Source organism: Parafrankia sp. BMG5.11, assembly GCF_004337455.1.
This window is the reverse complement of the sequence record NZ_SJXI01000062.1, coordinates 115,343-163,668: the sequence shown is the minus strand read 5'-3', so window position 1 is coordinate 163,668 and position 48,326 is coordinate 115,343. Positions and strand designations below refer to the sequence as shown.

The window sequence follows — 48,326 nt, the reverse complement described above, 5'->3', positions numbered from 1 at the left end:
GCCAACGCACCGAAACCCACCACACCCGGTCCCGGCCGCCCTCCCGGCTCCACCAACCGCAGACCAGCGCCCCACTACGACGTCGGAAAGACCAGCAAACGAGACCTCACCATGACCGCCCACCACCAACGCACAGGTTAAAAATCAAGTTCAAGGGCTGTTTCGTAATCTGGGCGCCGGGGCCTGGAGCTGCCTGGTGGATCATGTCGGGGTGCAGGTCATCTCCGCGCCCGGCGATCGACGGAGCAGACCCCGACCCGTCTGGCTGCTCCGGAGACTTCATGCCGGGCCCGGTGAGGGCACCCACACCGAGCCGGGTAGGTCTGACGGTATGGGAACGCGGATGGCGTCCAAGGGGTCCTGTCTGGGCCCGCGGATCAATGTTTCCGAACCGGGCTCGATACTCCCCGACCTGGTGGCGGTTCTGCGCCGCCGGTTACGGATGGACGTCGGCTGGCTCGGCCGGTTCGTCGACGATCTTCTGGTTCTCGAGGTGCTGTGCGGGGACGCAGGGCGGTTCGGGCTCAGCCCGTACTCGACGGTGCGACGCCCGGGGTCACTGTGGGGAGCAGTCGAGCGGGGCGATCTGCCGTCGCTGGTGCCCGACACCCGCGCGGATCCTCGTGCCGCTGAGCTGGCGGGGGCGCGGGAGCTGGGTGTGCGTGCCTTCGCCGCGGCGATGCTCACCGACAGCGAGGGCGAGCCGATCGGCATGATTGGCTGTATGGGAAGCGAGCCGATCCCGGCGCTGCCCCAGCACGATGGCGGCTTCCTGCGCCTGCTCGCGCGGTTCCTCACCGACTTCGTCATCGATGTTCGCGACCTCTGGGACAGACAGAGCCGAACCTGGCGCGAGATCCGTGCCGCGCTGGACGGCGCCGCGCTGCGGACCACCTTCCAGCCGGTGGTCGACCTGCACGCGGGCCGACGTGGCCGGGTCGTCGCGGTCGAGGCACTGACCACGTTCCCCGTCTTGGACAGCTCACCCGAGGACGTGTTCAAGAAGGCGACGGCGGTCGGCTTGGGCCCCGAACTCGAACTGGCCGCACTGGGCCGGGCCGTTCAGTCACTGCCCGACATCCCGCCCGGGATCACGCTGGCGATCAACCTGTCGGCCGCGGCGCTGGCCGACGACGCGGTCGAGCTGATCCTGTCGACCGGTTCACCCGAGCGCCTGGCAGTCGAGATCACCGAGCACGAGTACATGGTGGACAGCGACAACCTGGCACGGGCCTTCGACACGCTGCGCGGCCACGGCACCCACATCGCCGTTGACGACGTCGGCACCGGTTACGCCGGCCTTGAACAGCTCCTACGACTACGACCGGACATCATCAAGATCGACCGGTTTATTACTCACGGTATCGACCGTGATCCGGCCCGGAGGGCAGTCGCCGCCGGCTTGACGACAGTGGCGGCCGCGATCGACGCGAAGATCGTCGCCGAAGGCGTCGAATCACACTCTGAAGTAGAAGCCCTCCGGGACGCGCACATCCGATACGCCCAGGGTTATCTCCTCGGCCGTCCCACCCCCGACATCCACGACGCGTGCTCGAGACGGCCGAGGTGCCAGCAAAGGGAGCGTCCGAGAAACGGGTAGCGCCGGGACTGCTGCATGCCGCCGGGAATGGAGGGCTTTGTTGCGTTGAGGGGTGGTGGGACGCGGCGGTCCCGGCTGGTGCTGTCGGCGACTCCTGAACACTGACCCCCCTGTGGCGCGGTGGGTTCGAGCACCCGTCGGCGTCGGGTCCCGGGCCGGCCTGCTGCGGACGTCCCCGCAGCCTCGGCGAGGAGGGGTGACCTGCGGCCGGACTCCTGCAGCCGTTGGCTCGCCGGATCGGAACGCAGGCGCCAGTAACTGGGATGCCGCCTGCCAGTGGGGTAGTACTAGAGGGTGTGGTGGCAGCAACCCGTCAATGGTGACCTTGGCCTGGTGACCGCTCTGCCGATGGCGAGGCTCGTCGCGGTCTGCCCGGTCTGCCCCTGGCCCATTCACCTCGCGGCGGTCGTCTCCCCCAAGGGAACGACGGCCTGCCTCGACACCGACGCCCTTGAACGGGCGATACGGGTACATCTGGCCCAGCACGGTATCAGCGATGACGAGGACTGACTGATCGATCGGACACTATCGGACACTGTCGCATCACCGCGCGGCTGCGCCTCCGCTCGAAATTTCGGCGTTTTCCCGGCGTCATCCCGGCCTGCCTTCGGCACCCAGCGCCGACCTTCGGCACCCAGCGCCGACGAGTGGTCAGCCTGCGGCGAACACGTCGACCACGTCGACGGCCGGTCGTGCCGGGGCTGCCTTCTGCCGCTCCGCGGCGAGGAATGGCCCTTCTCCACTCGGGTCCATCACGCCGGCCTCGACCCAGATGAAGCGGCCGGCGAGCACCTCCTGCGCCGCCGTGTAGTTGCGGGTGTCGTCGTTGCGCCACAGCGCCGAGAAGGATGCCTCGACACGGCGTCGCGCCTGCCGGCAGAACAGGTCGGCCAGGTCGGTCGCGATCGGCTCGCCGTCCTCGTCGAGCATTCGGGCCCGCACGACCGCCGCGCTGATCGCGAACAGCTCGGCGCCGATGTCGACGAGACGTCCGAGGAACGCCTGCTTCTTCTCCAGTCCGCCCTGCCAGCGAGCCATCCCGTAGAAGGTTGACCGGGCGAGCTTGCGCGCCGAGCGCTCCACGAAGCGCAGGTGCGTGCCGAGCCGGCCGAATTCGACGAAGGAGCGCGGCGACGTACCGCTGCCGACGGCGAGGCCGGGCAGCCAGCGGCTGTAGAAGGCGGCCGCCCGTCCGGCGCTGCGGGCCTTCGCCACGAACGGCGCTTCCGGGGAAATGAGGTCGCCGGCCACCGCGAGGTGGGTGTCCACGGCCTCCCGCGCGATGAGCAACCGCATGATCTCGGTGGAACCTTCGAAAATTCGGTTGATGCGCAGGTCGCGCAGCATCTGCTCGGCCGGTACCGGTCGTTCCCCCCGGTTGGCCAGGGACTGGGCGGTCTCGTACCCGCGACCGCCGCGGATCTGGACCAGCTCGTCGGCGATCAGCCAGGCCATCTCGCTGGCATACAGCTTGGCCAGGGCTGCCTCGATCCGGATGTCCTCGCGTCCCTCATCGGCCATCAGGCCGGACAGCTCCAGCATCGCCTCCAGCCCGAACGCGGTGGCGGCGATGAACGCGACCTTCTGGGCGATGGCGTCATGCCGGCCGATCGGCCGACCCCACTGGACCCGGTCCCGCGACCACTCCCGGGCGATGCGCAGCGCGTACTTGGCATGGCCCGCGCAGATCGCCGGCAGGGCGAGGCGGCCGGTGTTCAGCGTCGTCAGGGCGATCTTAAGCCCCTGGCCTTCCCGCCCGAGGCGGTCCGCGGCAGGGACCCGGACTCGATCAAAACTGGTGACGCCGTTCTCGATACCGCGCAGACCCATGAACTCGTTGCGGTGCTCCACCTTCACGCCGGGTGCGTGGGCGTCGACGATGAAACACGTGATGCCACCGCGATGACCGTCCGAGCGTGGGACGACCGCCATGACCACCAGCCGGTCGGCGATCACACCGTTGGTGGTCCATAGCTTGCGGCCGCTCAGCTCGTAGGCGGCGCCGTCCTCGACCGGCACCGCCTGGCTGCTCATCCGGGCCGGGTCGCTGCCCACGTCGGGCTCGGTCAGCAGGAACGCGCTGATCTCCTCGCGTGCCGCCTTCGGCAGATACGTCCGCTTCTGCTCCTCGGTACCGAAACCCATGACCGGCTCGGCCACGCCGATCGACTGGTGCGCCGAGAGCAGCGTGGGAATGCTCGAATGCCACGAACCGGACAGTTCAAGTGCCCGGTTGTAGTACACGGTGGTCAACCCGAGTCCGCCGTACTCCTCGGGGATCTTCATGCCGAGGGCGCCTATCCGCCGCAGCCCGTCGATCACCTGCCCGGGCAGCCGCCCGTCCCGCTCGACCTGCAGAGGGTCCACCGTGTCCCGCAGGAACGATTCGAACTGGACCAGGAACGCCTCCCCTCGATGCCGGTCGCCCTCCTTCGGCCGCGGGTGCGGGGAGATCAGATCGAGTCGGAGATGACCGAGGAAAAGCTCCTTGCCGAACGAGGGGAGCTTCCATTCGGCCTCCCGGGCCGCCTCAGCGACTCTGCGCGCCTCGCGTTCTGCCACCTGTGCCACGTCGCCTCCCGATCTGTCGGCGGTATGTGGTCCTCCTGCCCACACGGCGTCCACCCGCACGAAGCTGGCACTCACGCCCAGGCTGCGCTCGTTCGCACGCCGTCAGCGTCCGTACCGACCGACGAGGGTGCCGCTCGCCACCTGGTGTGCGGCGAGGCCCCGACGCACGTCATCGACGCGCGCCCCGGATGGTGGGCGTAGCGGTTCGTCGAGGGCGTGGAGGCGGAAGACGTAACGGTGTGGTTTGTCGCCGCGGGATGAGGTCCGAGTCGCTGAAGGCCGCACTGTGCAGCGTCCCGACATCGTTGGGGTGGGGCCATCAGCCTGCTCCTTCGAAGTCGTTCGGTCTCTCGCCAAGGCATCGCCGCCCACACGGCCGGGAAACCCGGTCGGCGCCGCTCATCAGCAGTTCGCCGGCCCCACCGCACCTGGTCCGGGAACCGCCGGGTCCGTGGGTCTCCTCCGGCGGTCAGAGACCCGACTCGAACCGGAAGGTCGGATTCGCCGGAGGGAAGGCGGCTGCCGGGGAGGAGCTCCGACTGGCTGCGGACGCCGCCGAGTGGGTCGGGGACGTCCCGTCCGTGCAATGGTGGTTGCGGTCCGCTTCGCGTCCTTGCCTTTGGCTCGCCTTTCGTCGCGAGGTCCCCTGCCGGGCCGGTGACCCCGCACGGTGGGTTGGCGTTTGGAGCGTCCCGCGCGGGGCGCCCGCCCCGCAGTGTGAGGGGGTACACCCGCTTGCACGGCGACCGAGAAAGGCCAGCCGGTGGGCGTCGGCCCGCCGGCCCGCGGCCCGTGCCCGTTCTGTGGGCGGGAGAGCGTCCTGCGCGCGGACCGTCCGTGCATGATCTACCTGTGCCGTGACTGTGCGCGCCCTACGCTCGACGAGGCCAAGGACTACGCGGCGGACCGACCTTCGCGGCCCGACGAGCCGTTACCGCCCGATCCGCGAAGACTCCCCACATTCGGCGAGGCCACCGGCTCAGAGGGTGCATCGGTGGCTACCCTGCGCCGGCGCCGCACCTGTGGTACACCAAACCTGTCACCGTTTACGAGGGTCTTGACACGGAGAGGTTCCCCGAGGGGGGATGTGCGATGTCGCCGCCGACACCGACGAGGACGGGTAGCTCGACCGCGAGACCGCGGCGTTCAACTACTACGGGCACCGCCGAACGGGCAGGGCCGCAGGAGGCCACGTCGGCCTCCCCGGACGCTGGCCAGTCGCGCGCGCGGGCCGCTACGGTCCGGTTGCCGTTCCTGACCGCCCGGTTCGAGTTCGGCCGGCGGGCTGGCCGCATGGGCTGGCGTCTCGGTCCGGTCGGCCTGCCGTCCCCCGGCAAGAGCGCCTACTACCTGGGGCTCGGCGTGCTCGCGGTGGGCGAGGTCGTCGAATGGCCGGTGGCTGCGGCGATCGCTGCTGGCACCTACGTTGCGCAGCACACCCGCAGGCAGGCATCTGCCGTCCCACAGGTCTGGCATGTGTCGCATAACGGGCACCAGCAGGAGGCAGGCGTCTGACCAGCAGGGGCCTGCGCACCGGCCTTTTCACGATCAGCGGGGACCGCTGACGGGGCCTCATCCTCTTCGCTCATGATCGGCGGAGCGAGAGCATGCCGTCCGCCTGAAGGTCGAACCGTGTCCCGAAGCCGCGGCTGATGCTGTCAAGAATCTCCTGTAGCCAGGCGGAGTCTTCGTGGCCGGCGTACCGGAGTCGCATCTGCCGTGCCTGCAGGGGCATCACACGCAGGTCGATCAGCTTCCCGCTGCCCGGATCGACCGACACGAAGTACGCCAGCCGCAGGTCGTCCCGGTAGCTTTCGTAGCCGGCGATCCCCTCATAGTCGTCGATGAAATCGCCGCACCCGTGCAGGATGAGCCTGTCCCGGTATATCTCGACAGGCCGTGGATGGTGCGACGAGTGTCCGTGCACGATGTCGATACCGCCGTCCACCAGCCGATGCGCGAAGCGGATCTGGTCGTCATCGACGTCGTAGCCCCAGTTGGAGCCCCAGTGGATGGATGCGAGGGCGAGGTCACCGAGCCGCTTCACCTGCCGAACACGGCCCGCGACCTCGTCGGCCCAGCCGTCCGACAGCTCCGGGACGAGGTCAACACCGGCCCTGTCCTCGGTCACGGCCCACGTCGCTGGAATGCCGCTGGACGGCAGCCCGAACGAGAAGATCAGAACCCGCCGGCTGCCATCGATAGGCACAACCGCGGGCCGGCGGGCCTCTTCCGCGTCGTGTCCGGCTCCCGCCTCCGCCAGCCCGGCACCGGACAGCACATCGAGCGTCTCGATGAGCCCCCGGCGACCGAAATCGAGCAAATGGTTGTTTGCCAGCACACACACGTCAGGTCGGGCGGCAGTCAGGCAGGGCAGGTTGTCCGGGCTCATCCGATAGTGGACTTCCTTCCCCGTCGCGAAGGCATCGCACCGGGTGATGGTGGTTTCCAGATTCAGCACCCGGACATCGGGTGCAGCCTCGTCCAGCGCTGGCAGCACATCTCCCCAGGGCCAGGCGAAGTCGACCGGGTGAGGGATCGGGCCGTTTACCGCCTCTGCCAACTCGACGTAGCTGCGGGCATCCCAGACGTATCCCTCGGAAAGTGTCGGATCACCGGGATGCGGCAGGATCTGGTCGATACCGCGGCCGAGCATCACGTCGCCGCAGAGGAACAACCTCACCGCGCCCTCGCACACGGTTCCACCTTATGGGCGACAACCTCCGCCGGCCGAGCCGAGCGACCCGGTTGCAGCGACGGCAAGACGATGGCCACAGTTCCGACTCCGGCGAGATGGGCTGAATGTCCCGCAACGTGGGCGACTCAAGAGGCCTGTGGGCGGTGCCAGAACTCGGGCACCGGCCTTGACCTGGGTTTCAGGCGGCTCGTTCGCATTCGTTGATCAAGCCGCCGAGGACGGGTTGGCGCTTGACGCTTCTTTGTCAGGTCGGCGACGGGGTGGTCGGGCCGTGGTGGTTGAAGGTCGCGGCCGCGGTGGGGTCGTCGTCCGTTGTGGTGGGCCGTGTACTCGACCAGGACGGTGCGCAGGTGCCGTTCACCGACGATCAGCATGCGGTCGGTGACCTCGGTCCGGACGGTGCGGATGAACCGTTCTGCGTAGGCGTTCGCGCGGGGGGTTCGGGGTGGGATCTTGATGGCTGTGATGTTGGCATCGGCGAGGACTGCGTCGAAGGAGGCGGTGAATTGTCCGGCGCGGTCACGGACCAGGAACCGGAAGTCGGCCGCCCGGTCGCCGAGGTCCATGAGAAGGTTCCGGATCTGCATACCCGACCGAAGATCGGATAGAGCAGGCGTACGGACACAGTTGACCATCATGCCGCCACCCGCACCGTCGCATCACCCCAGCTCGCGGGCCCAGGCCGACTTCTGGCACCCCACAGGTAGAGGTAGGTCCACCGGCCGGCGACCTTCGCATACGTTTCGTCGATGAACCATCTGTCTCCGGGACGGTGCCGGCACGGCCGGGCTGCGTCGACCAGCGAGGGTGTGAAGCGCTGCACCCACCGGTAGACCGTGCCGTGATCAACCTCGAGGCCGCGTTCGGCGAGCAGCTCCTCGACATCCCGGTACGACAGGACGAACCGCACGTACCAGCGGACCGCCAACACGATCACCTCCGGCGGAAACCGGAACCCCGCGAACTCCGACGTCGGAGCCGGTGGACGGGCACGACGTCGGCGCATGATTCGATCAGGACCGATCGGTAGCCGCGACGGTGGACTTCGCCGATGCAACAGCGCCCCTCGCCCCGGCCCAGCACATGGGGAGCGCCGAGTCGGCATACCGCCACCGCGTGTTATCATTCTAGCGTCGTAATTGGCAGAATTTTCAAAGGTCAACCGCAAAAGTTCTGTCGAGAGGCGGGGTCGGCCGCAATACATGTGCCATACGGGGGATTTGATGTTTGGGCGCAGCTCCATAAAAGCCTGGCAGCAGGCAACGGGGGTTCTTCTCTTCGACCGATGGCGAGGTGGCGGCGTCACCGCTTAATTTCGGAGGTGTCTGTCGACCATGCGTCCAGACCTGGGCCGCACCGCGGGGAGACCTCGCCGGCGGGCCGGCCCCCGACCTCTGGGCGCAGTTTCTTTATCTCCTATTCCCGGCATAACCGGGACTGGGCGGACTGGGTTTCATGGGAACTCGAGGCTGCTGGTCACTCGGTTAACGTCCAGCACTGGGACTCCGTTGCCGGAACGTCTTACCTGGCCTGGATCGAGACTTCCATCCGAAATACCGACCACATTGTGGTACTATTGTCGGAAGCGTACCTGAACTCCGCCTTCGGGCAGACGGAATTCCTCATGGCCTACCAGGTCGACCCGTCGACCGCCCATCGCAGGGTAATTCCGATACGGGTTGAGAACTGCGAGCCGCCGCGTGGTTCATACCTCGCTCAGCTGACCTATTTTGATCTCTTTGGAATGGCTGTAGAGAAAGCTCGACGGCATTTGGTGGAGAGCGTCGAGGCTGTGATCAGTGGCCGCGACCGGCCGAAGATGCCACCAGTTTTCCCCGGAGGCGTCGGCGGAGACGGCCGTCCGTTCCACACGAGCGGTCCTGCCCGACTCGCCGGTCGCCGCTTCCCGGCGCACCCGCCGCCCGTCGGACGTTCCGCCACCTACTTATCCAGCTTCTGGTCCTCTCTCCGCGGGGCGCTGCGCGGCCGGGCCACCACCCTGGCACTAAGCCTCACCTTGGGCTGTACCACGGTTGCCGGCGGGCTCACCATCGCCGCCGGTGTCGGCTTCATGACGACGGTGTTCCCGGCCGCACTCGGCTGCGCTTGCCTTTATTTCTTCGTATTTTTGATCCGGGATGCCTGGCCAAAACAGTTCTGGCCCAACTACGCCGCAAACGACCTAGAGGTCGCTGTCCGCGGCGAATGGACGGAACAGATTCGAAGACTTCAGCTCAACCGGAACACGCTGTCCGTGCGGTGGACGGCCGCACCCTTGGATCTGTGCGACGACTGGGAGACTCTCATCCGAGTCGCGCACGGACCGGGACGTCCTGAACCGGACACCAGCCACTGGTTCGCCGGGCCGCACGAGCTGGTCGGCGGTGAGAACGAACTCGCGGCGGCGCTCGACGGTATCCCGACTCGCAGGCTGGTAGTCCTAGGCGGCGCGGGCTCGGGGAAGACCACGATTCTCATTCGCCTGGTGGTGGACAGGCTCGCCACCCGGCAGCCCGGAGCAGAGGTTCCCGTACTCATATCGCTGTCCACCTGGGATCCGGCCCAGGATCTTTTCGCCTGGCTCGAAGAACGCCTCATCGTCGTTCATCCGTATCTGATGCAGAGGGTTGGTCCAGCCCGCCGGACGATGGCCCGGGAGCTCATCGAGGCCGGAAAGATACTGCCCGTTCTCGACGGCCTGGATGAAATGCCTGAACATGTGCGTCCAGGGGCGCTGGCGGCAATCAACCATGCACTGCTGCCCGGCCAACCATTGGTGCTTTCGTCCCGTACGGACGAGTATCGGGCCGCCATCATGACCTCCGACACAAGCCCCGCCTTCAGCGTGCCCTCGGTGGGACTCGACGCGGCCGCCGGTGTCGAACTCCGGCCGGTGGACCCGGCCGACGTTCGTAGGTATCTGCGGACCATCGAGGGAAGAGGGCGCGCGACACACTGGGATCACCTCCTTGAGGCGGTGACCTCCGACCCGACCCTGCCGGCCGCCCAAGCGCTCATGTCGCCATTGATGATCTGGCTCGCGCGCACGGCGTACGCTGGAGGAAGCGGCCGGGAATCTGATCTGGTCGAGGTGCTGGACCAGATCAGATTCCCGGATCGCGGGGCGGTCGAACGACACCTGCTGAGTCAATTCGTGGCCGCCGCCTATCGCGACACCGGGCGCGCCGAGCAGGCGGAGCGTTCGCTGCGCTTCCTTGCCCGGCATCTGCGGGACAACTGCCGCGGTATGCCGGACCTGTTCTGGTGGGAGCTACCGAAGGCAGTTCCCACCTCGATGCTGCGCGTACTGACCAGTGTTGCGATCGGCGTGACCGCTGGTTGCACTGTCGGATCACTTTTCGGTCTCGGCATGACCGTGCTTGACCGCTCGCCGGTAAGTACGGCGAGGGCCGCCGGAATGTTCGCGGGCCTCGCGTCCGGTCTGGCAACGGGTCTGCTGTGGTTGGCGGCTGCCTATGTCGGGACCTCCTCGCCGGCGCAGCGCCTGCGGTGGCGGCCGAGCCCGGTGCGGCTGCCGCTCATGCTGGCTGTGGGCGGTGGGGTCACGTACCTCGTGACGCTGGCCAGCGGACTGGCCGTAGGCGTCCTGATAGGTGTTTTCGGTGCCGTTTTCGCAGGTGTCCAGACCGCGCCGGTCGACCCTCTGGCCGCTGCAACTCCGCAGGCTGTGTTCGCCCGCGACCGTGCCACCTTCGTCTCCCTGGCGCTGGTGAGCGGAACCATGGGGGGCGTGACGGGAGGGCTCGGGCTTGCGCTGGCGTCGGGGTCCGCGTTGTCGACGCGCTTTGTCATCGGTGCTCCGGCCGGCCTCCTCATTGCTGCGGCGGCCGGACCCTGTGCCGCCACGTTGGGTGCCGTGTGGGGTTGGTTCACGGTGGTGCGGGCGTGGCTTGCGTTCGACCGCCAACTGCCGCTGACGCTCTTCCCGTTCCTGGAGGACGCCTGCGGACGGGGTGTTCTACGCCAGGTCGGTGTCGCGTACCAGTTCCGTCACATTGATATCCAGAACCATCTCGCTCCGCCTCAGGACCCGCTGGACGCGGAAAGTCCAAGGTTGCCCACCGCGGACCGCCCATGATCTCTCACGGGTCCGCGGTGCAGGTCACGCAGGCGAAGGGCGACTCGCTCCTCGCCCTCTCCGACGACCTCTTCATCGTCGCGATCACCGCGCTTGTAGCGGTGATCGGAGCGGCCGTGTGGTGGGCGTTCGCTGTTCGGGCGAGGCGCGAGAAAACGGCGGCCGTGATGCGACGCTCTCTCCACGTCGCGCTCATCGCCCTGACCTGTTTCGGGCTGGCCGCCACATTCCTACGCGTCGCGTTGGGCACGAAGACCTATGATCAGCTTCCGTCCCTCCCCGACCAGACACATCCGAATCCCTTCGGCATCCATCTGACAGACGTCGCGGTCGACGGGGTGCCGGTGCCGGTGGGCGGGAGGCTCGTCGTCGAGCAGCGGAACACATATCTCCTCTCCGGACGGATCGTCGACCCACATCCGGAAGATCATGCTCGCGCCGGCTACAGCTACTTCGTCCTAAGCACCAACAAGTCCGTCCACTTCCTGCGTTCCGTGCCGGGGGAGATAAATCCGACGTCCGACGGGACGTGGCAGCTCAGGGTTACGATAAACATCGAATTCTGTTACTATCGGTATCCATCGTTGTTCTCCGTCGTGATGGCTCCGGAATCTGTCGCAGCGCAGCTGCGCGCCGAAATAGGCCGGAACTCACGGTGGAGCTATCTACGGCAGCTGGACTGGTTCGGGGTAGGCGACGCCTACGTAGACAAAAAACCCAGGAACCCGACGCTTCGGACGTGCTATGACGATCGATGAGGCCGTCCCGGCATCATCGATCCAACTGGATACTGAGATCACCGTCGCCGGGAGGTGGGAAACCGTCAGATCACGGCGAGCCCGGTAGCCAGATCCATCGCCATCGATGAGGGGCTGGACGTCCGCGCCGCGGACGCTGGTATCCCACAGTCGCACGGCGCTGTCCCAGCGGTCGATGCTCCCGGGGGCGAGCAGCCGCTCGGCGGGAATGAACACGAGGGAGTGTCCGACTGTCGGTGACCGAGCCGTTGTCGTGACTGGCCGTTACGCGGCTGGTCAGGTCGGGGTTGGTCCGACGCGGGTGAATGCGCTGCGGTAGGCGCTGGGGGTGAGCCCGTTGCGGCGCAGGAGGTGGAGGCGCAGCGACTCGGGGGTTCCCAGGCCGCTTTGCCGGGCGACGACGGCGATCGGCAGATCCGTCGCCTCGAGGAGTTCACGAGCCCGGTCGATCCGCTGGTGCAGCAACCACTGCAAGGGGCTCAGACCAGTCTCCTCCCGGAACCGGCGGGTGAGCGTACGGGTACTGGTGTGGGCGTGGGCGGCGAGGCGGCCGAGGGTCAACGGTTCGGCGAGGTGGTCCGACGCCCAGGTGCGGGTCTGGGCCAGCGACGTCCCGCTTTCCGGTGGCAGCGGCGTCTCGATGAACTGGGCCTGGCCGCCGGGACGGACCGGCGCGATGACCGCGGCTCGGGCGACGGCGTTGGCGACCACCGCCCCGTAGTCGCGCCGGATCATGTGAATGCACAGGTCGAGACCGGCGGCCAGCCCGGCGGAGGTCAGGATCGTCCCGTCGTCGACGTACAGGACGTCGGGCCGCAGGTCGACGGCTGGGAAGCGGCGGCGCATCTCGTCGGAGTACTGCCAGTACGTGGTGGCCGGGCGACCGTCGAGCAGCCCGGCCTGGGCCAGCACGAAGGCGCCCGTGCAGATCGAGGCGATGCGACGGCCGTCGTCAGCGGCCCGCCGTAGCGCGTCCAGGACCCGTTGGCCGGCGTGGGCGCGAGCGCCGGTTCCCGTGACGATCACGGTGTCGGCGCTGTCAATCACGTCGAGGCCCCGGTCCACCACAACACTGGGCCCGATGTACCCAGGCACGACCCCGGGCTCGGGCGTGCAGATCATGACTTCATAGCCCGGCTGGCCGTCGACCACTGCAGCCGGAAACACCGCCGCCGGGATGGAAAGATCAAGGGTGGTGACTGGCGGGACGGCGACAACAACGATCCGAAGCATGGCCTGATCCTTGGGCTACGTGGCGTTCAGGCCACTACCGTATGTTTCTGGCAGGCAGCAGGGTGAGGCAGGTACCCGCGAACCCGTGCGGGCCCGCCGAGCGGAAGACGAACACCATGGCGCTGCACGTGATCACCGGTGCCGGTGGCACCGGAGCCCCCACCGCTGAGCTGCTGGCCCGGCAGGGTGACCGCGTCCGACTGGTCAGCCGGCGCGGGGGCGGACCCGAGCACCCGCTGATCGAGCGGATCGCCGCCGACGCGACCGACGCCGATGCGCTGACCCGACTCGCCGAGGGCGCTACGACGCTGATCAACACCGCGATGCCGCCGTACGACCGGTGGCCGGACGAGTTCCCGCCGCTCGCGACGGCGCTGCTGGACGCGGCTGAACGCACCGGCGCCGGCTACGTGATGATGGGCAACACCTACGGCTACGGCATCGTCAACGGCCGCTTCACCGAAGATCTACCGATGGCACCGGTATCCGTCAAGGGCCAGGTACGGGCCCGGATGTGGACCGATGCCCTCGAGGCGCACCGCGCGGGTCGAGCCCGCGTGACCGAGGTCCGGGCCTCGGCGTTTCTGGGCGCCGGGGCCGGTTCGCTGTACAACTTCACGGTGGCACCCCTCGTCCTGCGCGGTGAGCCGGCAGCCTTCCCCGGCGACCTGGACGCCCCGAAAACCTGGTCCTACATCGGGGACGCCGCCCGAACCCTGGCCGCCGTAGCCCTCTCCGGCGACGACCTTGCGTGGGGACGGGCGTGGCACGTGCCCTCCACCGCGGCGCTGTCCGTGCGGGAGCTGACCACGCGGCTCGCGACCATCGCCGGGGCGCCCGCACCCATCCTGACGGCGATGTCCACCGATCAGCTCGCCGCGACCGGAGCCGTGAATCCGGTCATGCGGGAAGTTATCGAGATGATGTACTCCCTGGAACAGCCCGACCTGCTCGACTCCACCCTCACCGAGCAGACGTTCCGCCTCGCCCCGACCCCCCTCGAGACCGTCCTGACCGAAACCGTCAGTGCCTACGGACCTGTACCTGACCAGACCTGACCTGACGGACTGGGCCTGCGCATCACATTCCCCAGCGCCATCACCCTGCGGGGTGCCAGAACTGGGTTACCGGCGTTGACCTGGGGTTTTAGGCGGTTCGTTCGTAATTGTTTTCATCCGCGCATCGGCCGAAGTCGGGCCTTGAGTCGATGTGGCCGGACTCGACCGATTGTTCTCCCGCCGAGCGTCGATGGGGCGGGCTTCCCGACCCGGATCTCCGACCGACCCCCCGCCCAGCGCAAATGTGGTCACACTCCACCCACCATGTGCCACCCTACCAGGCAGTAACATTTTGTTGGTTTTTTGTTGGTCTTCGGGTTCAGGAACCGCTCTCGACGGTGTGGGATCGATACCGTGGGTCCGGAGGAGATGAAGCGGGTCGGCCCGGTACTCGAGGCCTTTGCCGAGCAGATGCTGGGTGGGCTGCGGCGACGTGACCAGCGGGAGAAGGGCGAGCTGTATCTGCGCGGCCTGCTGCTTGACGGGAAGCGCAAGTCAATGCGGCCGATGGCGGACCGGCTCGGGATTGATCATCAGTGTCTGCAGCAGTTCATCACCAGCTCGACCTGGAGCCATTCTGAGGTTCGTCGGCGATTGACCCGGTGGGCGGTCGGGTTCGTGGATCCGGTCGCGCTCGTCGTGGACGACAGCAGTTTCCCCAAGGACGGTCCGGCGTCGCCCGGGGTGGCCCGGATGTACTCCTGTGCTCTGGGCAGGGTCGGGAACTGTCAGATCGGGGTGTCGGTGCACGCGGCGACCGACTGGGCCTCGGCGGCGCTGAACTGGCGGTTGTTCCTCCCCGCCTCGTGGGACGACAGGGCCCTGGACGATCCGGATCAGATCGCGGCGGCCTGGGCCCGGCGGGCACGGGCGGCGATTCCGGACGACCAGCGGCATCAGGAGAAGTGGCGCCTGGCCCTGGACATGGTCGACGAGCTGCGCGGGTGGGGAATGCCGGTGCGCCCGGTCGTGGCGGACGCCAGCTACGGTGACGTCGCCGCGTTCCGGCAGGGGCTGACCGACCGGGGTGTCCCCTACCTGCTGGCGGTGACGTCGACCGCGACCGCCTACCCCACCGACGCGGTGCCGGTCACCGCGCCGTATCCGGCCGGTGGACGGCCGCCCTCACCCGCCCGGCCCGACCCGCCGCGCGATCTCCGGGCCCTGGTCACCACCGCTGGACATGCCGCCGGCCGGTCTGTGACCTGGCGGGCCGACGCCCCGGTGGCCGCGGGCAACCCGACCGGGGCCATGTGCTCGCGCTTCGTCGTCCAGCGGGTCCGCCCCGCAAGCCGGAACACCACCCGCGCCCCGGGCCGAAACCCGCTGGAATGCTGGCTGCTGGCCGAATGGCCGCCGGGCGTGGCAGAACCCAGCGACTACTGGCTGTCCACCCTGCCCGCCGATGTCCCGCTGCGCGGCCTGGTCCGCCTCGCGAAGATCCGGCAGCAGATCGAGCAGGACTACCGCGAGCTCAGGGACGGCCTCGGCCTGGACCATTTCGAGGGACGCTCCTGGACCGGCTGGCACCGCCACGTCACCCTCGTCAGCATCGCCCAGGCCGTCTGCACACGACTGCGACGTGCCCCGGAAGCCCCTGCGCCGGCCCGGCCCTCGCTGGCCCGCTCCTTCCCGGAGTCCTCGCGCGAACCGGCCCGGCCGTCGATGGCGAAGGCCGGCTCAGCGGGAAGGAGCGCACATGACAGGGCCGCTCGGTTGAGCGGGCAGCCTGGTTGACGGGACCGCCCGGTGGGCGAGCAAACCCACCGGGCGGCCCTGTCAGATTCCTCAGCTTCAGCTACGGACGTAGGAATCGACTGTCGGTCCTTCGTAACTCGCCTCGACGCCTTCGGTGCCACCCGGCACACCGGGCTTCGGACGGGCGATGAAGTCCTGCCTGGACGGGGACGACCCAGGCTTGGAGAAGTCCAGCTCGCCGGTCAGCCCGCCGGTGTCGACCGGGCTGACGGCGGCCTTGGCGGCGAGGACGCCCGCGGGGGTGAGATCACCGTCGGCGCAGGCCTTCTCCAGGATCAGATCCATGACCTTGGACGTGGCATAGCCGGTGACGACGCTGTTCGACGGCTCGACGCCCGGGAACTTCGTCTGGTACGCCTTCAGCAGGTCAGCCGCGGGCTCAAGGCCGACACCGCCGGTCGGCCCGACGAGATAGAAGTGCTCGATCAGGGCGTCGCGGGCCGGTGTGTCGAGCAGGGACGGGATGTGGGTCGGGCCGTTGCCGAGCAGCGGCACGTTGAGCCCTGCTCCCACTGCCGCGGCGGCGACGCCGGCGGTCTGGCTGGGCTGGGTGGTGAGCACGATCGCCGAGACGTTCTCGGCGGCGAGGGCGGTGACCCGGGAGGTCATGTCCGGCTCGGCCGGGCCGATCCGCTGCTCGACGACGGTCATGCCGTGCTGCTGGGCGAAGAACTTGCTGCCTTCGAGCGCGTTGTTGCCGTACTCGCTGTCGTGGAAGATGTGGCCGATCTTGCCGCCTTCACTGATCAGCCCCTCCTTGAGCAGGTAGTCGAGTCCGTTGATGGTCTCGACGTCGTAGGTGGGCCCGATGACCGCGTAGTTCTCGCTCGCGGCGAGGTTCTTGGCCCAGGCGAGCGGAATACCGATCAGGCCGTCCTTCTCAAGTTCGGGGATGAGCGCCGTCGCCATCCCGGAACCGAGGACCTGGACGAAGCTGAGGACGTCCCCGGAGATCTCGGCGTACTGCGAGACCGCGGTCTGGACGTTGTATCCGTGGTCCTTGACCTCGAGTTCCACGGTGAACCGGTCACAGATGCCGCCGTCGGCGTTCACCTGGTCCCAGAAGATCCGCTGGCCCTCGGTGACCTCCTTCCCGCTGGCGGCGTTCAGGCCGGTGAAGTCGGTCAGCACCCCTAAGGTGATGACATTGCCCTCGATCCCCGGACCGGTTTTGACGGGGCCGCTCGTGCTCTCCGCCGGTGGTTCCTCGTCGGCCTTCGTGCTGCACGACGCGGCGGCGGCGAGTGCGGCGGCCACGGCGATCGCAGCGACCGGGCGCATCAGCCTGTGGTGTCTGACTCTGTTGCCACGCATCCTGGTTTCCTTTCGTGTCATTTGTGAGCGGAAAATGCGCGCGGAGGACCGCTGCGGCTCAGCCGGTCAGTTCAGAGCACAGGTGGTTGAAGGCGACCGTCTCGGGACGAGAAACTACGGAGAAATAGATCCGCCCGTGGTCAGGTTGGCGCGTTCCTGGCCGCGCGTCTCATACTCACGAGCTTCAGTGAACGGGCTATCCCAGCCAGGCCGGTGGGCCAGAAAATAATCACCAGGATCACGGCCGCACCGTACGCATAACGCGCGGCCTCAGAATAGCTCACCCCGCCGGTACCAGGCTCGGACAGGCCGGGAATCGACGCGGCGTACTCCCCGAGCACATACGGCAGGGCGGTGACGAACGCCGCGCCGGCGCAGGCACCGCCCACCGAACCGAGCCCGCCCAGCACGATCATCGCCAGATACTGGACCGAGATCTCTATCGCGAACGACTCGGGCGCCACACTGCCGATGGCCAGCGCGAACAGCACTCCGGACAGGCCCGCGTACATCGACGAGAGCAGGAACGCCTTCGCCCGGTACGAGGTGACGTTCACGCCGTTCACCGAGGCCGCGATCTCGCTGTCCCGCACGGCGCGCAGCGCCCGGCCGGGACGTCCGTTCAGCGTCGCCCTGGCAAACAGGTAACAGCCCACCGCGAGGACCAGGCCGAGATACCACAGCCGCTCGAACTTCTCGAACTCGACGTTGAGCACGTAAAGCTCGGGGTCGCTGTCGTCGAAGGTGAACCCGAACAGCGAGAACTCGGGGACGGTGCGTCCGTTGTGACCGCCGCTGACCTGGTCGACCGAGTTGAAGACGTGGATGCCGACGAACACCATGCCCAGCGACGCGATACCGAGGTAGAGACCCTTCAGCCGGGCACCGATCGGACTGAAGAGCAGACCGGCCAGACCTGAGATCCCGACCGCGAGCACCATGCCGAGCAGCGGCGGCAGCCCGAGACCGACGTACGGGTGGGCGCCGGCGTCGTTGGACTCGCCGGACAGCCAGCAGTAGCTGATCCCGCCGACCGCCAGGAAGAACGCGTGCCCGAGGGAGAGCTGGCCGGTGGTGCCGACCAGGATGTTCAGGCCGATCGCGCCGATCGCCGCGCCGAACACCGCGAAGCCGGTGCGCAGCCAGAACTCCTCAAGGTAGAAGGGCAGGATGGCCAGCACCGCGACGAGTGCCATCAGCAGCAGGCTGCCCACGGCTGGGCGGCGGAAGCCCGGCGGACGGCCCCGACCGGCCGCTGTGGCGGTGCGCGGCGGCGCGGCGGGCGGCGGGGCGGCGGGCGTGCTCTGCGTCGTCGGGTCAGACACGGTGCAGCTCCTTCGTCCCGAACAGGCCAGCTGGCCGGGCGACGAGCACCAGCATCATCACCGCGTAGGGGACGACGACGCTGAAACCGCCACCGAGGAAGGTCAGGCTGGCGTTGTAGCCGGCGAACAGCGACTCGGCCACTCCCACGATCAGGCCGCCGGCCAGCGCCCCGGTCGTCGAGTCGAGGCCGCCGAGGATGGCGGCCGGGAACGCTGCGAACGCGATCGTGCGGAGGTTGGGTTCGAGGCCCGGCGTCGGACTGCCGGTCAGGAACACGGCGGCCACCGCGGCGAGGCCGCCCGCGATGATCCAGGCGACCGCGCCGACCCGCGCCTGCCGGATACCCATGAGCGCGGCGGCCTCACCGTCCTCGGCCGCCGCCCGCAGCGCCACGCCCCAGCTGGTGAAGCGGAACGCGGCGAACAGCAGGCCGATGAGGACGAACGCCACGACGATCGCGATCAGCCGGTTCTCGCTGATGCTGACGCCGCCGACGCGGACGACGCCGGCACCCCACGGCTGACCGAGCGACAGCACGCTCGAGCCGATCCGCCTGGTCAGGTCGGTCGTGATGATCAGGTCCAGGCCGAGCGTCATGATCGCCAGGGATGCCATGTGCGCACTGCGCACCCTGGAGAACAGCACCCGCTCGGAGACGAAGGCGACCAGTGCGGTGGCGACGATGCCGATGGCGACGGCGGCGAAGAAGCCGACCGACGGCTCCAGTCGGGCGATGACATAGGCGCCGAGCAACAGGAAGGCGCCGTGTGCGAAGTTCAGGATCTCGCTGGCCTTGTAGATGATGACGAAACCGAGCGCGATCAGGGCGTATAACGACCCGAGCGACAGGCCGTTTATCAGGAAGGAAAGAAAGGTGGTCACAGCTTGGGCTCTCCGGTCGGGGCGGGGACGCGGCCGAGGCGCTCGCCGCTACTGCTGGGATGGTGCCGTGGTGTGAGCTGGTCCTGCCGATATGTGGCCTGAACTCGCCGTGGTGCGAACCGAGGCCGCACCGGTGTCGGTGCCGGCTGTGGTGCCGAGGTAGGCGGCGATGACCGCGGGGTCGTTCTGAATCTGCGCGGGCGTGCCGTCGGCGATCAGCCGGCCGAAATCGAGCACGCTGATCCGGTCGGCAACGGACATGATCATGGACATGTCGTGCTCGACGAGCAGAACCGTGATGCCCAGCGACTCGCGAACCGCCAGCACGATCTCCGACATTCGCCTGGTCTCCTCGGCGTTCATTCCGGCGACCGGTTCGTCGAGCAGCAGCACCCGCGGCTCGGTCGTCAGCGCGCGGGCGACCTCGACCCGTTTACGGTCGCCGTAGGAAAGGGTTCCCAGCGGCAGGTGGAGGACGTGGCCGAGGCCGACGAACTCGGCGATCTCGACAACCCGCGCACGGTGCAGCCGTTCCTCCCGGACCGCCCACGGCAGTTTCAGCCCGGCGCTGACGAAGCCTGACCGGGTCAGCAGGTGCCGGCCGAGCATGATGTTCTCCTCGACCGACTCGTTGGGCGAGGCCGCCATGTTCTGGAACGCCCGGCCCACGCCGAGCGCGGTGATCCGGTGTGGCCGCAGCCCGGTCAACGTCGTCCCACCGAGTCGGACGCTGCCGGCCGAGGCGCTGTACACGCCGGAGATGACATTGAACAACGTCGACTTCCCCGCGCCGTTCGGCCCGATCACGGCGTGCACCGTTCCGGGCTCGGCCCGCAGCGACACCTCGGACAGCGCGGTGAGGGCCCCGAACCGCACGGTCACGGCCTCGACGTCGAGCGCTGCGGCTTCGCCACGGACGGTCCGGGCAGCGCCGGCACCGCGGCCGGGCCTCGTCGGAATCGGCACGGCCTACCTGCCCCCGGTCGCGGCACCGGCGCCGCCCAGCAGGCCGAAGCGGCCCTTCTCGGGCGGGACCCAACGACTCAACGTCGCCGCCGGGACGGGGCTCGCGGAACCCCCACGGCCACCGCCGAGACCGCCAGGGCCCCCGCCCGGGCCGTCCAGGCCGTCCGGGCCGCCAGGGGTGTCGCCCGCCCCGCGTCGGCTCACGTCGTCGCCGGGTCCCCGGCCGAGGTACAGGGAGGCGATGCTGTCGGACGCGGCCAGCTGGGCGGCCGGCCCGGACAGTTCCACCCTGCCGAGCTCGAGGACGTAACCGCGGTCGGCGACGCCGAGTGCCATCGCCGCGTTCTGCTCGACGAGCATGACCGACGTGCCCGCTCGGTTGATCTCTTTCAGGACCTCTCCGATGTGCGCCACGATCTGCGGCGCGAGACCGAGCGACGGTTCGTCCAGCAGCAGCAACCGAGGGCTCGACATCAAAGCCCGGCCTATGGCCAGCATCTGCTGTTCGCCGCCGGAGAGCAGCGCGGCGCGTTGTCCGCGGCGCTCGGCGAGCCGGGGGAACATTGCGTAGACCTTGTTCCGGGCTTCGGCCCTGGCGGCGCGGTCGCGGACGGATATCGCGCCCGCCCTGAGGTTCTCCTCCACGGACAGCCGTCCGAACACGCGGCGTCCCTCCGGCACGAGAACGACGCCGCGGTTGACGACGTCGACCGGGTCCACACCCACCAGGGGCCGCCCACCGAATGTCACTTGCCCTTTGTCAACCTTGGCCCGGTGGCGTTTCAACGAGCCGGTGACGGCGCGGAGCAGTGTGGTCTTGCCTGCCCCGTTGCTGCCGAGGACAGCGACGATCTCGTCGGCCCCTACACGCAGGTCAACCCCCCGCAGGGCTCGAATGACCCCCGCGTAAGTGACCTGCAGACCGCTGACGTCCAGTTCCAAGACCGCACTCCGTCGACTTGTTTGTTGATGGGGATGATCGGCGTGTTCCGGTGTGAAGACGGGACGAATGTGCCATAGGCGGCCGATCATGTATCGCGCGAGTCGACGACACAAGCTTTGGTAGCTTTTTCCCAGTACTTTGTTAGGTTGCCGATGGGCCCTCGATGAACGGTGGATGCGGGCTGGCCGGCACGGCCGCACGCGCCTCGGCGCGAAGGAACGATCGTGCGCGGGACGCCCGATCCCAGGTCGACCCGGATCGATCAACAGCAGCCCGCGCACGCGGGGACGAGGGCTGTCGCGTGGGCTGCGCGGCCCCGTCGGCGCGCCGCCTGATCAGAGGACGCGCTACCGCCTTCGTCCAGTCGCACCGGTGTCGGAGTTCGTCGGGCCCCGGTTCCGCCGGAGGTGGCCGCCCTGGCGGGCGCGCCGTCGTCTGCGGCTCACGCTGCCCAGCCGGGACGTCGAGGCGCTGCTCGCCGAGCGTGGCATCGACGTCGACCACGCCGCTCCCCCGTCAGGCTGATCGAGCTTTCCTGAGAGCCGCGGCGACAACCGCGATGCCCAGGCAACTCACGATCGCCGCCAGGGCGAAGGCGAGCCTGAACCCGTTTTCCATGCCAAGGCCCGGACGAGCGGTCGCAATGTCCGCTACGACGCTTCCAGCGGTATTGCTGACAGGATCAGAGGAAGAAGGGTTCTGCGCGCCACTTCTACCCGCGGACGTCCCGAGTGCGGCGCCGAGGACTGCGACGCCGAGTGCCGCCCCCAACTGCCTTACCGAGTTACTGAAGGCTCCGGCGGCGCCCGCTGTGGACGCCGGAACCTCGCTCAGTGCCAGATGGACGGCGCAGGCCATTGTCAGCCCGGTTCCCCAGCCGACGATCAGAACACCGACACCCGTGACGAGATAACCGTCGGACCAGGTACCGAGCAGGAGTACCAGGAGGGCCGATCCCACCGCCGCGAACCCGATGGCCAGCGTGCCACGTTGACCGATTCGCAGGGCCGCACGGCGTGACGAGACGCTGCCAAGCATGAATCCCGCTCCCAGCGGGATCACTCGGAGACCGGACTGGAGAGGGCTGTATCCCTCGAGGATCTGGAGGTACCGGGTGAGCACGAAGAGGAGCCCGTTGAACACGAACAGCGAGAGTGCGGCGACCATCGAGCCCACGGTGAACGATCGCACCCGCAGCAGTTCCGGTCCGACCACCGGGTGCGTCGCATGACGTTCCCAGGCGAAGAAGGCGGCCAGCGCCACCAGGGCGGAGCCATGGCATGCCAGAATCGTGGCGGAGAGCCACCCCAGGCGAGGGCCCTCGATGATGCCGAATATCAATGCCGCTGTTCCGAACGCGGACAGGGCAATCCCAGGCGGATCCCATCCGCCTTTGCCCCCACCAGCCCTCTGACGCCCGAGCACCACCGCGTTGATGACACCGGCCAGCAGCGAGGCGGGCCCGCCCACGAGAAAGACGGAACCCCACCAGAAATGGTCGAGGAGCAGCCCGCCGAGCAAAGGTCCCAGCGGTAAGCTCACTCCTATTGCCGCGGTCCAGTACCCCAGGGCTCTGGGGTGCTCGGCGGAGGGGAACGCCGCCATGACCAGCGCTCTCGATGTCGGCAGGACAGCCGCGGCGCCGATACCGAGGACCGAGCGACATGCGACCAGGCCCGCGGGTGAGTCCGCGAAGGTGGCGGCGAAGGAGGCCAGGGAGAACAGCAGGAGTCCCGCCTCGAGTATCTTTTTGTGCCCAAAACGGTCGCCCAGGCGTCCGGCGACGAGCATGAAGCTTGCGAAGGAGAGGACGAAGGAGTCGACGATCCACGCCATGTCGGCCGGATCGGCGTCAAGGTCAGCCGCGATGGACGGGATCGCGACGTTGAGAATGCTCGCGTCGACCTCGACGACGACCAGGCCGAGGCAGAGAGCCCCCAGGATCCACCAGCGCCGCGGCCCTGCATCCGTCTCCCGCGCGTCGACGCGTCCGGAGTCTTCGCGCTCCATGGCTGGCTGGCCACCACGCATGCAGGTCGGTCCGGAGGCGGGCCGAGGACTTCCCCCCGACCCGCCAGGTCCGAAGTGGGGCATCGACCGGGTGTCGCGCCGGCGGCATCAGGTCATCAGGTCGAACCGGTGCGGCAGGGTCTTCCTACAGGTCGGCGTAGAGCGTCTCGTCGGCGATGAGGATCCTTTCCAGAAGGCGCGGGAACGTTCCATAGTTGCGGACCGCGTAGTGGACGGTGGCACGGTTGTCCCAGAACGCGACCGAGCCCGGTCGCCACGAGAACCGCACCTGGTTCGCCGGCTTGCGGTACTGGTCGATGACCGCCGTCAGCAGTTCCCTGCTCTCGGCACGGTCGAGCCCGAGGATGGTCGGCCGCTGCGTGAAGTTCACCCAGGCGATTTTCTCGCCGGTTTCCCGGTGCACGCGGACGACCGGATGGGCGACCACCGGATAGTCGTGTCCGGACTGGTGCAGCGCGGCACGGTAGTCGTGGGCGACGTGCTGGCCCTCGAGCCGGGCCTTCACGTCGTCGGACAGGCCCTGGTAGGCGAGCGCGGCGTCGACCCAGACGGTGTCGCCGCCGACCTCGGGCAGGTGGACCGCCCGCAGCACCGCTCCCCAGGTCGGGACGAGCCGCCAGCTCGTGTCGGTGTGGTAGGGGTCCCACGTGTCGTCACCGGCCTGCGGGACATGTGCCTTCTCGTACTTCTTGAAGTCCTCGCTGGCGATCCGGTGAATCGCCGGGGCGGCGCCGGAGTCGGGCCTGGCGGCACCCGGATGGGTGTAGAGGGGGCCGAACTGCCGGGCGAAGGCTTCGTGCTGCTCCTGGGTCAGCTCCTGGTCCCGGAAGAAGACGACCTTGTACTTCAGCAGGGTCGCCTTGATCTCGTCGCGTACCTCGGGCGTGAGCGGCTCCCGGAGGTCGACGCCGCTGATCTCCGCTCCGATCGTCGGTTGCAGCGGTTGGACGGCCAACGACGAGCGGACGGGCGGTTCGACGACAGTGGTCACTGTGTGTCCCTTCGGTCGGGTGCTGCCGGGTCGGGTGCTGCCGGTCAGCAGCGGATGTCAGTAGTGGATGGGGCCCTGGGTGCCGCCGCCGGCGGCGATCGACTCGCCGGTGATCGCGACCGCGAGCGGGGACGCGAGGAAGGCCACGACCGAGGCCACCTCGTCGGCGGTGACGGCTCGCCCGATCGAGATGCGGGCGGCGGCGGCCTGGAGGTACTCGTCGGGGACGACGACCGTGCCGCCATGGTCACCGGTGAGGGTCAGTCCGGGATGCACCACGTTCACCGTGACGCCGTGTGCCCCGAGCTCGTCGGCGAGGGTCTTGGTGAGGGCGGCGACACCGACGTTGCGGATGGAGCCGGAGGCGAGGCCGACCTGACGGGCCGCCAGCCCGCCGATGTTGATGATCCGTCCCCAGTCCTGGGCGATGAAGTGCGGGGCGACCGCCTGGGCGGTGCGCAGGTAACCGAGCACCTTGACGTTGAAGTCGGCGGCGACGTCCGCGGTGGACAGCGCCCGCGCGCCGCCGGGACCGCCGGCGCCCCCGGGTCTGGCCGCGTTGTTGACGAGGATGTCGACGCCGCCGAGCTCGCTGACGGTGGTCTCGACCAGCTCCTGGACGGACGTGTCGCTGCCGGTGTCGGCGACCACCGGCAGCACCGTCCCGCCGGTCGCGGCCGTCAGGTCGGCCGCGGTCGCTTTCAGCACGTCGGCGTCACGGGCGGCGATGACGACCTGCACACCCTCGGCAAGCAGTGCTCGGGCGATCGCCCGCCCGATACCGCGGCTGCCGCCGGTGACGATCGCCCGTCGGCCGGAAAGTCGGAGATCCACTCGTGCTCCCTGTCATCTGTCCAATGCCCCGCCGCTCCGCCCACGCGGCGCAGTTCGGGGACCGCCGCCGGCCGGAACACCGGGGCGGCGAACGTTTCCGTGCGGACGTTTCCGTGCGGACGGCCCGTCCGTCAGCTCTCGTCGGCGGTGGACGGGGCACCACCTGCCCGCCGGGATCCGGTGGTGGGCGGCAGCACCACGGTCGGTGGAGCGGGGTGCGCACGCCGAGCACGGGTGACCCTTCGGGGCTCGGCGACCGACGCCTTTACCGGGCGCGCCACGGATCAGCCGTTCCGCGGAGCAGACGTGCCAGGCTGACCAGGCGGACCAGCTACGCCAGACGCGCTCAGATCATGGGCGCCGGGTAGCTTCTTGAGGTCGGCGCGCGAGGGCGCCGCGGCCCGGTGACCGCGCCAGGTCGGCGTGGCCACCACGGACCTGTCGTCCGCCGGGCCGTCCAGGCCCGGACGCTGGGCGTCAGAGCCCGCCGCGGCGGTCCGGACAGCTCGCGGAGGTCACTCGCAGCAGGTCGATGTGCTGTCGCGTGACCAGGTACGCAGTCCTCAACACGGACCCAACATGACCAAAGTTTGTCGATCGGTCAAGTGCGGATTTAAAGTGATCCTCATCACATACCCAAGGCGCCGGAACGGCGACGCCCCCGGATCGATCACGCGGCCGGCCGGGCGATCCACCCTTTCACCGCTATCTACACCGGAAAACTTGACAATTGCCGAGGTCTGCCGCACCGTTGCTGCATGTACGTCCGCCCCGCGCTGACCCGCCGTCGGTGCGTGGACTTCGCGCGGGTGCGGTCCGGCCGCTGTCGCGGAACCTGATATTCCGCTGGCCGACCCACCCCGTTCGACGCGGAAATCACTTTTTGGTTTTGCCGAATTCCCCGCGCCCACAGCGGATTTTCGCGTCCTCTCCTGCCCTTCGGCCGGCTGAGGTGCTGGCGGCTCGGCCCGCATTCCCCGCCGACGGGCGGCGCGGTGGGCCGCGAGACGCCGCCGGAGTGGCCGTGGACCCGCCACTCCTCCGGCGCGCGCCGTCGGCACGGCAGGAGCCCGACCCGCGGTCGTCGGTCCGTCAATCCGCCAACCCGGTCCCGGCCGGTCGGGAATCCGGTCCCGGCCGGGCAGAACTACTGAGGGAGATGACATGCCGGTCGAGTTCATCGGTCTGATCAGCACCACGGAGCAGTCGGAGATCCGGGACGGGGGTGGGCCGCTGATCGATCACCGGTATGTCCGCCGGTTCGCCCGGGCCCACGAGGACGCGGACTTCGACCGGGTGCTGATCGGCTACTCCTCGGGCTCGCCGGACGGAACACATGTCGCCGCCTACGCCGCGGCGCACACCGAGCGGTTGGGCTTCCTGGTGGCCCACCGGCCCGGTTTCGTGTCTCCCACCGTGGCGGCCCGCACCTTTGCCACGCTGGACCAGTTCACCGGCGGCCGGATAGCGCTGCACACCATCACGGGGGGCAGCGACGGGGAGCAGCGCCGGGACGGCGACTACCTCCTCAAGGAGGACCGTTACGCACGCAGCGGCGAGTACCTGCGGATCCTGAAGGCGGCGTGGACCTCGGCCGAGCCGTTCTCCTTCGAGGGCAGGTTCTACCGCTTCGAGGACTACCTGAGTCACGTCCGGCCCGTGCAGCAGCCGCACATCCCGCTGTACTTCGGCGGGTCGTCCCCGGAGGCCTACCGGGTCGGCGGCGCGGAGGCGGACGTCTACGCGCTGTTCGCCCAGCCGCTGGAGGCGATCGCGGAGGAGATCGCGCAGGTCAACGCGGCGGCCGCCGCGGCCGGGCGGGCCACGCCGCCGCGGATCAGCGTCTCCTTCCGACCGATCCTCGGGCCCACCGAGGAGCTGGCGTGGGAGCGGGCCGAGCGCATCCTCGCGGCGACCAGGCAGCGGATCACCGCCGGCGCGCCCCTGCGCGGCTGGCGGCCACTGGGTGGCCAGGCGTCGGTGGGTTCCACCCGGCAGCTGGCGGCGGCGTCCCGCGGCGAGCGGCACGACCGTGCCCTGTGGACGGCGCTGGCGGCCGCGACGGGAGCCGGCGGCAACTCTACGGCGCTGGTCGGCACGCCCGAAACGGTGGCGCAGGCCCTGCTGGACTACGTCGACATCGGCGTCAGCACGCTGCTCATCCGCGGTTACGACCCCTATGACGACGCGGTGGACTACGGCCGGCAGCTCATTCCGCTGGTCCGGGACGAGGTGCGCCGACGCGACCTCGCCGCGGCGGCCGCCGGGCGAACCGAATCCCGGCAACCCGTACCGGCGACGGCGTAAAGCGGCGACGGCGTAAAGCCCTGAAGAAGGAGAGCCTCCAGATGAGCCAGACCGGAACGGTGCCGGTGACCGTCCAGGGTTTCCTGGACGAGCTGCAGGCCACCCGGGACGAGGAATGGGCGCCGGAACAGCTCCGGGCCCACGCCGACCTGCGGCGGTCCCTCGAGGAGAACGCGGACCGCGAGCGCTTCGTCAGACCGGGCGACGTGGTGCCACCCTTCGCGCTGGCCGAGGTCGGTGGCGGCTCCGTCGTCCTCGACGACCTGCTGGCCGACGGGCCGGTGGTGCTCGTCTTCTTCCGGTTCGAGGGCTGCCCCGCGTGCAACAGGGTTCTGCGCGGCTACCAGCTCACCCTCGCGCCGGCCCTGCGCGAGCTGGATGCGCACCTCGTCATCGTCAGCCCCCAGATCGCCGAGAGGCTGGCGGCGATCAAGGAGCGGCACGGTTCCGAGTTCCTGGTCGCCAGCGACCCCGACCGGGTTCTGATCGACTCGTTCGGTATCGGGTTCGCGCCGGCGGAGGCGGCACGCGACGAGTCCCGGGGCAGAGGCGTGGATCTCGGTGCGATTCTCGGCACCGGGGACTGGGTGCTGCCGTACCCGACGGTCGTCGTCATCGACCGCGACCGGACTGTCCGGTTCGCCGACGTCCATCCCGACTGGATGGTGCGCACCGAGTCCGCGGCCGTTCTCGCGGCGGTCCGGCCCCTCGTCGGTCAGTAGCCGCGGCCGAGCCCGGTAGCCGCGCCCGGTAGCCGCGGCGGCGCCCGCCGGGCAGGCTTCCCGTGAAGGTCCGGCCCGTGTCCCCCGTGTCCACCGCCCGCGCCGGGCGTTCCCGGCGCCTGTTCATCGGGAGGTTCCGTATGGCCGATCCGACCGCGCGGTCGGCGACCGACCCCGGGCTGGCACGCCCGCAGCCGCAGCCGCGACCCCAGCCCCGGCTGGATCTGTTGCCCGAGCTCACCGCCCAGTTCGCGGCCACCGCCGCCGAGCACGACCGGACGGGCACCTTCCCGGTCGCGAACATCCGGGCGCTGCACGCCGCCGGGCTGCTCTCGCTGACCGTCCCGAGCCGGTACGGCGGGGCCGGGGCCGGGCTGGCCACAGTGACCGAGGTGCTGGGCGCGGTGGCCCGGGGTGAACCGGCCACCGCCCTCGTCCTGGCGATGAACCTGCTGTTCCACGCGCATGTCGGCGATCCCCCCGGCTGGCCGGCGGGGACCTACGAACGGGTGGTGGCCAGCTGCCTGGACGAGGGTGCGCTGATCAACGCGCTGCGGGTGGAACCGGACCTCGGCACGCCCGCCCGCGGCGGGGTGCCGGCCACCACCGCCCGCTGGACCGGCGACGGCTGGGAGATCACCGGCCGCAAGACCTACTCGACGGGCGCGCCGGTGCTGCGCTGGATGCTGGTCTGGGCGGCCACCGACCCCGCCACCGACCCGCGGCCGCCGTCCTCGGGAGCGGCCCGGGTCGGCTCGTTCCTGGTCCCGGCCGACACGCCCGGCATCACGATCGTGCGGACCTGGGACCACCTGGGCATGCGGGCCACCGAGAGCCACGACGTGGTGTTCGACCGGGTGCGGGTGGGCCCCGACGCGGCCGTCGGGCTGCCGGCCGGGGAGGTGCCTCTTCCGTTCGTTCCGGCCGCGGCGGCCTGGAACGCGCTGGCGATCGCCTCGATCTATCTGGGGGTGGCCGAGGCCGCGCGCGACTGGCTGGTCGGCTACCTGCACGAACGCACCCCGACGAACCTGGGCGCGCCGCTGTCGAGCCTGCCCCGGTTCCAGAGCGCCGTCGGCGAGATCGAGGTGGCGCTGGCGAACGCCCGCGGCCTCGTCCGGGCGTTCGCGCAGCGTTCCGACGCGGCCGACCCGGACGTCGCGGCGCAGGTCAACGGGGTGAAGACCGCGGTGACGGCCGCCGCGGTCAAGACCGTCACGGACGCCGTCGCTCTGATCGGCAACCCGGGGCTGACCAGGGCCAATCCGCTGGAGCGCCACCTGCGCGACGTGCTGTGCAGCCGCGTTCACACCCCGCAGGACGACGTCGTCTACGCGACGGCCGGCCGGACGGCGCTCGGTCTGCCCGCCGCCGGTCCTCGCTGAGGCCCGATGAGGCTGAGGCCCGATGAGGAAGGACAACCCCAGACATGACACTTTCCACCCATGACACCCCGGCACCGGCGATCCCGCCGGCGCCGACGCCGGACGTGGCCCCGGCAACGGTGGCCCCGGCAACGGTGGCCCCGGCAACGGTGGCCCCGGCAACGTCCGACGGTGAGCGGACGAGCCCGTGGGCCGGGCTGGTCGCGCCGGCCGAGGGCGGGCAGTGGCCTCGGCCGGTGCCGGTCCGGACGGTCGAGGAGGAGCGGCTGCACCGCAAGCGCAAACTCGCCGCCGCCTACCGGCTCTTCGCCAAGCTCGGCATCGCAGAGGGACTGGCCGGCCACATCAGCGCCCGCGACCCCGAGCTGACCGACCATTTCTGGGTCAACCGGCTCGGCCTCGACTTCGGCAGGATCAAGGTCTCCAACCTGCTGCTGGTCGACGACAAAGGGGAGATCGTCGAGGGTAAGCCGCCGCTGAACAGGGCGGCGTTCACCATCCATTCGCAGATCCACGCCGCCCGACCGGATGTCGTCGGCGCCGCGCACACCCACGCGCTGTACGGCCGGGCGCTCGCCGCGATCGGCGAGCCGCTGCATCCGATCTCCCAGGACTCCCTCGCGTTCTACGAGGATCACGTGATCTTCGACGAGTACAACGGGGTCGTGCTGGACGAGGAGGAGGGCCGCAAGATCGCCGCCGCGCTCGGCCCGCACAAGCTGGCGATCCTGCGCAACCACGGCCTGCTCACCGTCGGCACCAGCGTCGAGGCGGCGGCGTACTGGTACATCGCCGCGGAGCGGGCGGCGCGGACCCAGCTCGTCGCGGCGGCGGCCGGGACGCTGCGGCTCCTGGACCACGAGATCGCCAGCGCCACCGCCAGCCAGGCACGAGGTGACGAGGGCGCCCGCTGGTCCTTCGAGGCCCTCTACGAGATCATCGTCGAGGAACAGCCCGACCTGCTCGACTAGCTCGTCAGACGGTCAGACTGTGCCGCCCCGGCCCGGTCGGGAGACCAGCCGGGGCGGCGCGTCGACGGTGAGCCGCGGTGGCTCGCCCGTCCAGCGTTCGACCTCGACGAGGGCGTGCTGGCCGACGCAGCCCTGGGACAGGCGGGAGGTCGGCACGTCGGCGGTGAGCACGTTCGGGTTCCCGTGCACGCACAGTCCCGCTCCTGGCGGGGACCCTTCTCCGTGCTCATCCGCCGGGTCCTCGTCGAGCGGGTCGAACCAGGCCCCGGTGGGCAGCTGGACGACCCCGGGGCGCAGCTCGTCGGTCAGCACGGCGCCGGCGAGGCAGCCGCCGCGGTCGTTGAGCACCCGGACGACGTCGCCGGCGGCGATGCCGCGGGCGGCGGCGTCGGCGGGGTGCAGGCGCACCGCCTCCCGGCCGGCGATCTTGGCGGCCTGGCTGACCGCGCCGCCGTCGAGCTGGCTGTGCAGCCGGGTGCCCGGCTGGTTGGCGATGAGGTGCAGCGGGTAGGCGGCGGCTCGTGGCGCGCCGGTCCACTCGGTCGGTTCCAGCCAGACCGGATGGCCGGGGCAGTCCGGGTAGCCGAAGGACGCCACGGTCGCGGAGAAGAGCTCGATCCGGCCGCTGGGGGTGGCGAGCGGGTGCGCGTCCGGGTCGGCGCGGAACCGTTCGAACAGGGTGTGGTGGCCGGGCCCGCCGGGCAGCCGGTACTCGCCGGCGGCCCAGAACTCCTCGAAGGCGGGCACGTCCGTTCCGCGCCGGACCAGGTCCGCGCGCCAGGCCGTGTAGAGGTGCTCGATCCAGCCGCGGGCGTCGCGGCCCTCGGTGAAGGCGTCGACGACGCCGAGGCGGCCGGCCAGGCCCGCGAGGATGTCGTAGTCGTCGCGGGCCGCGCCGACCGGTGCCACCGCCCGGTGCATGGCGTGCAGATGGGTGTCGCGGCGGCCGCCGCCGATGTCCTCGCGTTCCAGGGTGGTGGTGACGGGCAGCACGACGTCGGCGTGCCGGGCGGTGGACGTCCAGTAGGGCTCGTGCACGATGATCGTGTCGGGTCTGGCGAAGGCGCGGCGCAGCCGGAACAGGTCCTGGTGGTGGTGGAAGGGGTTTCCGCCCGCCCAGTGGACCAGGCGGATGTCAGGGTAGGTGTAGCGGTCGCCGTCGTAGTCGTACCGCGCGCCGGGATGCAGCAGCATGTCGGCGATGCGGGCGACCGGGATGAAGGTGGTGACCGGGTTGCGGCCCTGCGGCAGGTAGGGGATGCGTCCGGTCGGGCCGGGGTCTCCGACGTCGCCCATGGAGCCGTAGCCGTGACCGAAGCCGCCGCCGGGCAGGCCGATCTGGCCGAGCATCGCGGCCAGCGTGAGCGCCGCCCAGACCGGCTGTTCGCCGTGCTCGATGCGCTGCAGCGACCAGGTCACGGTGATCAGGGTCCGGCGGGCCGCCATCCGGCGGGCGAGCCCGACGATGTCCGCGGCCGGGATGCCGCAGATCGACGCCGCCCAGGCGGCATCCCGGACCACGCCGTCGGCTCGGCCGAGCAGGTAGTTCTCGACCTCGCCGAAGCCGACCGTGTAACGGTCGAGGAACGCCCGGTCATGACGGCCCTCGGCGACGAGGGTGTGGGCGAGCCCGAGCATCAGCGCGGCGTCGGTGGCCGGCACGATCGGGTACCACCGGATGTCGACACCGCCGGGCAGGTCGGTGCGCAGCGGGCTGACCAGCGCCATCTCGACGCGGCGGGCCGCGAGTGCGGCGAGGTACCCGGGCGTGCCGTGCCGGGTGACGCCGCCGGGCGTCACGAACACGTTCTTGGCCGGGATGCCGCCGAAGGCGACGATCAGCTCGGTGTTCTCGACGATCGTCGGCCAGGACGAGGCGGCCCGCAGCACCTCGTCCGTGCTGCCGACGAGGTGGGGCAGCAGCACCAGCGACGTGCCCAGGCTGTAGGAGTTCCGGGACGAGGTGAAGCCGCCGACGGTGTTGAGGAACCGGTGGAGCTGGCTCTGCGCGTGGTGGAAGCGCCCGGCGCTCGCCCAGCCGTACGAGCCGCCGAAGATCGCCTGGTTGCCGTGCTCGCGGCGGACCCGGTCCAGCTCGGCGGCGACCAGGTCCAGCGCCTCGTCCCAGTCGAACTCCTCCCGCCCGCGCGTGCCGGCCGGCCCCGGGCCGTGTTCCAGCCAGCCGCGGCGGACCGCGGGCCGCGCCACCCGGGTCGGATGGCGCAGCCCGCCCGGCACGTTGCCGAGCAGCGGCGACGGGGCCGGATCGTCCGGATGCGGGACCACCGTGATCCCACCGTCCGGGCCGACCCGGACGCCGTAGGCGCCCCAGTGCGAGGTCGTCGGCCGCAGGCCGGTCACAACGCGGGCCGGGCCCGTCGTCAGGCGGAGGCGCCGACGGGCTCGCGGTCGGCGGTCTGCTCGCGGACGAGACGGATCAGGGTGCCGTAGTCCCGGGCGTCGTCCAGCGGCGCGAAGCCGCGGATGAGCAGCGTCGACACCCCGACGTTGACGTAGTCGACGAGCGACTCGGCGACCTGCTCGTAGCTGCCGACCAGCGCGGTGGAGTTGCCGGCGGCGCCGGTGGCCTTGGCGACCGCGGTCCACAGCCGCTTGTCGTGGACGTCCGCCTGGTCGGCGTAGCGCAGCAGCCGCTGGCTGCCGACCTGGGCCGACCCGTCGACGTTCATCACCTTCTTCAGGTCGCCGACCCGCTGCCTGGTGAGCTCCAGGATGTCCGCGGCGCGCTGCCAGGCGGCCTGCTCGGTGTCCGCGGGGATGGGGCGCAGGCTGACGCTGAACCGGGGGTCGCGGCCGTACGGCGCGGCGGCGGCCCGCACCTCGCGGATCCGCTCGACGATCCCGGCGATCGGCTCACCCCAGAACGCGTACACGTCGGCGTGCTTGCCGCCGACCCGGACGGCGTCCGCGGACGCGCCGCCGAAGTAGATGGGGATGCGGCCCTCGGGGCGGACCGACGACCGGGCGCCGCGAACCGTGTAGAAGTCACCGTCGTAGTCGAACGGCTCGGCCGACTCCCACTCGCGGCGCAGCACGTCCAGGAACTCGTCGGTGCGCCGGTAGCGGGTCACCTTGTCGGTGAGGTCGCCGTCGCGGGCCTGGTCGGCGTCGTCGCCGCCGGTGATGACGTGCAGCGCCACCCGGCCCGGGTGGAAGGCGTCCAGTGTCGCGAACTGGCGGGCCGCGATCGTCGGCGCGGTGAAGCCGGGCCGGTGCGCCAGCAGCACCTTCAACGTCGTCGTCCGGGACAGGATCTGGTCGGTGATGACGAAGCCGTCGGGCGTCGCGGAGCTGTGCGCGACGAGCACCCGGTCGAACCCGGCATCCTCGTGCGTGCGCACCAGGCGCTCCAGGTAGTCCGGGTCGACGACGGGGCCGGACCACGCCTCCGACTCGCTGCCGACGAAGGTGCTGGCGATACCGATGAACTCGATGCTCACGCTGAGGACTCCTTCAGGATGGCGGTGGAGCCGGTGACCTGGTCCCGCCAGGTTTCGACGTGGTGGCACGCGGCGGCCCATTCGCCGGCCGGCCGGCCGGCGACGGCCCGCCGCGGCGGGGTCTCGGCGCAGGCGTGGGTGGCGAAGCGGCACCGGTGGGCGAACACGCAGCCGCCCGCCGACCGCCGCGCCGCCCCGTCGGAGTCAGAGTCGGCGCCGGGGTCGGCGCCGGCGGCCGGCCGCAGCGACGCCGGGTCGAGCCGGTCCTGGCGGCGGACGCTCGGCGCGGAGGCGATCAGCAGCGCGGTGTACGGATGCTGCGGCCGGTTGAACACGTCCGCGATCGGGCCGTCCTCGACCACCCGTCCCCGGTAGAGCACCACCACCCGGTCGGCGATACCGGCGAGCGAGCTGAGGTCGTGGGAGATGAGGACGATCCCGACCTCGAGCTGCCGGCGGAGCCCGTCGAGCAGCCGCAGGATGTGGTTGCGGTTGGACGCGTCCAGCGCGCTGACCGGCTCGTCGCACAGCAGCAGCCGGGGACGTCCGATGACGGCGCGGGCGATCGAGGCGCGCTGGCGCTGGCCGCCGGAGATCTGCGCGGGGAGCCGGTCGGCGACCGCCGGGTCGAGGCCGACCCGACGCAGCGCGCCGCTCACCTGCTCGGCCCGCGACGCCCGGGTTCCGGTGCCGGTGATCGCCAGTCCCTCCGCGATGCTCGCCCCGATGGTGAGGTCCGGGTCGAGGGCGCGCAGGGGATCCTGGAAGACGAACTGGAGCGCGCCGCTGCGCCGGAAGTCCCGCTGGGCCCGGCCGCGCAGCTGGGAGATGTCGACGCCGTCCAGGAGGACCCGGCCGGCGTCCGGGGCCCCGAGCCCGGCGATCGCCCGGGCCAGCGTCGTCTTGCCGGACCCGGTCTCGCCGATGACACCGACGATCTCCCCGGCGCGGACGCTCAGGTCCACATCGTCCAGCACCCGGACCCGACGACCGCCGCCCGGCCGGGGGAAGGACAGCCCGAGGCCCTCGACCCGCAACAGCTCAGTCTGCAGGACCGCCACCGTGCCGGTGCCGGTGTCACCGACGCCGGTGGCAGCGCGGCCGGTGGTGGCACGGCCGGTGGTGGCACGGCCGTCGTCAGCCAGGTCGGTGTCGGCGAGATCGGTGTCGGTCATACGGCGGCTCCTGCTCCGACAGCTCCTGCTCCGCTCAACGCGATCTCGCTGGCCCGGACGCACCGGACGGCCCGGTCGGGGGCCTGCTCGGTCAGCGGCACCGGGCCGGAGCGGCACTGCGGGGCGGCGAAGTCACACCGGTCGGCGAACCGGCAGCCGCGGATCTCGGCGCCGACCGGCGGTGGCTCGCCGTCGATGACGTCGAGGGTGCGTCGGTCCCAGTCGCCGACCGAGGCGACCCGCAGCAGCGCCTCGGTGTACGGGTGCCGCGGCGAGTCGAGCACCTCGGCCGTCGGGCCGGTCTCGACGAGCTCGCCGGCGTAGAACACCAGCACCCGGTCGCAGAGCTCGGCGATGACGGCGAGGTCGTGCGAGACGGCCAGCACGGCCAGCCCGCGCTCCCTGCGCAGCCTGCCCAGCAGTTCCAGCACCTCGGCCTGGATGGTGACGTCGAGGGCGGTCGTCGCCTCGTCGGCGACGAGGAGCTCCGGCTCGCCGGACACCGCGATGGCCAGCACGACCCGCTGCAGCATGCCGCCGGACAGTTCGTGCGGGTACTGGTGGTAGACCCGCTCGGGCTCGTGCAGGCCCATCGCGTCGAACAGCGCCACCGCGGCGGTGCGGGCCTCCCGGCGCGGCTTGCCGACCTTCACCCGCAGCTGCTCGGCGAGCTGGTGGCCCACCGTCTGGGACGGGTTGAGGTACGAGGCCGGGTCCTGGAACACCGCGGAGATCCGGGTACCGCGCAGCTGCTCCCAGGCTCGGCGCGGCAGGCCGACCAGCGAGGTGCCGGCGAAGTCGATCGTGCCGGCGGTCACCGCGCAACCGGGCGCGAGCACCCCGAGCACCGACCGGCAGACCAGCGTCTTGCCGCTGCCGGACTCCCCGACGATCCCGACCGCCTCGCCGCGCCGCACCTCGAACGACACCCCGTGGACGGCCTCGGTCCGCCCGCCGCCGATGGCGACCCGAACGCCGTCGACCGTCAGCAGCTGGTCCCCCCGGCCGGTTCCCGGCTCAGGCATGGATCCTCTCCTCCTGCTCGGGGACGGCCACGGCCGGCGCTCCCGGGACGGCCGGAGCCCCCGGGAGCGCCGGCACGGCGTCCGGACGGGTCGCGCCGCGGCCGATCGGATCCACCGCGATTCCCGTGGTGTCGCGGATCGCGTCGGCGATGGCGTTCAGCGAGCCGGCGGTCAGCATGATGGCCAGCGCCGGGATCGCCGGCGCCCACGGCTGCTGGGCCAGGAAGCCCAGGTCGCTGGAGAGCATCCCGCCCCAGGTCGGGGCCGGCGGCTTCACCCCGATGCCGAGGAACGACAGCGAGGACACGGCCAGCAGCGCGGCCGCGGACAGCTGCGCGGTGGTGACCGCGACCGTCGGGAGCACCTTCGACCAGATGTGGGTCCGGATGATCCAGCCGCGGGACGCGCCGAGCAGCTCGGCGACCTCGACGTACTGGGCCCGGGTGAAGCCGAGCGCCGCCGCGCGGGTGACCCGGAAGAACAGCGGTGCCAGCAGCACCCCGATGGCGAGCATCGCCTGGTCACGGCCGTTGCCGATGATCCCGGTCACGGCGATCGCGAAGATGATGTAGGGCAGGGTCATCACCGCGTCCACCAGCCGCTGCGCCACCCACTCGAAGACCCGGCCGAAGACGACCGAGCCCAGCCCGGCCGGCACGCCGAGCAGGAAGGCCACCGCGACCGCCTCCACGGCGCCGACCACCGACCGGCCGGTGGCGTCCATCAGCCGGCTGAGCACATCCCGCCCGAGGTAGTCGGTGCCGAGCCAGTGCGCGCCGCTCGGGCCGGCCAGCAGGTTGGAGGTGTCCTGGGCGAGCGGGTCGGACGGCGCCAGCGTGCCGCCGAGGAACCCGAGCACGGCGACCGCACCGAGGATCACCAGCGCGATCTTCGTGGACCGCAGCCGCACGGCCCGCCGCAACGGGCCCGCTGTCTTCCGCGTCATCGTTCCTGCCTCTTCGCGTGCGGTGTCAGTCGCAGCAGGGCGGCGTTGACCAGGAGGTTGCAGACCACGACAAGCCCGATCATGGTGACCAGCACGCCCTGGATCACCGGGATGTCGCCCTTGCTCGCCGCGTCGAGCCCGAGCTTGCCCAGGCCCGGCAGGTTGAAGACCGCCTCGGCGACGACCATGGCCCCGATGAGCTGCGGGATGGAGTAACCCAGGAGGGTGAGCGCCGGCCCGGCGGCGTTGCGCAGGGCGTGCCCGAAGACGACCCTTCGCCTCGTCAGCCCGCGGACGTCCGCCCCGGTGTGTAGTTCGCCCGCAGCTCCCCGACGAGGGAGGTGCGCAGCTGGCGGGCGAGGCCGGCGGCGGCGTCCACCGACAGCGCGATCGACGGCAGGATGGCGAACCGCAGCCACTGGCCCGGATCCTCGGTGAACGGCACGTAGCCGCCGGAGGGAAGGATCGGGACCGTCACCGAGAACAGCACGATCAGCCCGATGCCGACGACGAACGGCGGCACGGTGGCCACGGCCGAGCACAGCATGGTGACCGCCCGGTCGAACCAGCCGCCGGACGACAGCGCCGCCCCGATGCCCAGCCCGCCGCCGACCAGGACGGCGAGCAGCACGGACAGGACTGCGATCGACACGTTCACCGGCAGCGCCTGGGTGATGCTGTCGGTGACCGGGAGCGTGGTGAAGTAGGACCGCCCGAGGTCGCCGGTGAGGGCGCGGCCGAGCCAGCTGAAGTACTGGACGAGCAGCGGCCGGTCGAGCCCGAAGTAGTGGTTCATCCGGTCGATGTCCGCCGGTGTCGCGGTCTCGCCGAGCACCTGGGCCGCCGGGTTGGTGTCGGTGAGAGCCCCCATCGCGTAGGTGATGAAGGTGGAGAGCAGCACCACCGGAATGCCCACCGACAGCGCACTGCGCAGCGGCCGTGCGAATGCCCTGCCCCAGCCGGCCCGCCGGCCGGCCGGGGGCTCAGCCGCCGCGCCGGCCGGCTCGACCGCCGGGCTGATCTCGAGTGTCGTCATCTGGTGCCCTCACCGTCGGTGGCTGGCATTACCCGACCCGGACGCCCTCGAAGCGCTGCACTGCCAGGAAGCTGCCCAGCTCCGAGACGCTCTTCTTGCGGGCGAGAACACGCGGCGTGGTGAAGAGGAAGATGTTCGGCATCTTCTCGACCGCGATCTTCGTGGCGGCCCGGAGCACCGTCGGGTACGACGGGTCGTCCAACGGCGTCTCCCGCACCTTCTGCAGCGCGGCGGTCAGCTCGGGGGGCGTCTGCCGGCCGGGGTTCATCAGGCCCTGCTCGCCGAACAGCACCTGGAAGGCCTGCACAGCGGAGTCACGACCGGCGAAGCCGTCGGTGGCCAGCGCCCTCGAGTGCTGGATGTACATGATCTGGGTGGCCTGCGCCGCCGGGATCGTCTCGATGGTGAGCTTCACGCCGACCTTGGCGAGCTGGGCCTGCACCTGCTCGGCAAGAGCGGAGCTGACGCCCGTGGTGGTCAGCGGCACCTCGACGCCGTCCGGGAACCCGGCCTCGGCGAGCAGCTTCTTCGCCTTCGCCGGGTCGTACGGGAACGCGTTGTCCAGGCTCGGATCGTGGCCGACGTACCCCGGCGGGAACGGCTGGTAGTTGACCACGCCGAGCCCGAAGGTCTGGGTGTCGGCGAGCGCCTTGCGGTCGAGGGCGTGCTTGAACGCCTGGACGACCTTCGGATTGTCGAACGGCTTCATGGTGATGTTCACGTCGAGAACCGTCGTCACCAGCGAGGGGATGACCTGCACCTCGAGGCCGGCGGCCTTCGCCGCCTCGACCTGGCTGCCCGGGATCTGGGCGACGTCGAGCCGCCCGGACTGCAGCGCCGGGACCGCCGTCGCCGCCTCCGGCGCCGGGTACAGCTCGAAGGCGTCGAGGTGGATGTTCGCCTTGTCCCAGTACTCGGGGAACCGGACGAGCTTCGCCGACTGGTTCGGCACGTACTCGGTGAGCCGGAACGGCCCGGCCCCGACCGGCTTGGTGGCCAGCCCCTTCGCGTCCTTCTCGAAGGCCGTCGGACTGACGATCATGCCGGTCTTGCCGGCGAGCAGGCTCGGGATCTGGTAGTCGGTGGCGGCCAGTTCGATGGTGACGGTCCGGGCGTCGTCGTCCGCGGCCACCGACTCCACCGTGGCGAGCTGCGCGGCGACGAGCGATCCCGGGAAGCTCTTGCCCCGCTCGAGACTCTTCTTGACCGCGGTCGCGTTCAGCGGTGTGCCGTCGCTGAACGTCAGGCCGGCCCGCAGGGTGAAGGCCACCTGGGTCCCGTCCGCGTTGTACTTCCACGACTCGGTCAGCGCCGGGACCGGGTTGCCCTTCTCGTCGAGCTTGGTGAGGGCGGCGTAGGCCAATGAAAGCGCGTGCACGTCCCAGCCCGCGGACGAGGTCACCGGGTCCCAGGAGGTGACGGTCGACCAGCCCCAACGCAACGTCCCGCCCTCCTTGCCGGCGGACGAGACCGAACCGCTGTCGTCGCCGCAGGCGGCGAGCAGCAGGGAGGAGCCAGCGAGTACGCCGAGACCGAGGAAGCCACGGCGGCCCATTAGCGTCGAATCGGCTCGGAGAGGTGCGTTCACGGGGGACGGTCGTCCTTTCGCAGAAAAGTGGGCGCGCGGAATAGCAGGCGTGGCCCGTAGCGATGCGTAGGCAGGCCGCAATCAGCGGTCACCGACGCCCTGAATTCGGGCTCCGCCTGGGACATGTCTTCGGTAGACATGGATAGGGGTGGAGTGGAAACGGGGATGAGAGACCTGGCCAGTGACGCTGGACCCCGCAAACCCGCAGCGACGGTCGCGATCACATGGCACGGTCAGGCTGAGGTCGGCGTCTCCCGCTGGAACCTTTCCGCCGGAGGGGTCGATACGGAAGCGGAAATGTCAGCGACAGAGTGCGCTGGACGTCCGCCGGTAGTCCACGTAGCGACACGCCACGGGGAGGAATCTCGACCGCATAGGTGGACAATGCCCGATTGGCCGGGGCGGCGTCAACAGCCGACCAGGGACGATGACCTGCAAGGAGCCGCCCCCATCCCATCTGTCGGGTATGTCCGATTCCCAAAGATTCCTCTTGATGGCAGGCATTTCGGCCATTAACCACCGCGGCGGCGCAGCGATCCCGGTGACTTCAACCGCCAGCTCGGATGCCATCCGTAACCGAAGCGACAGCCCAGACGTGACGAACGTCACCATTGCGGGCCGGCGCACCCGAGGAGGGGCCGCCGATCACCCGCCGGTGGGAAGCGGGACCGAGCCACTACGATGGCGGGCGAAGGGTCGTGACTGGCGCGCTCGGGTGGAAGCAACCACCGGGAAGCGACGAAGCTGCTGGCGGCGCCGTGCGCCTGGGCGCCTCCGACGTAGACGTCTGTCCGCGTGGAGGTACACATGCATGAGCCCGCGATGACCCACCTGACCGCCGCCGATCCGGAGATCGGCGGCCTCGTCGAGGCCGAGGCCCGGCGGCAGTACGAGAAGATCCGCCTGATCGCGTCCGAGAACTACGTCTCCACCGCCGTGCTGGAGGCGTCCGGCTCGGTGCTGACGAACAAGTACTCCGAGGGCTACCCCGGCAAGCGCTACTACGAGGGCCAGCAGGTCATCGACCCGATCGAGACGCTGGCGATCGACCGGGCGAAGTCGCTGTTCGGCGTCGAGCACGCGAACGTCCAGCCGTATTCCGGCTCCCCCGCCAACCTCGCGGTCTACCTGGCCTTCCTGCAGCCCGGCGACCCGGTGATGGGAATGGGCCTGCCTTCCGGCGGCCACCTGACCCACGGCTGGACGGTGTCGGCGACCGGCCGCTGGTTCCGCGGGGTCCGGTACGGGGTCCGCCAGGACACCGGGCGGGTCGACCTGGACGAGGTCCGCGACCTCGCCCTCGAGAACCGGCCGAAGGTGATCTTCTGTGGCGGGACGGCGATCCCCCGCACCATCGACTTTCCCGGGTTCGCGGCGATCGCCCGCGAGATCGACGCCGTGCTCGTCGCGGACATCTCCCACATCGCCGGGCTGATCGCCGGCGGCGCCCACCCATCGCCGGTCGGGCACGCTCCGGTCATCACGACGACCACGCACAAGACGCTGCGCGGCCCGCGCGGCGCCATGATCATGTCGGACGCCGCGCACGCGACGGCACTCGACAAGGCCGTTTTCCCGGGCCTTCAGGGCGGCCCGCACAACCACACCACCGCCGCCGTCGCGGTCGCCCTGCGGGAGGCCGCGACACCAGATTTCCGGGAGTACGCGCACCGGGTCGTCGCGAATGCGAAGGCGCTCGCCGAGGCGCTTTCCGGACGCGGTTTCGATCTCATCACCGGCGGCACCGACAACCATCTCATCCTCATTGACCTGACGAGTCGCGGAGTCGCCGGGAAGCCGGCGGCGAAGGCACTCGACCGGGCCGGGATCGAGCTGAACTACAACACGGTGCCGTTCGACCCGCGCAAGCCGTTCGACCCGTCCGGGGTGCGCCTGGGAACCGCCGCGATCACGACCCGCGGGCTGCGTCCGGAGCAGATGCCCACCCTCGCCGCCTGGATCGACGAGGCCGTCAAGGCCGCCGGCGACGCGGACGAGGCGACCATCGAGCGGATCGCGGGCGAGGTCAGGGACCTGATGTCGGCCTACCCGATGCCCGGCTGGGTCTGACCGACCCAGCGGGGAACCTCCAGCCGGCCGGCCCAACGGCACCGCTGACTCCCCCTCACCCTCGGCCCGGGCGCGCACGAAGGCGCCCGGGCCGAGGCATGCCCGGCCCAGCTCCCCCGCAGCCCCGGTCGCCGTCCGCGCCGGGTGTGGCGACGTCCGGGCGGATGCCCGCGCCGCAGCGTCGCCGGTTACTGCCCGGAGTGTCTCGATCTCGATTCTGTGTACGCATCGTGACCAGGATGCGCCGTCGGTACAAGAAAATTAGTACTTGCGATTACCCTTAGTAGTTCGTTACGGTGTCCTGGCTCGCAGCAAGCGACGGGCCGTACGCCGAGTTCTGCCCTAGGCCCGTCGTCCCCTCCTAGCGATCAGCAGGGCAGAAGCGGGGGAACCACGTTCCTCCGGACGGCCACCCGCGCACGGGCGGCCGTCCTCGGGGTGAAGTCGACCGCGCCGCAGATGCGGTAAAGGCCGACCGGGCTTCCCGGCCCGAACCCGACAGCTAACCTCGCAGGCGTACGGGAAGGATCGTCGTGTACGCACGCATGTCTGGATCACCCAGGCGGGCCTTTCACCCGTCCCTCGGGCAGCCGCCGCGACCGCACAGTGCCCGCATCCCGGGGTTGACGCAGGAAATCTAGACCCACCAGGTCCGGAATACTTTTACGCCGACAGAACGCCGGCGCACTGAGCCATGCTTCCCTCGCCGGGCGAATCGTTGCCGTAACTTTTTGATCCGTGTACGGATCAATTTCCCATCCGGACATTCAGAAGCTCTGTTCTTCATAGCAGAAACGAGATTCTTAGATGTCGCATGGAAAGCACCGCAGGTCCAGCCGTCCGAACACCTCCGGACGGGGACCCGGGCGAGGCCGCGCCGCCGTGGTCACCGCGGCGAGCGTCATCGGCGCGTCGGCGGGCCTGATGTTCACCGCGGGCCCGGCGAGCGCGGCCACCGCCTCCGACGTCACCATCGCGCAGGCGGCGCAGAACGCGGGCCTGCCGTCCTGCCGCGGGATTCCGCTGAGCACCTGGGTCGCGGTGGCGCTGGCCGAGTCGGGCGGCAACACAACGGCCCACGCGACGGTCGGTGAGGACTCCCGCGGCCTCTGGCAGATCAACATGCGCGCGCACTCGAGCTGGGTCGGTAGCCGCAACCTCTACGACCCGAACGTCAACGCCTGGGCCGCACGGCAGGTATGCGCCAGCCAGGGCATCGGTGCCTGGAGCGCCTACAAGAACGGCATGCACGTGAAGTACCTGGCCCGCGGCGCCGCGGCGGCGGCCGCGGTGGGCAGCGGCACCGGCGCCCGGACGATCTCGGCCGTCACGCCGGCCGCACCGGCCGCGACGGCACCGGCGCCCGCCAGCTCGGGCTACATGCGGCTCGGGGTCGAGGGCGTCCGCTGGGACGTGGCGCTGGTGCAGAAGCGGCTCGCCGCCATCGGCTACCCGATCACCATCGACGGCCGGTTCGGTCCGCAGACCAACCACATGGTCGTCGACTTCCAGAAGAAGAACGGCCTCGTCCCGGACGGCGTCGTGGGCCCGCTCACCCACGACAGGCTGTTCGCCTGATCCAGGGGCGGCGCGCGGCCGTCGAGCCGTCCACGTCGCGGCCCGGGCACGCCGGTGCCGGGCCGCGACGGGGCGGCGACCGGGCGGCGTGGCCAAGCCCGTGGCCGGGCGGGGGTGGCGCGCCCGACACGGCCGACCTGCCGCTTCAGTGGACCGCCGGGCCGGATCCGGGCAGGCTCGGAGTTCTGGCCCGCCAGGCAGGACGCGACCAGGGCCGCCCGTCCACGAGGCAGGAGCGATTTTTGTGCTGACCAGGATCGACCATGTCGGAATCGCCGTGGCCTCGCTGGAGGAGGCCATCCCTCGTTACGAGGCGGCGTTCGGCCTGAAGGTCGCGCATCAGGAGACGAACGAGGCGCAGGGCGTGCGCGAGGCGATGCTGCTGGTGCACCACGGCGACACGGGCGGCTCCTACGTCCAGCTACTCGAGCCGGTGCGCCCGGACACCCCGGTCGGGAAGTTCCTGGCGAAGAAGGGCCCCGGCATCCACCACATCGCCTACGGCGTGGCGGACATCGACGCGGCGCTGGCGGCGCTCACCGTCACCGGGTTCGACCTGGTCAACAAGACGCCGGTGCACGGGACATCCGGAAGCCGGATCGCGTTCATGCACCCGAAGGGCCTCGGCGGGGTGCTCACCGAGCTGGTCGAGGCGGCCGAGGGCCACTGACCTCCGGCGTGACCAGCGCGGCCGGGCCCGGGGGCTGACCCGGGCCCGGCCGCGGCGGCGGTCCCACCCGCCGGCGGTCCCACCGGCACTGCGTCGCTGGTCAGCGGCGGCTCTCGGCGGCGGTCCACTTGCTGGTCGGGATCGGGTCGAGCGGCACGACCGACGTGCCGTCCCAGCGGAACCGCACGCTCGCCGCGCCCGCGCTCGGGCAGCACATCGGGTCCGCCGGGCGGTACAGGTCGTACTGCAGCGCCACCACCTCGCTGGTCGACCACACCCACCGCACGCCCGCGCTCGCGACGGCGTCCGTCCCGACGAACCGGCCGCGGTGGAAGAAGAAGGCCTGCTGCGGATGGCCGTCCACCGAGGTGGACAGCCGCCCGACGATCACGCTGAGATCGTGGGTGGGCTCGTAGCCGTCCGTGGTGATCGGTGTGTAACCACGGCCGCGGACAAGGCCCGACGCCTCCGCCAGGCTCAACGAACCGGCCACGACGGCCGAGCTGCCAGGGCCTGACGGGCTGGCCACGGCACCTGAGCTGGCCACAGCACCCGGGCTGCGCGCGGCGCCCGGTGTGGCGGCCGGGGGTGACTGCACCGCGGTCGGCGCGGCGGACACCGCAGACGCCGCCCCGCTCAAGATGACCGCGGCGGCCAGTACGGAGATGAACACGACTCGACGCATGGCGACCGCCCCCTTGGGCCTCGTATCTGCCGACCGGCCGACCGTAGGCGCACTTCGGGCTCGCCGCCCGCTCAGGGAGTGGAATGCGCGGTTTCGGAGCAGGTCACCCGGGGGGTACGGGAGTGGGCGATCAGGTACGGGCGAGGAGCATCAGGATCATTCCACCCGACATGATCAGTCGGGATCCGCGCGGGACGACCGGTTCCGGAAAGATCCGGATCAGCCGGGCGGCCAGCTCACGGACGCGCGGGCGCGCCGGCGGCGGCGCGGCGAACCGGCGCGCCGACGGGCCGGCCAGCGCCGCCAGGCACGCCCCGCCGAAGATGACGACACACCAGGCGCCGATCGCCCCGTCGGTGCGCAGCGGCCAGCCGGCGACGCAGGCCGCCCCGGACATGCACGCCATCGCCGCCGCCTCCACGACGAGCAGCGCACAGCAGGACCACATGCCCGGCGCACTGCACCGGGGATGGGTGACGAGCCCGACGAGCAGCGCCGCCGTCAACGCCAGGTACAGCGCGAGGAACGGCCAGGAGCCGACGAGCCGGGCGGGGCCGGTGAACATGACCGCCATCCCGGCCGCGACCAGCACGTGCCCGCCCTCGATCCAGCCGTCCGCGGCGGACGCGTGCGTACGCGGCCCGTCCGCCGCCACCGGGCGGCGGAACAGGGCGCGCATCCGCCACAAGTGGATCATTGCGACGATGATTGAGGCCACGCCGGCGGCTACGGCCAGCGGACCGGCCAGCGGAACCAGGTCCGCGGCCACCGGGTGGCGGTGGGTCACCCCCCAGCGGCGAGCTCGGCGGCCACCAGCGAGCTGATGCGACCCGCCCGAGCCTCGTCGACGATGACTTCCAGCTGTTCGATGCTCATCTGGATCCGCTGGCCGAAGTCGTCGGTGAGGACGACCCGGCGGTCGGCCGCGGCGTGGTGGTCGATGTAGAGCTCCGGGCAGCCGCAGCTGCACTTCCCACAGAACGTGATGACGCGATTCAGGGCGTCCGACCCGCTCATGGCACCTCGCACGACGACGATAAGATCATCTGAGTGTAAGCGGTCGGGCCCGCAGAGCCGACCGAATCCGCCCACCGTGGCGCCGGCGGGTGGCCGGCGGCAGGCGTGGCGGCGGGCTCAGCCGTGGCCGGCGGGCTCAGCCGTGGCGGGCGGCGTCCGCCCAGGCCAGGACGGCGAGCACCCGGCGGTTCTCGGTTGGCTCCGGCCGCAGCCCCAGCTTGGTGAAGATGCTCGCGATGTGGGATTCGACCGTCTTCGGGCTCAGGTGCACCCGCTGAGCGATCCCGCTGTTCGACAGGCCCTGGGCCATCAGCTCGAGGATGCGGCGCTCGCGCTCCGACAGCCCGCTCAGTCGCTGCGACTGCGGGTAGCCTGCGAGCAGCCGCGCGGCGATGTGCGAGTCGATGACCGGCTGCCCCTCGCGGAGCCGCTCGAGGGCGTCCTTCAACGCCTGCCGGTTGGTGATGTTGTCCTTGCGCATGTACCCGATGCCGGCGGCGCCACCGGCGAACAGGTCCGCGGCGAACGGGTCGTCGTCGTGCGCGGTGACCACCAGGACGCCCATCCCCGGGTGCGCCTGCCGCAGCGCGCGGGCCGTCAGCAGCCCCTCGTTGGTCCTGGTCGGGGGCATCCGCATGTCCACGATCGCGACGTCGGGCGGGGCGTCCCGCACGACGGCGAGCAGCTCCGTACCGGTCGGCACGGAGGCGGTGACCTCCACCCCGATGGTCGCGAGCAGAACGCTGAGCGCCTCCCGGATGAGCCCACTGTCCTCGGCGATCGCAACACGCACACCGGATCTTCTCACGTCCCCCGGACGGCCCGGTCACGCACCGGGATAACCCGGGGCCGTTCCGGGGGACATCCGGTAGGAACCCCGCGTTCGCTCGGGTACACCTGACGGATGCCGGTCGGCTCCGGGCGTTCCGCGACGGCGCGGCTCGCCGCCTCGACGACGGCCACGACGCTGCTCGTGGCCGCGGCGACCGTTGCCGCCGGGTGGCCGTACTGGGAGCGCCACCGGCTGGCCGCCGTCCCGAACGTGGCGGTGGCGGTGGCGCTGGTCGTCGCCGGCATGCTGCTGCGCGGCGACCCGTCGTCACGCCGGTGTGGGGAGCTGCTGGCCCTCGGCGGCCTGTGCTGCCCGCTGACCTGGCTGATGAGCTGGGACGTCGGCCCGCTGCCGCTGATCGCCGTCCTCGGCCAGTCCGTCTACTGGGTGGCCTACGCCTGGGGGCTGCTGCTCTACCCGGGGAACACCCTGCGCGGCCGGGCCGACCGGTGGTGGGTCACATCCGCGGCGGTGATCCTGCTGGGCGGGCAGGTGCTGACGGTCGTCATCTCCCGGCCGTCCTGGAACGGCTTCACCGACGGTGTGCTGTGGCCCGCGCCGCTGCTCGTCGGCCGGGCCCGTTTCGAGGCGGCGCTGGACGTCCTGCTCGTCCTCTACGTCCTGGTGCCCGTGACGTTCGTGCTGCTGGCGGTCGCCCGGATCCGGGCGGCGCGGGGCCTGGAGCGGGTCGTCGCCGGTCCGGTGCTGCTCTCGGCGGGCTTCGTGGCGCTCGTCACCGCGGTGACCTACCCGGGCCTGATGGCCGAACCCGAGCTGGGCCGCGTCGAGGACGCGGTCGCGCTGCAGGGGGCCGCGTCGATCGTCACCCCCGTCGCGCTGCTCGCCGTCGGCGCCCACCGCCGGCTGCTGCTGGCGACGACCGCCGACCGGCTCGGCCGGGAGATCGGGTCGCCGACACCGGCGTCGGTGCGGGCGGCGCTGCGGGCCCTGCTGCGCGACGCCACCCTCGAGGTCTACTACCGCCAGCCGGACACCTGCCACCAGCCGGACACGGAGGTGCTGGTGGATCTGCACGGCCAGGTGGTGGACCTCCCCCCGGAGGACCACCGGGGGGAACGGTCGGACCGGCCGGGCCCGGAACAGCGCTGGTACGTCCCGGTGCGGTCCGCGGCCGGCGCGCCGGTCGCGGTGCTGAGCATCGATCCCGTCCTGTGCTGCCACCGGCGGCAGGTGGCGGCGGCGCTGGCCGCGGCGGCCGCGGCGCTGGAGCAGGCGCGGGCGCAGAGCGGCCTGCGCGCGCAGCTCGTCCGCCTGGGTGAGGAACGCCGGCGGGCCGCGCGCACGCAGGCCCACGAGTGGGCGCTGGTCGGGCGGGAGCTGGACGACGGCGTCCGCCGGCGCCTGGCCGAGCTCGCCGCGGCGGCGGGGGACGTCGCCCGGACGGTGTCGGAACCGGCCACCGCGCGGGCCCTGGCGGAAATCGGCGAGGGGCTGCGCGCGGCGCACGGCGAGCTCGCCGACATCGCCCGGGAGGCCCATCCCGCCGTCCTGGAGCGGGACGGCCTGCTCCCGGCGTTGGAGAGTCTCGCCGCGGGGCTGGGGCTGGGCGGCCCGAGCCTGCTGCGGGTGCCCGCCGGCCGCTTCGACACGACGGCCGAGCGGGCGATGTACGCGGCGCTCGCCGCCGCGCTGCGCGCCATCGCGGCCGCCGACGCGGTTCCACCGCCGGACACGGCCGCGGGGATGCCGGAGCCGGCCGCGGCGGGACCGGTGGTGTCAGAGCTGGCGGTGGGGCCGGGCGTGTCAGGGCTGGCGGCGGGACCAGCCGCGGCGGG

Annotated in this window: 38 protein-coding genes, 3 pseudogenes and 2 riboswitches (1 of these 43 cut by a window edge); of the genes and pseudogenes, 16 read left to right on the top strand and 25 right to left on the bottom strand. The window is 70.6% G+C overall.

All coding sequences use genetic code 11. From position 1 onward, the window contains the following. Nucleotides 1-343: 343 nt before the first annotated feature. Both E0504_RS36155 and E0504_RS50730 read left to right on the top strand, forming a co-directional pair. Entirely contained in the window at nucleotides 344-1,600 is a 1,257-nt protein-coding gene (locus tag E0504_RS36155) for an EAL domain-containing protein (protein ID WP_243657777.1), read from the top strand. Between the two features lie 333 nt (nucleotides 1,601-1,933). Then, nucleotides 1,934-2,110, top strand: a complete 177-nt coding sequence (locus E0504_RS50730; RefSeq protein WP_157904348.1) for a hypothetical protein — start codon at nucleotides 1,934-1,936, stop codon at nucleotides 2,108-2,110. Between the two features lie 141 nt (nucleotides 2,111-2,251). Here the strand turns inward: E0504_RS50730 and E0504_RS36150 are convergent, their stop codons facing one another. After that, nucleotides 2,252-4,171, bottom strand: coding sequence for an acyl-CoA dehydrogenase family protein (locus tag E0504_RS36150; protein ID WP_131626724.1), 1,920 nt, complete (start codon nucleotides 4,169-4,171; stop codon nucleotides 2,252-2,254). Nucleotides 4,172-4,273: 102 nt separating this feature from the next. Next, entirely contained in the window at nucleotides 4,274-4,474 is a 201-nt protein-coding gene (locus tag E0504_RS54510) for a hypothetical protein (RefSeq protein ID WP_083391265.1), read from the bottom strand. Between the two features lie 789 nt (nucleotides 4,475-5,263). Here E0504_RS54510 and E0504_RS36140 point away from each other — a divergent pair. After that, the gene (locus tag E0504_RS36140; RefSeq protein WP_112108737.1) at nucleotides 5,264-5,686 is read left to right on the top strand and encodes a hypothetical protein; all 423 of its coding nucleotides are present in this window, start codon (nucleotides 5,264-5,266) and stop codon (nucleotides 5,684-5,686) included. 70 nt (nucleotides 5,687-5,756) lie between these two features. Here E0504_RS36140 and E0504_RS36135 read toward each other — a convergent pair whose 3' ends face one another. From E0504_RS36135 to E0504_RS36125, 3 genes and pseudogenes are all read right to left on the bottom strand, one after another. Continuing rightward, on the bottom strand, nucleotides 5,757-6,869 hold the full coding sequence (locus E0504_RS36135) for a CapA family protein (protein ID WP_112108738.1): 1,113 nt from the start codon (nucleotides 6,867-6,869) through the stop codon (nucleotides 5,757-5,759). 178 nt (nucleotides 6,870-7,047) lie between these two features. Beyond that, nucleotides 7,048-7,453: pseudogene (locus tag E0504_RS36130) on the bottom strand (integrase core domain-containing protein); the annotation flags it as partial. 119 nt (nucleotides 7,454-7,572) lie between these two features. Then, a pseudogene (locus E0504_RS36125) lies at nucleotides 7,573-7,875 on the bottom strand (transposase); the annotation flags it as partial. A 45-nt stretch (nucleotides 7,876-7,920) separates the two neighbouring features. Between E0504_RS36125 and E0504_RS36120 the strand changes: the two are divergent. Together E0504_RS36120 and E0504_RS36115 are read left to right on the top strand one after the other, a co-directional pair. Next, nucleotides 7,921-10,968 carry a TIR domain-containing protein gene (locus E0504_RS36120; RefSeq protein WP_131626723.1) on the top strand — a complete coding sequence of 1,016 codons (3,048 nt, stop codon included), beginning with the start codon at nucleotides 7,921-7,923 and terminating at the stop codon, nucleotides 10,966-10,968. Between the two features lie 17 nt (nucleotides 10,969-10,985). Then, nucleotides 10,986-11,726, top strand: coding sequence for a hypothetical protein (locus E0504_RS36115; RefSeq protein WP_131626722.1), 741 nt, complete (start codon nucleotides 10,986-10,988; stop codon nucleotides 11,724-11,726). A gap of 276 nt (nucleotides 11,727-12,002) precedes the next feature. Here the strand turns inward: E0504_RS36115 and E0504_RS36110 are convergent, their stop codons facing one another. Continuing rightward, on the bottom strand, nucleotides 12,003-12,959 hold the full coding sequence (locus E0504_RS36110; RefSeq protein WP_112108335.1) for a GlxA family transcriptional regulator: 957 nt from the start codon (nucleotides 12,957-12,959) through the stop codon (nucleotides 12,003-12,005). A 116-nt stretch (nucleotides 12,960-13,075) separates the two neighbouring features. Between E0504_RS36110 and E0504_RS36105 the strand changes: the two genes are divergently transcribed. Further along, nucleotides 13,076-14,017 (top strand): NAD-dependent epimerase/dehydratase family protein, encoded by a 942-nt coding sequence (locus tag E0504_RS36105; protein WP_112108334.1) that lies wholly within the window; start codon nucleotides 13,076-13,078, stop codon nucleotides 14,015-14,017. A 354-nt stretch (nucleotides 14,018-14,371) separates the two neighbouring features. Then, on the top strand, nucleotides 14,372-15,754 hold the full coding sequence (locus E0504_RS36100) for an IS701 family transposase (protein WP_243657775.1): 1,383 nt from the start codon (nucleotides 14,372-14,374) through the stop codon (nucleotides 15,752-15,754). Nucleotides 15,755-15,811: 57 nt separating this feature from the next. Here the strand turns inward: E0504_RS36100 and E0504_RS36095 are convergent, their stop codons facing one another. The 5 genes from E0504_RS36095 to E0504_RS36075 form a co-directional block, all read right to left on the bottom strand. Further along, entirely contained in the window at nucleotides 15,812-17,089 is a 1,278-nt protein-coding gene (locus E0504_RS36095; protein WP_165938715.1) for an ABC transporter substrate-binding protein, read from the bottom strand. 140 nt (nucleotides 17,090-17,229) lie between these two features. Continuing rightward, the gene (locus E0504_RS36090; protein ID WP_243657774.1) at nucleotides 17,230-18,414 is read right to left on the bottom strand and encodes a branched-chain amino acid ABC transporter permease; all 1,185 of its coding nucleotides are present in this window, start codon (nucleotides 18,412-18,414) and stop codon (nucleotides 17,230-17,232) included. Then, nucleotides 18,407-19,297 (bottom strand): branched-chain amino acid ABC transporter permease, encoded by an 891-nt coding sequence (locus tag E0504_RS36085; protein WP_112108332.1) that lies wholly within the window; start codon nucleotides 19,295-19,297, stop codon nucleotides 18,407-18,409. The genes E0504_RS36090 and E0504_RS36085 overlap by 8 nt, the downstream gene beginning before the upstream one ends. A gap of 48 nt (nucleotides 19,298-19,345) precedes the next feature. Beyond that, on the bottom strand, nucleotides 19,346-20,263 hold the full coding sequence (locus E0504_RS36080; RefSeq protein WP_235014595.1) for an ABC transporter ATP-binding protein: 918 nt from the start codon (nucleotides 20,261-20,263) through the stop codon (nucleotides 19,346-19,348). 3 nt (nucleotides 20,264-20,266) lie between these two features. Continuing rightward, complete coding sequence (locus E0504_RS36075) at nucleotides 20,267-21,205, bottom strand: ABC transporter ATP-binding protein (RefSeq protein ID WP_200835430.1); 939 nt, start codon at nucleotides 21,203-21,205, stop codon at nucleotides 20,267-20,269. A 373-nt stretch (nucleotides 21,206-21,578) separates the two neighbouring features. Here E0504_RS36075 and E0504_RS50725 point away from each other — a divergent pair, with 373 nt between their 5' ends. Beyond that, a complete protein-coding gene (locus tag E0504_RS50725) occupies nucleotides 21,579-21,731 on the top strand; it encodes a hypothetical protein (protein ID WP_160144336.1) in 153 nt (50 codons plus the stop codon). Here the strand turns inward: E0504_RS50725 and E0504_RS36070 are convergent. The 3 genes from E0504_RS36070 to E0504_RS36060 form a co-directional block, all read right to left on the bottom strand. Continuing rightward, nucleotides 21,723-23,216, bottom strand: coding sequence for an MFS transporter (locus tag E0504_RS36070; RefSeq protein WP_112108330.1), 1,494 nt, complete (start codon nucleotides 23,214-23,216; stop codon nucleotides 21,723-21,725). The genes E0504_RS50725 and E0504_RS36070 overlap by 9 nt on opposite strands. A 145-nt stretch (nucleotides 23,217-23,361) precedes the next feature. Continuing rightward, nucleotides 23,362-24,228: a TauD/TfdA family dioxygenase gene (locus E0504_RS36065; RefSeq protein ID WP_112108329.1), complete on the bottom strand. Its 867-nt coding sequence runs from the start codon at nucleotides 24,226-24,228 to the stop codon at nucleotides 23,362-23,364. 57 nt (nucleotides 24,229-24,285) lie between these two features. Continuing rightward, nucleotides 24,286-25,062, bottom strand: a complete 777-nt coding sequence (locus E0504_RS36060) for an SDR family NAD(P)-dependent oxidoreductase (protein WP_131626720.1) — start codon at nucleotides 25,060-25,062, stop codon at nucleotides 24,286-24,288. Nucleotides 25,063-26,226: 1,164 nt separating this feature from the next. Between E0504_RS36060 and E0504_RS36055 the strand changes: the two genes are divergently transcribed. From E0504_RS36055 to E0504_RS36040, 4 genes are all read left to right on the top strand, one after another. Continuing rightward, the gene (locus E0504_RS36055; RefSeq protein WP_112108327.1) at nucleotides 26,227-27,369 is read left to right on the top strand and encodes an LLM class flavin-dependent oxidoreductase; all 1,143 of its coding nucleotides are present in this window, start codon (nucleotides 26,227-26,229) and stop codon (nucleotides 27,367-27,369) included. Between the two features lie 41 nt (nucleotides 27,370-27,410). Further along, complete coding sequence (locus E0504_RS36050) at nucleotides 27,411-28,091, top strand: peroxiredoxin-like family protein (RefSeq protein ID WP_112108326.1); 681 nt, start codon at nucleotides 27,411-27,413, stop codon at nucleotides 28,089-28,091. 140 nt (nucleotides 28,092-28,231) lie between these two features. Beyond that, complete coding sequence (locus E0504_RS36045; RefSeq protein WP_112108341.1) at nucleotides 28,232-29,476, top strand: acyl-CoA dehydrogenase family protein; 1,245 nt, start codon at nucleotides 28,232-28,234, stop codon at nucleotides 29,474-29,476. A 44-nt stretch (nucleotides 29,477-29,520) separates the two neighbouring features. Beyond that, nucleotides 29,521-30,447, top strand: coding sequence for a class II aldolase/adducin family protein (locus E0504_RS36040; protein ID WP_131626719.1), 927 nt, complete (start codon nucleotides 29,521-29,523; stop codon nucleotides 30,445-30,447). Nucleotides 30,448-30,459: 12 nt separating this feature from the next. On the opposite strand, the gene E0504_RS36035 is transcribed toward E0504_RS36040, so the two are convergent. From E0504_RS36035 to E0504_RS36005, 7 genes and pseudogenes are all read right to left on the bottom strand, one after another. Then, nucleotides 30,460-32,799, bottom strand: a complete 2,340-nt coding sequence (locus E0504_RS36035; protein WP_131626727.1) for a molybdopterin-dependent oxidoreductase — start codon at nucleotides 32,797-32,799, stop codon at nucleotides 30,460-30,462. 29 nt (nucleotides 32,800-32,828) lie between these two features. Beyond that, nucleotides 32,829-33,908 carry an LLM class flavin-dependent oxidoreductase gene (locus tag E0504_RS36030; RefSeq protein WP_112108324.1) on the bottom strand — a complete coding sequence of 360 codons (1,080 nt, stop codon included), beginning with the start codon at nucleotides 33,906-33,908 and terminating at the stop codon, nucleotides 32,829-32,831. Beyond that, complete coding sequence (locus tag E0504_RS36025) at nucleotides 33,905-35,083, bottom strand: ABC transporter ATP-binding protein (RefSeq protein WP_112108323.1); 1,179 nt, start codon at nucleotides 35,081-35,083, stop codon at nucleotides 33,905-33,907. The genes E0504_RS36030 and E0504_RS36025 overlap by 4 nt, the downstream gene beginning before the upstream one ends. Next, on the bottom strand, nucleotides 35,080-36,108 hold the full coding sequence (locus E0504_RS36020) for an ABC transporter ATP-binding protein (protein ID WP_112108322.1): 1,029 nt from the start codon (nucleotides 36,106-36,108) through the stop codon (nucleotides 35,080-35,082). The genes E0504_RS36025 and E0504_RS36020 overlap by 4 nt, the downstream gene beginning before the upstream one ends. Then, nucleotides 36,101-37,054 carry an ABC transporter permease gene (locus E0504_RS36015; protein ID WP_112108321.1) on the bottom strand — a complete coding sequence of 318 codons (954 nt, stop codon included), beginning with the start codon at nucleotides 37,052-37,054 and terminating at the stop codon, nucleotides 36,101-36,103. Before E0504_RS36015 ends, E0504_RS36020 begins: the two co-directional genes overlap by 8 nt. Continuing rightward, nucleotides 37,051-37,925: pseudogene (locus E0504_RS36010) on the bottom strand (ABC transporter permease). The gene E0504_RS36015 and the pseudogene E0504_RS36010 overlap by 4 nt, the downstream one beginning before the upstream one ends. 193 nt (nucleotides 37,926-38,118) lie before the next feature. After that, nucleotides 38,119-39,645 (bottom strand): ABC transporter substrate-binding protein, encoded by a 1,527-nt coding sequence (locus tag E0504_RS36005; protein ID WP_112108319.1) that lies wholly within the window; start codon nucleotides 39,643-39,645, stop codon nucleotides 38,119-38,121. A 721-nt stretch (nucleotides 39,646-40,366) separates the two neighbouring features. Further along, nucleotides 40,367-40,455: riboswitch (ZMP/ZTP riboswitch) on the top strand. A 30-nt stretch (nucleotides 40,456-40,485) separates the two neighbouring features. Here E0504_RS36005 and glyA point away from each other — a divergent pair. The 3 genes from glyA to mce all read left to right on the top strand — a co-directional run bounded on the left by glyA (nucleotide 40,486) and on the right by mce (nucleotide 43,996). After that, nucleotides 40,486-41,748, top strand: a complete 1,263-nt coding sequence (glyA, locus tag E0504_RS36000; RefSeq protein ID WP_071065917.1) for a serine hydroxymethyltransferase — start codon at nucleotides 40,486-40,488, stop codon at nucleotides 41,746-41,748. Between the two features lie 318 nt (nucleotides 41,749-42,066). Then, nucleotides 42,067-42,280, top strand: a riboswitch (cyclic di-AMP (ydaO/yuaA leader). A gap of 275 nt (nucleotides 42,281-42,555) precedes the next feature. Continuing rightward, the gene (locus tag E0504_RS35995) at nucleotides 42,556-43,326 is read left to right on the top strand and encodes a peptidoglycan-binding protein (protein WP_131626718.1); all 771 of its coding nucleotides are present in this window, start codon (nucleotides 42,556-42,558) and stop codon (nucleotides 43,324-43,326) included. Nucleotides 43,327-43,570: 244 nt separating this feature from the next. After that, nucleotides 43,571-43,996, top strand: a complete 426-nt coding sequence (mce, locus tag E0504_RS35990) for a methylmalonyl-CoA epimerase (protein ID WP_020460102.1) — start codon at nucleotides 43,571-43,573, stop codon at nucleotides 43,994-43,996. Between the two features lie 100 nt (nucleotides 43,997-44,096). Here the strand turns inward: mce and E0504_RS35985 are convergent, their stop codons facing one another. From E0504_RS35985 to E0504_RS35975, 4 genes are all read right to left on the bottom strand, one after another. Beyond that, on the bottom strand, nucleotides 44,097-44,681 hold the full coding sequence (locus E0504_RS35985; protein ID WP_112108317.1) for an LppP/LprE family lipoprotein: 585 nt from the start codon (nucleotides 44,679-44,681) through the stop codon (nucleotides 44,097-44,099). A gap of 130 nt (nucleotides 44,682-44,811) precedes the next feature. Further along, a complete protein-coding gene (locus E0504_RS35980) occupies nucleotides 44,812-45,468 on the bottom strand; it encodes a DUF5134 domain-containing protein (RefSeq protein ID WP_165938714.1) in 657 nt (218 codons plus the stop codon). After that, complete coding sequence (locus E0504_RS50720) at nucleotides 45,465-45,698, bottom strand: hypothetical protein (RefSeq protein WP_041254064.1); 234 nt, start codon at nucleotides 45,696-45,698, stop codon at nucleotides 45,465-45,467. The genes E0504_RS35980 and E0504_RS50720 overlap by 4 nt, the downstream gene beginning before the upstream one ends. A 136-nt stretch (nucleotides 45,699-45,834) precedes the next feature. Beyond that, the gene (locus tag E0504_RS35975) at nucleotides 45,835-46,491 is read right to left on the bottom strand and encodes a response regulator transcription factor (RefSeq protein ID WP_020460099.1); all 657 of its coding nucleotides are present in this window, start codon (nucleotides 46,489-46,491) and stop codon (nucleotides 45,835-45,837) included. 111 nt (nucleotides 46,492-46,602) lie between these two features. Here E0504_RS35975 and E0504_RS35970 point away from each other — a divergent pair, with 111 nt between their 5' ends. Further along, a protein-coding gene (locus E0504_RS35970) for a hypothetical protein (protein WP_131626717.1) crosses the window boundary here: on the top strand, nucleotides 46,603-48,326 show its 5' portion. Its footprint extends 211 nt past the window's final position; only the first 1,724 of its 1,935 coding nucleotides appear in the window; it begins with the start codon at nucleotides 46,603-46,605; the stop codon falls past the right edge of the window.

Excerpts from the sequence above, each read along its gene's own strand:
- E0504_RS36155 (WP_243657777.1), top strand. The coding sequence starts at position 344 with ATGGCGTCCAAGGGGTCCTGTCTGGGCCCGCGGATCAATGTTTCCGAA.
- E0504_RS54510 (WP_083391265.1), bottom strand. The coding sequence starts at position 4,474 with ATGTCGGGACGCTGCACAGTGCGGCCTTCAGCGACTCGGACCTCATCC.
- E0504_RS36140 (WP_112108737.1), top strand. The coding sequence starts at position 5,264 with ATGTCGCCGCCGACACCGACGAGGACGGGTAGCTCGACCGCGAGACCG.
- E0504_RS36120 (WP_131626723.1), top strand. The coding sequence starts at position 7,921 with ATGCAACAGCGCCCCTCGCCCCGGCCCAGCACATGGGGAGCGCCGAGT.
- E0504_RS36110 (WP_112108335.1), bottom strand. The coding sequence starts at position 12,959 with ATGCTTCGGATCGTTGTTGTCGCCGTCCCGCCAGTCACCACCCTTGAT.
- E0504_RS36105 (WP_112108334.1), top strand. The coding sequence starts at position 13,076 with ATGGCGCTGCACGTGATCACCGGTGCCGGTGGCACCGGAGCCCCCACC.
- E0504_RS36095 (WP_165938715.1), bottom strand. The coding sequence starts at position 17,089 with ATGCGTGGCAACAGAGTCAGACACCACAGGCTGATGCGCCCGGTCGCT.
- E0504_RS36070 (WP_112108330.1), bottom strand. The coding sequence starts at position 23,216 with ATGGAGCGCGAAGACTCCGGACGCGTCGACGCGCGGGAGACGGATGCA.
- E0504_RS36055 (WP_112108327.1), top strand. The coding sequence starts at position 26,227 with ATGCCGGTCGAGTTCATCGGTCTGATCAGCACCACGGAGCAGTCGGAG.
- E0504_RS36050 (WP_112108326.1), top strand. The coding sequence starts at position 27,411 with ATGAGCCAGACCGGAACGGTGCCGGTGACCGTCCAGGGTTTCCTGGAC.
- E0504_RS36045 (WP_112108341.1), top strand. The coding sequence starts at position 28,232 with ATGGCCGATCCGACCGCGCGGTCGGCGACCGACCCCGGGCTGGCACGC.
- E0504_RS36040 (WP_131626719.1), top strand. The coding sequence starts at position 29,521 with ATGACACTTTCCACCCATGACACCCCGGCACCGGCGATCCCGCCGGCG.
- E0504_RS36025 (WP_112108323.1), bottom strand. The coding sequence starts at position 35,083 with ATGACCGACACCGATCTCGCCGACACCGACCTGGCTGACGACGGCCGT.
- E0504_RS36020 (WP_112108322.1), bottom strand. The coding sequence starts at position 36,108 with ATGCCTGAGCCGGGAACCGGCCGGGGGGACCAGCTGCTGACGGTCGAC.
- E0504_RS36015 (WP_112108321.1), bottom strand. The coding sequence starts at position 37,054 with ATGACGCGGAAGACAGCGGGCCCGTTGCGGCGGGCCGTGCGGCTGCGG.
- E0504_RS36005 (WP_112108319.1), bottom strand. The coding sequence starts at position 39,645 with ATGGGCCGCCGTGGCTTCCTCGGTCTCGGCGTACTCGCTGGCTCCTCC.
- glyA (WP_071065917.1), top strand. The coding sequence starts at position 40,486 with ATGCATGAGCCCGCGATGACCCACCTGACCGCCGCCGATCCGGAGATC.
- E0504_RS35995 (WP_131626718.1), top strand. The coding sequence starts at position 42,556 with ATGTCGCATGGAAAGCACCGCAGGTCCAGCCGTCCGAACACCTCCGGA.
- E0504_RS35985 (WP_112108317.1), bottom strand. The coding sequence starts at position 44,681 with ATGCGTCGAGTCGTGTTCATCTCCGTACTGGCCGCCGCGGTCATCTTG.
- E0504_RS50720 (WP_041254064.1), bottom strand. The coding sequence starts at position 45,698 with ATGAGCGGGTCGGACGCCCTGAATCGCGTCATCACGTTCTGTGGGAAG.